Source organism: Bacteroides sp. An51A (assembly GCF_002161565.1).
Lineage (GTDB): Bacteria > Bacteroidota > Bacteroidia > Bacteroidales > Bacteroidaceae > Phocaeicola > Phocaeicola intestinalis.
Map to the genome: position 1 here is coordinate 230687 of NZ_NFIC01000006.1, position 56950 is coordinate 287636.

A 56950-nucleotide genomic window follows, 5' to 3' on the forward strand; every position below is an offset into this window, starting at 1 on the left:
ACTTCTTTCAAATATAGTCCACTTGGCGGCAAAGGGATGATAGCTCGTAGCGAAGAGGAAATAGTATTCTCTGTTTATCATTCACAGCAAAAGTCGAAAGGAGTGCTATGGATAAAAGGAGATATTTCCCGATTTATCCCCAGTCCAAAGCCCCAAGAAGTGCAAGACATTTGGCAAGACCCCGTACTTTTATCTTGCAACAACGGAATATTATTTCTTTGTGGAACCAGCAAAACTCTTTGGTGGTTATCTGAAATAAATGGCGATTGGACTTCTATTTCTATGGATAACTGGTGTGCCGGAGGCATACCTATGCCAATAGCTGTTACCGGAGAGCATGGTGTATTTCCTATTGTATGTAGAGTAGATAGGGTTTTGGAAGCAACGAACAGTTTCACAACTTTGACTGTCAATTTTGCAACAAAGACTGCCCGTTGGTCTGACATTGGTTCTTGTGTGTATAGCAAAGCTGGAACTCGGCAAGCACATCTTGATTCGGTGACAAAAGCGAATGGAGATTTCTCCAAAGCAGTTTTCAATTATAACTATCCTCTGATAGGTTCTATGCAAGAACAGACTGGACATTTATATGCTTTTTTGGAAAGTAGCACAACTAATCCAGTAGGTTTGGCTGGAATGGGATATTATTGGTATATAGAGTTGGAGTTTAACGGTTTGTTTAAAAATAAATTGTGGGGTAAAGACAATTTAAGCCGTTTGCCCGGAAAACATGGGATGCGAGGTAAATTCTCTGGGGATAGAACTTGGCTAATTTTATCTTCCATTTTCAAAACAGATGAGTGGAAAGGCAAGCAAAAACTATTGCGCCTTTCTGATTGTACTTTGGTTGACCTCGTTATGCCTCGTGGATATAGTGCTTTCCGAGTGTTAGATGTTTGGAATAACCGGGCATTTATCTGTAATGAAGATACCAAGCTGGCTCTTTGTGAAATAATATGGGAGTAAGTAATTATAAATGTTGATAACAAGCCAAGTTAGCTGCTGAACGCAGCTCCTTGTCAAGCCATTAGAAACAATTATTGCGATGAAACATACAGAAGCCATAGCCTCATTGACAAGTAAAGGTTTGAATGAAATCAATCATTCAAACAAAGGGCATTTGTCCCTGCCCACAAGACGTGCGATACTTCAAGCCATCAATGAACCGTATGTCATTGGACGAATTAGCATTTTGTGTGCGTTGAAAGTATATCCGATATGGAATGAATTTTTCAAGAACGATACGGAAATTATCGGACTGATTAAGAAAACGGAGAAATACCTGCTGGGGCAAACGGGCAAAAAGGATTTATTGAAAGATGCCGACCATTTGGACGTGTTTGCCGATAATTACATGGAAGATAATATTACAGCTGCATTTGCAGCCAAAGTAGCTGTTCATGCCGCTTATGATGCCGGGGCGGGTGCAGACAGGGTTGTCAGTGATTATGATTCTGAAGAAGAAATAGAAGACCCTGACGAATGGGATACCGCTTTCCTCGCAAGTTTAGTATATAATGGTGGTATTGTCGATTTGGATTCTGTTGATGACAGGCGCAATAAAGAGTTCTGGAACTGGTATCTTACCGATTGCATCAAAACTGCCTGTGTAAATGACAGCCTGCCATATCCAGCCCCCGCAAACAAAGCAACATCACCTGCAAAATACATTCCTTATCGTACACAATTACGTCTTTGGAAAGAAGATGCGAAATGTTGTGCCTGTATAAATGGCATCAAGGAAGTTTTAGTAAAAATGGTGGCTTTTGCCCAATGGAGTAAATGCGATTTTTACTGTTATACCGTTGAAAGTACATCTCAACCTGAGATTTATTATTACAAGGGAAACGAGCCAGTCTGGTTTGGTCCTAATGGTATTAAAATTTTAATATATCTTTCAGGAAAAGTAGAAAAGCTTAAAGACCTGATGTATTCTTTATGTCCGCAAGAAGGGGCTTTCTATCTATGTAAAATAACAATATATAAAGACAATCATATGGATATAAGATTTGATTACGATACACGAGACGAAAAACAGAAAGAGGCATTCAACGATAGTGACTTTAGTGAGGATTTCAGTAAATATCCACGGGCGAAAGAGTTCATTCCTGATTGGTTGGCAGATATACTGAAAAGGAAAAGAATAAGTTTCTAATAAACTGGGATAACGGACTAACGTCGTTCCCCGCTTAACCATTAGCTATAATAAATAGGAGGCAAAAAATGATGAACGATTTAGAAGAAATTTGGGAACAGAGTTTTTCTCAGCTCGGGTATAAGTTGGATTTAGTTAAGCCCAACTATCAAGAAATGGAACATGATGATAGGATGATAGCATCTCTATATTGGTTGGAATTGGAGATGTATAATGGTGGTTTTGTTCAATTTTTCTGTAATTGGGGTTATGATGCTTATTTACTTGCAGTTGAAGGTTTAGAACAAATAGGAGCTATTAATACCAAGGAACTATTATTGAAAGCTTATTCTATCATTGAAAAGTTTGAAGATGATGAACGTCTTGAAGAATTATGGGACTTACCTGAATATCTTACCCAATCAGATGATGATGAGTTATCGAAAATAGATGAAGAGTATTGGCAAGATAAGGAACAAATTTCAAGGCTTATGCTTCTGAAGTTTCATCTTGATTCAATAAAGAATATAGATAACAAGGAAAGTTAACCCCTGAATGGTGTTCCTTTCCAAACCATTACCCACGTAGTAAAGATATGTTTAGAACACAAATTGAAATATTTACTTCTCGCAGTTTTGGAAGGATTCCAAGACTTCCCGAAGATGGTTACATGGTAGATGATGTGACAGAATCCGTAATTCAGCAAATAATCGAGGATAAACTTATAAAGAGAGTTCAAATAAGCGATTATATTCCTGATACGGTTCTTGAAAAGTTGAATCGCATATTTATATCACGTCCTGATATTTCTTTTCGTGTATATGGAGGGGCTGATAAAACTTCTGGATATGAGGATGATTTCAATGGTTGGAATCTGGATTTCCTACGATTTGTTCCTGATGTACAAAATATCGAAATAGGCAGATTTGAATATAAGAATACTGACTTATCGATTCTTTCACGTTTGTCAAATCTAAAATCGTTAATATTAGACATTTATAATTTAAGGGATTTTTCTTTTATCAAAACACTATCAAGCCGGTTGGAGCATTTGTATATAGATGCGGTTTTGAAGAATGGTAAACCTGTGTTTGATTGTCAATGGCTTTTGCGTTTCAAAAATCTCCAATCCCTCTTTCTCGGGAAATTAGATAAGAATCTTGAATCTATTGTAGGACTAAGTCAATTGAAAAAGTTGGAATTAAGGGCTGTCAAGAACAAGGATTTGTCTTTCTTAAAACAAACGCCTATTAATGACTTGTCCATTTGGTGGTGTGACGGTTCAAAAATAGACTTGACGGTTTTGAGTGATTTTAGGACTTTGCGCCAACTAAGACTTTTTAGAATATCTAAATTGGATGATATTTCATTTGTTAGTACACTCACGGGACTTGAAAGGCTTGAGTTGATTTGGTTGGCCAATATTACTAAGATACCAAACTTATCCAATCTAAACAATTTGACCGAAGTTTATATTGACGACCTAAACAAGTTGGTTGATATTACAAGTCTTGTAAATGCTAAAAAATTGAGAAAAGTATATATGTCAGGCATTAAAAGTATGACAAAAGAATCTGTATATGCAGTATTAGATAATCCAAATGTGGAAGAATTACGTTGTTTTGGCGGAAAATCAGAAATAAGTAATATACAAATAAATCGAAGAAACAAAGAATAAATTACGTGGGTAACAAGCACCTGTTCCGCCTAACGGCGGCAAGCTGCATCCCATTATCAACTAATTCTAATTATCAGCAGATTGATTAATTTCCTAGATTATTATAACAGTACAAAAAACAACCAATATATGAATAGACGAATAAAAAAAATATTAGAAAATATAACAGATAAAGAACCTGATACATTCGTAGAAGAAAATAAACAAAAATTAGAACTTTTTGCAAAGACTCCTCATATTATTAGATTAGACTATTTATCCATGCGATTTGTTGCTAGTTTCTACTTGCGAAAATGCTGTAAATTATTTTGGTATGACCCTAATGAAAATAATTTTTGTTCACTTTTAGACTATTTATTTTACTATTATTCAAGTTATATTGTTTATTTTTCAGACTCGAATCGTAAAAATGAATTAGTGAATCAAGTCGGACTAACATCTGTCTTTTTGGGGGTTTTGACTTTTTTCCCAAAAAAAGAATCCGATATTATGCTATGTATTTTAATTGAAAGAATAGAAGATACATTAAAGAGTGATTTTCCTTATGTGTATTATCAAGATACAATTTTACCAGAATCAATTGTCATGTATGATAAATATTACAATAAAAACAACAGCCACCTGTTAAATATTTATACAGAGAAGAGGCTTAACCCCATATATGCCCAATTAATAGATAATATTTGCACAGATGACACGACTATGTTTAACCAACTAATAGATGATATTTGTATCTACCATTTACGAAAATGTAATGATGGTAACTTCTCTAAAAATGAGTTTTACTTTACAGAATGGCAATTAATTCCCACGGAAATATTGGTATTACTACGATACCGTCATATTCAAGGGAAAAATATAAAGTTTATAACAAACGAACTGATTAAGAGGTTCATTCCGTTTTTAACCTTAAAATCATTTATGCTTTCTGAAGAAACTATTCAATTTAGAGAAAAACTTTATAATATATATATGGAAAAAGTAATGGCAGAATTGGAAAATGAAAATATAACAAAAATAATAAATCTATAGTTATATTTTATTATGTACGAGAAATTCTTAGAAAAGAACATCAATAGTATAAGGCAGACAGTTGATGATGCCTTTATCGCTAAATACTCCGATTTGTCTTATCCAAAACTGACTGCTTTATGGCAAGAAGTTAGGTTGGGCAGCTATTGTGAAGGATTGCTTAAAATCATAAATCCGTCAAGATTACCAAGATGTACTAAACTCTTGTTATATTATGGACTATGACAAATCGTTTCTTCCATTCATGTGTACGACTTTCGGTGATATCTTTGACTTATATAGATATAAGTACACAAACAATCGGCATGTTCAAAGATTTAGATAAATTTTGAGTTTGAAAAAAGTTGATAACAACGCAGGATAACGGCAAGCCGTTCCCTGCTGAACCATTAGCGAAAACAGAAACCAGTATGATACAGCAAATAGAAAAACTTAAAAAAATAATCAATCAAAACAGCATGGGGCATTTGCCTTTATCCTATCGTGTTGATTTGATGAAACAAATAGGCAACCCCCAGACAGTGCAAAAAGTGTTGTGTGAGTGCTGCAAAAAAGCTTGTTCCTGCTTTCCAGAAGAATTTGGAGCAGAAAGCCTGTTATACGATGTCTTGTCGGAAATGGACAGTTATCTGTACAAGAATAAAGGAACTACCGAAAGCATATTGGCCTCAATAGAACGGCTGCGCAATTATGTGGAACAATCCGCAGACAGTCCCGAAGGCATGGCAGGTTGGGCTATCATAGCTTTGGGATATGCAATCCATTACGATGCAGCTTCCATATTGTCAATAGAGGATTATGATGGTGAAGATGATGATGCTTTCGACTTTGAAAGTTGGAATGCGGATTTTATAGGCTCGATAGCTTGCTCTGGCAGCAATCCTTTCGTGGAAACAGGAGACGTAGAGAAACGTAAGGAGTACTGGCTGTGGTATGTAAAAATGGTATTGGAAGTTTCTCAAAATCCAAATGCCAAATACCAGTCATTGCCAGTATGCAAAAGAGTAACTCCTTTAATTGATATACCTGTTCGTCATCAATTAGATTTAGTAAAAACAAATAAAAGAATATCTTTTGATGATATTAGAGATGCTATTTTACTTCAAATACCCTCTGGAATGAAATGGGATTTTATAGATGTTTTATTTGTATCATGCACCAGCAGTATGTTAAATATACGCTTTTCTACTGGAGATAAGATAAAAATAGGGACGATGGCGACCATCAATATATGCAAGGAATTTAGATTAAAACGAAAAGAAATGTATATGTATTATCCAAAGGAAGGAGCTTGGTTCTCTCTAAAAATGGTCATTAACTCAAATAGTTCTTACAATTTGGATTTTAATTATGATAATTGGGATGAAATTCCAAGTTATTTCCAGGAATTAGATTGGATTTTGAGCTTTTACACCAAATTTCCACGAAGTATAGAATATACCCCTAAGTGGTTAAGGAAAATAGTTGGAAGTAGAAAGCTGTACTTGACTTAGTTTCTGTGAGTATATAAAATAATTTCGCTAACAACGCAGGATAACGGCAAGCCGTTCCCTGCTGAACCATTAGTCGCAATTAATTAAAAACAAAAGAATATGAGCAAGAAGAATATTACTTATTTCGGTGAAGTAGATAATAAGGAAGAGGACTATTTTGAAGGTCATGTAATGATTTGTAACAAGGATGTCGAATTGTGTTTGGATTTCTGTGCTTATGAAGGCAATCCCAAGGATTGGTCGGCAGAGCTGGAAGGCTATCTTTCCAACCTTCTTAAATACAAGACAGAAATAGATAAATTCATATTAAAGGATTATGAAGATGGTGGCACAACGAATGAATATGTCCGTTGGCATCTTGATGAATGGGAAGCTATTGATGACTTGTTACCAAATGCCGATTCGACAAAAACAAAGGAAGAACAGTTTCTATCCTTGCTGATTCAGAGAGTAGAAACTATTACTTTTTATCCCGGTGATAATCACTATGCTGTTTGGGATTACATGATTGATAGTGAAAATTCAGATGAAATAGTCGTAGTACATACTGACAATAAAGGAAAAATATTAGATATTACTTGTGAAAGTTAAATATGCGACTAACAAGCACCTATGCCACCTAACGGCGGCAAGCTGCATCCCATTAAATAGCGTACATATATGAATAATACAACAAAAGTAAGAATTGTATATAAAAGTAAATTCATTGGTAACAAAGGAAGATAACCCCAGAACGGGTGTTTTCCACCAAACCATTAATCAGTAAAATGAATATGAAGTATTTGAAGAAACTTAGTATATATTTTGTTATCATTCTTGCCATCGTTTTGGTATGTGGCTTCACGGTACTTGTAATTAAGGAAGTAGATAAGGGCACATTTTATGACTTAGCCACCTCGGAGGCATTGGCCTTTTGTTTGCAATTGGGGATGGCAGCATTTACTGCCCTCATTCCATACAGTTTGAGCATCGCAACTTTCTTGAGTTTTTGGGCAATGAACGATGAAAAATGGACAGGCTTTCTCCGAAATTGGGTAATCGGTCTGGTTCTTGTTTTGCCTCTATCGGCAATGACCTATTACTATGACTGGTTTATACGTCCCCAAACAATGGCTGCATCTGTTGATAAAATAATAGAAATAAAACAGACTTATCCCCAATCGTTGGCAGACAAGTTCAGCATCGACCCGGAAGAAATATTGCACAATATACCTATGGTAATGCCCAAAACGAAACTTATAGCCCAAACAGATTCTCTTGAAACATCTTTTTTAGCTGATATTGACACGTGCGGACTACTGCTTTCAATGCTACCGGACACTTTGGCATCGAAAGCCTATGACAGCTATCAGTTGGAAACAATGGGCGTTGCCTATCAATATGCCGCTCATCCCGCTGCCAGCGAAGACAGTCTGATGTTCATAGCTCATACGGAATTGTACCGACACGCCATCACCGCATGGGAAACCTCCACCGAACTGCAACGCCATCAAAAAGAATATTTCGGCAGAACTCTCAACACTATATGTATATACGTCGCGTATATCCTGTTCGCTTTCTTGGGGTATCTGCTGCGCTACAAACCGATAAAGAATATATTGATGGTATTCGCGGTACTGATTGCCGCCGCTTGGATTTGTCATGAAATAGGTTCTATTGTTCAGGAACATGCGAAGAAACTGAACGGGGTGTCCCGTCAAGTCGTGGACGATACTTATAAGGAGATAGAAGGAATAAGAGAAAAGGAAAGAAATGCTGATAACGATTCGCTGAATTGTTTTCATGACAATTTGGTATATAGAGATAATGGCGAATGCCCTACTCGGGAAAACTGTCATCAATGACACTTTTTTCGAGTAGGATTTATCGTGTTTCTCATTCTGTACTTGCTGGCGTGTTACTGGATATTTGGCTTGGAATCGTAAAACAAGGTGGAAAAAGGATGCATCATTATTTATTAAGCATGAGGAAATTATTGGAGAAATATTACAATATAAATTATTACTGCACTTATAAGCTACTGTTCTTCATTTTCATGAGGATGCTAAACCCTTTCTATTGGCTAAGTCTCTCAAAATGGGATAACCGCTACATAAAATACTTAGTTTCGAGTAGTAAGAAAGCAGAAGAAACCGGAATGGATAAAGGCATCTATCTTCCTTGCAGCAGTAGGGCACTTATCACCCCATTCATCATCATCTGTTGGATATTCAGTCTTGTCTGCCTTGCCTGCACCAAAATACTAAGGGTACAATTAGTGCGTATTATTTTGGAAAACGGCATCATTTTTTATTCATTGCTCGTAGTCTTCATGATATGCGGATATTATATCAATGAAATATTCTTATTCAAGAACGACAAATACGAGAAGTATTTCGCCAAGTTCGAGAAGGAGAAAAAGTATCTGCTCTATTACGGCATCCATGTCGTTTCCCTGATTGTCCAGTTCGCGACTTTCTATCTGTTGCTTATGGAAATAGTGGTATAATGCTTGCCATAAACACAATATTTCCCTACCGTGCGGCATTTCCGGCGGAAAGCGGAACAACCGGACAGGGGCAACCGGTTATCTTTACGGATTCATCAAACAATAAAAACATATCTCTTATGCAAACAAATTTCATCGAACAGTTGTCCGCCACCGCCCCGGCAGGCTTGGAACAGGCCACCGCCGCCCTGTGCGGAGAAGTGAGAGGGCTGCTGAATGCCCGTACCCCAAAGCGTTACCTCGCGCTGGAACCCTATGCGCGGGACACAAACCTATGCCACCACATCCTCGACCTGCTGACAGGAAAGCCCGCGCTGCCGGATGTGTCGGCTCCCGGATGCCGCCCGCTGCTGATGCTGCTCGCCCTGTCGGAAGACACGGAAGTTCAGAACCGGCTGCTGCACGGACTGGTGGAGCCTTGGCGGAAAGCCTGCCGCACGCCGGAGATGCTCTACCTGTGCGACGTGCTGTACCAGACCCGCATCCCCCGTCCCCTGTATAATATGTGCAACGAGGTGTGCGACTACTTTTTCGTGGAGCGGCGCAAGCAGGTGAGCCACCAGCCCACACCGCTCACCGAAGCGGAGCTGCAATATGCCGAGAAACGGCTGAAGCCCCTGTATGCCGCCGTGTTCCGGCTGAAGGTGAACCGCTACAGCTACCGCACGAACAGCGTGGAGGAACTGGCGGGGATGCTCTGCATGAGCGCATCGACCTTCCGCGAGAAATTCAGCAAGATATACCGCCAGTCCGCCAACAAATGGTTGCGGGAGCAACGCATCGGACAGATACGGCGGGACTTGAAATACCACTACGACCGCCCGCTCAGGGAGATAGCCGAGAAGAACGGTTTCGAGTCCGCCAACCGTTTCTGGGAATTCTGCACGGGACAGATGAAGCAAAGCCCCAGCGAGCTGCACAAGGAGCTGTACGACGAGCTGTGCGCGGAACGGCGGAAGTTCTATTTGGGGGAATGACGGCATTTCCGGCGAAAAACGGAACTGCCACATCCATGTACACCGCTATTTTTGCCGTTCATAACCGATAAAATAGTTTCAAATGGATGTATTTTACCTGTGCCCCTACCTGCTTTTACTGGAACAGGGGGATTGCGATACCGAAAGGCTGAATGAGGCAAGCGACGATTTCATACGCCACCTCAGCCATCTGCATGAGGAACACGGCAACCACACCTGCGTGTTCCTCCATCTCCAATACACGAAGTTCCGGCTGACCGTCCTGCGGGAACGCTACCACAACAACGGGCAGAGCCATCTGGTGTGCTACTGCCATGTGGTGGGAGCTATCATGTATGTGGAAAACACGATGGAACGAATGGAAAAAAGACGGACGGGTTCCGGAAACGGAGAAGCCCGTCCGCCCGGCGACGGGCCTCCCGTGCTGTGGACTGACGATGCCATCCATCTTATTGAACTGCTTTATGCCTGCCATGAACTGAAGCTGTTCAATGACGGTGAAATCACGCTCAAGCAAGTGGTGGAATATGTGTGCGGCGTGCTCGGCGTGGACGTGAAAAACGCTTCGAGCTACTATGCCCGGATGCGGCGTCGGAAAGGCGACGACCGCACCTATTTCATCGACCGGCTGCGCGAAGCCCTGCTGCGGAAAATGGATACGGACGACGAGAAGCAATACCGGCGAAACAAATAAGCCTATGCCTGTTTGTTCAGTTCCAGCAGGTGCTTCAGATTCGGGTCACTCCCGATACGTTCCAGTTCGTCGGCGACAATCTGCCGGGCTTCCTCCTTAATGCGGTTGTAGTTCTCCTGCACCATTTCCTTCATGCGGTCGATGCCGTCGGCATCCCTGAAGTCGGTGATGACCGGTATCTTCCGGTAGGTCTTTTCCTCTTCGGCGATTTTCTTGGCATCGACCACAATCTCACAATGGAAAATCTTCTGCTCGATTTTCTCTCCGAAGTTGTCCGCCACCGAACCGACAAACATGCCCTGCGTCAGCGAGGAAATCTTGCTCGGCGGGATAAGGCTGTCCATCTGGGTGGAGATGGAGGTGGACACATCGTTGCGGTTGATGGAGATGGACTGCCGTTTCTGGAGAATCTTGCCGAAGCGCTCGGAGAGCGTCTTGGCCGTCTCGCCCACCACCTGCCCGGAGAAGATGTTGCCGACGGTGTTGATGATGACCTTCGCCTCCTTGTCGGTATAGTCGCGGATGAGCTGCGAGAAGTCCTGAAAGCCCAGCAGCACGGCCACCTTGTTGCTACGCGCGGTGGCGATAAGGTTATCCAGCCCCTTGATGAACACGGTGGGCAGCTCGTCGATGATGATGGAGCTTTTCAGCCTGCCCTTCTTGTTCACCAGTTTGACGATGCGCGAGTTATACAGTCCGAGTGCAGCCCCGTAGATGGCCTGCCGGTCGGGGTTGTTGCCGATGCAGAGTACCTTCGGCTCGTCGGGATTGTTGATGTCGAGGGAGAACTCGTCGGCGGACATCACCCAATAGAGTGCCGGGGAAATCATGCGCGAGAGCGGTATCTTGGCCGAAGCAATCTGCCCCATGAGCTGGTCGGCAGCCCCGGCGAGCCATGCGTCGAGGAAAGGGCTGAGGTAGTTCTCCAGTTCGGGATAGGAGGACATGATGGGGAAAATCTGCTCGTAGGGCTTGTTCAGGAACTCGACCGCATGGGGGAAGGTGCAATACTTTCCGTTTTTGTAAATGCGTAAAAACCAAATAATTGCAGCAAATAAGATGGTGGGCGACTCGACGAAGAAGTCGCCCTGCTTGGCCGCCCAAGTCCGGTTGAGGTTGAGCATGATGTTGTAGGAACTCTCGTAGGCATCGGAGATATCGGTCATGAACTTCGGGTTGAGCGGGTTGCAGCGGTGGCTGCGCGAGGGGTCGTCGAAGTTGATGACATAGAACTTCGGCCTGACCTTGTAGCCGTCCAGATGGCGGAGCAGGTGGTTGTAGGCGATGGTACTCAAGTCCGGAAACTTGAAGTCGTAGATATAGGTGGCATAGCCCTTTTCAATCTGCTGTTTGATATAGGAATTGACCACGGCAAAGGATTTGCCGCTGCCCGGCGTGCCCAAGACAATGGAAGCACGGAAAGGGTTCACGACATTTATCCAGCCGTGCCACATCTTTTTCCTGTACCAGAAACGGGTGGGCAGATTGACGGAATACTCGTTCTCGATAAGCCGTGTCTCCTGCATGAAGGATTCGTTCTCGTTGTTGAACACATCCTCCATCAAGTTCTGCCGGAGCAGGCGGGACATCCATACCCCGGCGGCCAAGAGGCAGCCGTAGCCTGCGGATAAGGTGAGCAGATAGAAACCGGTACGCGCCGAAAGGGGCAGCGGCAGGGCAAGCAGCCACCAATTGAAGAAGAACAGCACGATACCGGCGGCAAGCGCCGCCCAGATATGCGGCCACTTAATCTTTTCCTCTTTCACGCCTTTTGTCCCCAAGCAGGAGAGCGCGAGGAACACAAGGGCGAACAGCTTTGTCCAAAGAATGGACGAGAACAGCCCGGTCGTCCGCTGGAAATTAAGCAGTATCCTGTCCACCACCCCGATGTCGATGTTCCATTCCTTCATCGAGGGGTAGCAGAACCAATATACATTGACTATGACGAACAATACGCTGAGGGCACGCATAAAGTCCATGACCTTGGCCAGCCCTCTCAAATCATCTTCCTGTGACATAAGTTATACTTGTTTTAACGGTGATTGAAATTCGGTTGAATGTTATCCGGGCTGCATTCAGTCCTGCCGCCCGTACCTGCGGCGGCGTTTCTTCTTGTCCGGCTTGTGCAGGCGCGGATAGCGCGGCACGGCACCGGTTCCCGGCTCAATGACGGACAACAGCCCTCCCAGCACCTTACCGTCCGTACCGGTTTCCGGCTCAGGCGTTGCCACGTGGGGCTGTACTTTGCAGACCGGTTCGGATTGCGGGTTGAAACGCGCTTCCAGCATATTGGCGGAGAACTCCTTGCCGAGCCGGGAACCGTTGAGCACGGTACGGCTCGTGTGGTCGATGAAGGTTACCCCGTAAATCCTGCCGGATTCATTGCGGCGTAGCACCAAATCCACGTTCATGGCAGCCAGACGGCGGCGGAAATCCGCCTCGTCCCTTGCCTTCAGTAATGCCCCGGCCAACGGAGGGCGCAGCCGCTCGCGGCAACCGTCCGCCCTGATGCGCGAGGCTGACCACTCCATGCGCCGTTGCAAGCCCTCCGCACCCGCCATCCTGCCCAGCCTTGCCGACTTGATGGGGGTCGCCACCTTGTTCCCGTCCGCATCCAATGCCGTATAGACAATGCCGTGATAGGCGCGTCCGCCCGCTTCGCCCCTGACTTCCTCCATGCCTATGTTATATAAGGAGAGCAATGCCCGGAACTCGCCCATCGACTGGAAGCGGTAGAGCTTGAGCAACGGCTTGACGGTATCAGCTATCTGCCGGCGTATGTCGCCCTTCGCCGCATCCACCGGGCGGAGCTTCCATTCCTCCGCCTTCTTCTGTCCCTCTGCCGGATGCAGCCTGTACTTCTGTTCCAACTGCTCGGTTATTTCCTTGCTCCGGCGGTGCTCGAAGCGGTCGGAAATTTTCCTGCCCCCGCTGTCCACGCGCAGGGACACGATGTGGATGTGGTGGCGGTCGATGTCCTCGTGCTTAAAAATCAGGAAAGGCTGGTTGCCGTAGCCCAACTTCTCCATGTACTCCCTGCCGATGGCGGCAAGCTGCCCGTCGGTCAATACATCGTCGGGATGCGGATTGAGCGAGATGTGGATGACCGGCTTCTCGGTGCGGTAGTGCGAGGGAAGCCATGCCGTGAAAGCCTCCATCGTTTCGCCCATGCGGAAACGCCCGTCCTCCGGGTACGGGAGCAGGTTGGCATCCAATATCTTCGCGTGCCCTTCCTCTACCTTCGTCTGGTTGTAGGCCAACGCGCCATACAAGTCCTTACCCGTGCTGATTTTCGCCACCATGCCTTTTGAGTTCTTCTGAAAGTCCGACAATGCGGCGGCTGAGCGCCACCAGTTCGAGGGTCAGCTTCTCCAGTTTATAGAGCAAGGCCAACGCTTTTTTCTCGGTAAAATGCACGTGCAGTTCCTTGACCGCCTGGTTGTAGTTCACCCCGACGGCGCGGTACTGCTGGTACAGGGCGGTGAGCCTGGCCACATACTCCATCGTGCCCCGGTCGGTGCGTATGACCCGGAAGCTGTCGCCGAAGATGCGCGCGGCGATGAACTTCGACTTGGACGAAAGACCGGACTGCTCGTAAAGGGTGAGGAACCGGGCGTGCTGCGCGGCGTCGAGATTGACGGTCTCGCGGTGGAAGGCGGGCGCGGACTTGGGTGTCCGTCCGCCTTTCCTTCTTTTCGGGTGTTGCTGTTGTTCATTCATGCTTGCTGTCATTAAAAGGTGAAACCTGCCCGTCCGTGGCCGTGCCGCCGTTATGCCCCATCCCTACAATTTGCGACTTCGGAGCCAAATTGCGCCCCCTGCAAGGGCAAGCGTTTTTTGCGGCAGAAGCGGATGCGTGCTGCAAAAAACACAGCTTGCTATGTTCTGGCGAACATACGTTTTCCCCACCGGTGGAGAAAAGCGCTTTCGGGGAAAGCGGACGATAACCAGACGGAAAGCCTCCGACCACGCCAACGGATTCATGCTGCAAAGGTAGGAAGCGGAGCCGTTTGCAGCACAACACCCCGACCAGCCACATTATGCCATAGGGGAGCCACTTTGCCCGGAGGATAATTCCGACGGTAGCCAGCACCTCCGTTGCAACGTTGGGACAGCCGACTGACCAGCCAGCCCGACATCCAACCGTACCGACAACCGGGCGGTTGCAGAACCGGACAACCCGTCAAGCGGCTAATGACACAAACAGCCATCCAGCCATATCAGCCACCGGTGCATCAGCCATTCCACCCGGCAATCATACGGATGTCCAACGGACTATCCGGACAATCAGATGTATGACCAACCAGCCAGCCACTCCACGCCAAAGCCGAGCCACTCGCGCCCCGAAGCGTGAAATCCTTTTCCACCGTTCCCGTTTCTCTTTTCCTTTGCCGCATCATTTGAAACGGAACGGTTATGCCAACAGAAAAAGAAACACTTTACATCGCCTTCTCCACCCAGAAGGGAGGGGCGGGCAAGACGACCCTGACGGTGCTGGCGGCCAGCTACCTGCACTACGTGAAAGGGCTGAACGTGGCGGTGGTGGACTGCGACTATCCGCAGCACAGCATCGCCGAAATGCGCAAGCGCGACTTGAAAACCGTCATGGAGGACGAACACTACAAGGCGATGGCCTACCGCCAACTGCAACGTATCGGCAAGAAGGCCTACCCGGTCGTCGAGGGCACGGCGGAGGATGCCGTGGAAAAGGCGGAAGGACTATTGGAGAAGCTGCCCGGCACGGACATCGTGTTCTTCGACCTGCCCGGCACGGTAAACAGCGGCGGCGTGCTGCGGACGCTGGCGAACATGGACTACATTTTCTCGCCCATCGCGGCAGACCGGGTGGTGATGGAAAGCACACTGCGTTTCGCCACCAAGCTGAAGGACACGCTAATGGACACGGGCAAGACGAACATCAAGGGGCTGTACCTGCTGTGGAACATGGTGGACGGGCGCGAGAAGTCGGAACTCTACAGGGTATATGAGGAAATCATCCGGGAGCTGGGGCTACAGGTGCTACAGACCTTCCTGCCCGACAGCAAGCGGTTCCGGCGCGAACTGACGGGGGAACACAAGGCGGTGTTCCGCTCGACGCTGTTCCCGGTGGACGGCACGCTCGCCAAGGGAAGCCACATCCGGGAGATAACGGAAGAGATACTCACCATTATCGGGAGGTAGCCATGGGGGAACGGAAGAAAATCAGCCTGACGGAACTGGACGAAAGCTCCATCGTCGCCTCGTTCAAGGAAGAACAGCCCGCTCTGGCCGTCCCTCCTACGGTGGAGCCGGAAACGCCCGTACCCCGCCAGACGGAACAGCCGGACATCAAGCCAGCCCATGAGAGCGAGTACCTCCGCCTGTTCATCCACGAGTCGCCCGTATGCGCCCGGCTGGGCAAGACCATCTACTTGCGCAAGGAGTTCCACGAGCGGATACAGCGCATCGTGCAGACCATCGGAGGCAACCGGGTATCGTTGTTCAGCTACGTGGACAATGTGTTAGAGAAGCATTTTGCCGACTGGCAGGGGGACATCGAACGCGAATACAAGCAACGGAATACGGGAATCTTTTAAAAAACAATCATCTATGACAACTTTTATCACGCTATGCGTCGCGGGCTACCTGCTCTGGACAGCCGCCTATCTCCTGTATGAGCGGCATGAACGCCGGAAAAGGCAGCGCGAAAGCGAGGAAACGCTGCCCCGGAAAGTAGCCGACGCGGAAGACATTTTGGGCAAAAGCACATTTTCCCTGTGCCACTCCACGCCACAAGTACCCGAGAAAACGGAAACCGTGAAACCGGAAGTCGAAGCGGATACTTTTGCAACGGAATCGGAACGATACCCCAAGGTAGTGTCCGCCGACGAGCTGGACGCGCTCTTTGCCGAAGGCGGGCTGGAACCCGTGGAGGGGCAGGACGAACCGATGGAATACCGGGACACGGAAGCCGGTGAGCCTCCGATAGACGAGGACGAGATGCTGGAAGGACATGCGCCGAAAGCGGCGGGACTCCGTTTCGAGGACATGGGGCTGGCGGTGCGCGTGGCGATGGATGACCGCACCGCCACCGAAGCAGAACGGCAGCAGGCCGGACGTGCACTTGCCGAACTCAAGGGCACGCCGATGTTCGACCAGCTCACCGCCGGGGATGCGGAACGGGAACGGCGCATCGCCTCGCTCATCGAGCTGCATCTGGCGGACTACCGCCGGATACGACAACCGGAGCCTCCCGCCGAGAGTATCGTACCCGGTGATTTTTCCATTGACGACATTGTTTAACAGCGGTCTATCCGCATAAAACCAACTTTTTATGAACACAACAAAGAGAATCTTTTTCATGGCGGCCTGCCTGATGGCAGCCGGTGCGCTCTACGCGCAAGGTAACGGACAAGCGGGCATCACGGAAGCCACGCAGATGGTCACCTCGTACTTCGACCCGGGAACGAAACTCGTCTATGCCATCGGTGCGGTGGTCGGCCTGATAGGAGGCATCAAGGTATATAACAAGTTCAGTTCGGGTGACCCGGATACGAGCAAGACCGCCGCCTCGTGGTTCGGGGCGTGCATCTTCCTGATAGTCGCCGCCACCATCCTGCGCTCGTTCTTCCTCTAATCCCTATACATAAATAATATATAGAATAGGATTATGGAATATGAACTGAACAAGGGCATCGGGCAGAGCGCGGAGTTCAAGGGGCTGAAGGCACAATACCTGTTCATCTTCGCCGGAGGACTGCTTGCCGTGTTCGTGGTGTTCATCGTGATGTACATGGCAGGAACAGGTCAATGGGTGTGCATCGCCTTTGGCGCGGTATCCGCATCGATACTGGTATGGCTCACATTCCGCCTGAACGCCAAGTACGGCGAGCACGGGCTGATGAAACGGCTCGCCAAACGGCAGCACCCGCGATACCTGATTAACCGGATTAGCGTCCGGAAGTTATTCACCCCAAAGAGAAGCCTATGAGAAATATATTGAAAGCCGCCACGTTGGAAAGCAAGTTCCCGCTGCTGGCCGTCGAGTCGGATTGCATCGTCTCGAAAGACGCGGACATCACCGTGGCCTTCGAAGTGGAGCTTCCCGAACTGTTCACGGTAACCTCTGCCGAATATGCCGCCATCCATGCGGCATGGTGCAAAGCGGTTAAGGTGCTGCCCGACTACACGGTGGTACACAAGCAGGACTGGTTCGTGAAGGAACACTACCGCAGCCGGACGGAGGGCGAAAAGCTCGGCTTCCTCTCGCGGAGCTATGAACTGCACTTCAACGAACGGCCTTTCCTGAACCACTGCTGCTACTTGTATCTGACCAAGACGACCAAGGAGCGGATGCGGATGCAGAGCAGCTTCTCGTCGTTGTGCCGGGGCTTTATCATCCCCAAGGAAGTGAACCGGGACACGGCGGCACGTTTTTTAGATGCCGCCGGGCAGTTCGCCCGCATTGTAAACGACACGGGACTGGTCAGACTGCGCCGTCTGTCGGGCGACGAGGTAACCGGCACGGAGGAAAAACCCGGCCTGCTGGAGAAATACCTCTGCCTGTCGCTGGAGGACACCGGCACGCTGGAGGACATCGAACTGGGCGACGAGGGGGTGCGCATCGGCGACAAACGGCTGTCGGTCTATACGCTCTCGGAACTGGATGCACTGCCGGGCCGGGTCGGTACGGACAGCCGCTATGAACGGCTCTCCACAGACCGGTCGGACTGCCGCCTCTCCTTCGCCAGCCCGGTGGGGCTGCTGCTCCCATGCAACCACATCTACAACCAGTACCTTTTCATCGACGACAGCGCGGAGAACCTGCAACGCTTCGAGAAGACGGCACGCAACATGCAGTCGCTCTCCCGTTACTCGCGGAGCAACCAAATCAACAAGGAATGGATAGACCTGTACCTGAACGACGCGCATTCCTATGGGCTGACCTCGGTGCGCTGCCATTGCAATGTCATCGCATGGACGGACAACCCGGACGAAGTGAAGGTCATCCGCAACGACACGGGCAGCCAGATTGCCGCAATGGAGTGCAAACCGCGCCACGACACGGTGGATGCCGCCACGCTCTATTGGGCGGGGATGCCGGGCAACGCCGCAGACTTCCCGGCGGAGGAATCATTCTATACCTTCATCGAGCAGGCCGTCTGCTTCTGGACGGAGGAAACGAACTACCGCAGTTCGCTTTCCCCTTTCGGGCTGAAGATGTCAGACCGCATCAGCGGCAAACCGCTGCACGTGGACATCTCCGACCTGCCGATGAAACGGGGCATCACCACCAACCGCAACAAGTTCGTGCTGGGCGGTTCGGGTAGTGGCAAGTCGTTCTTCATGAACCACCTTGTCCGCCAATATTACGAACAGGGCACGCACATCGTGCTGGTGGACACCGGAAACTCGTATGAGGGGCTTTGCTCGCTGATACACCAGAAAACCGGGGGCGAGGACGGCATCTACTTCACCTACACGGACGAGCACCCGATAGCCTTCAACCCGTTCTACACCGACGACCGGGTGTTCGACATCGAGAAGCGGGAGAGCATCAAGACGCTGCTGCTCACCTTGTGGAAGAAGGACAATGAACCGGCAACCCGCTCAGAGGAGGTGGCGCTGTCCAACGCCGTGTCGCTCTACATCGGGCGCATCAAGGCGGGGGAAGTGGAAGAACCCTCGTTCAACACCTTCTACGAGTTTGTGAAGTCGGAGTACCGACGGATACTGGAGGAAAAGCAGGTACGGGAGAAGGATTTTGACCTGGCGGGCTTCCTAAACGTGCTGGAACCCTATTATCGGGGCGGCGAGTATGACTTCCTGCTCAACTCGGACAAGCAGCTTGACCTGCTGACGAAACGCTTCATCGTCTTCGAAATCGACCAGATAAAGGACCATCCCATCCTGTTCCCCGTTACGACCATCATCATCATGGAGCTGTTCATCAACAAGATGCGCCGTCTGAAAGGAATCCGCAAGATGGTAGTCATCGAGGAAGCGTGGAAGGCCATCGCCTCGGCGAACATGGCGGACTACATCCGCTACCTCTACAAGACAGTCCGCAAGTTCTACGGGGAGGCGGTGGTGGTCACGCAGGAGGTGGAGGACATCATCTCCTCGCCGATTGTGAAGGAGAGCATCATCAACAACTCGGACTGCAAGATTCTCCTTGACCAGCGGAAATACCTGAACAAGTTCGACCAGATACAGACGCTGCTCGGGCTGACGGACAAGGAGAAGGGGCAGATTCTTTCGGTGAACATGTCCAACGACCCGACGCGCAAGTACAAGGAGGTGTGGTTCGGGCTGGGCGGCGTGCAGTCGGCGGTGTATGCGACGGAAACCTCATTGGAGGAATACCTCTGTTACACCACCGAAGAGAGCGAGAAAGTGGAGGTGCAGCGCATGGCGGAGAAGCTCGGCGGCAACATCGAGCTGGCCATCAAGCGGCTGGCAGAGGAGAAAAGGAACGCAAGGAAAGGATGAGCCTATGGAATATGCAACGTTGTTCCCGCTCGACCGCATCTGCGGGCGGTGGAAAAGCCGGGGCAAGTCGCCCCCAGTCAGGGTGTACCGCGAAGGGCGCACGTACCGCATCGCCCTTGCCTACCGCTGGGGAGCCGTGCTGACCGCCACGCTCTACCGGAACGGACAGGGAACGTGGGCGGAACTGCCCGAAAGGGTGCAGGTCGCCTATGACGAAGATAACGAGCGGCTCGTGCTCGCCTCGGAAGGGGTGTATGTACGGGACTGCAAGGAATACGAATATTGACAAGGACATTTTAATCATCAACGGACATGAAAAGAATACCAATAGCAATTTGCCTTACGGCCTTGCTCTGCACCGCCACGACGGTCCGGGCGCAATGGGTGACCTTTGACCCGTCGAACCTCGCGCAGAGCATCGTGAACACCACGCGGAACGTGATACAGACCACCACGACCGCCGAGAACATGGTGAAGAACTTTCAGGAAACGGTCAAGATTTACGAGCAGGGAAAGAAGTATTACGACGCGCTCAAGTCGGTGCATAACTTGGTGAAGGACGCGCGTAAGGTGCAACAGACCGTGCTGCTTGTGGGGGAAATATCGGACATCTACGTGAACTCGTTCCAGAAGATGCTTGCCGACGAGAACTACACGACGGACGAACTGGCCGCCATCGCCTCGGGCTACACGAAGATGCTGGAGGAAAGCAGCGGGATGCTCGACGAGCTGAAGACGGTCGTCACGCAGACCGGCCTTTCAATGACGGACAAGGAGCGCATGGACCTGATAGACCGCATCTACCGCGATGTGAAGAACCACCGCAACTTAGTCCGCTACTATACGAACCGCAACATCGGCGTGTCGTACCTCCGGGCAAAGGAGAAGAACGACACGCGGCGCGTGCTCGACCTGTACGGGACCGATAACCAAAGATACTGGTAGCCATGACGGGAGAAAGTACATTCGGCAACCTGCATGAAGTGCTGCGCAGCCTTTATGACGAGATGATGCCGCTCTGCTCGGACATCACGGGCGTGGCCACCGGGGTGGCGGCATTGGGCGCGTTGTTCTACGTGGCCTCACGGGTGTGGCAGGCGCTCTCACGTGCCGAGCCAATAGATGTGTATCCGCTGTTCCGTCCGTTTTGCATCGGGGCGTGCATCATGTTCTTCCCCACCTTCGTGTTGGGAACCATCAACGGCATCATGAGTCCCATCGTCACCGGCTGCCACGGCATCCTGCAAGGGCAGACGCTCGACATGGAGGAGTACGCCGAGAAGCGGGAGAAACTGGAATACGAGGCTTTGGTGCGTAACCCGGAAACGGCCTATCTGGTCAGCGACGAAGAATACGAGCGGCAGATTGAAGACTTGGGCTGGACACCGTCGGAACTGAAGACGATGGCGGGGATGGCCATCGAGCGCGGCAAGTATGAAATCAAGCAGACCATCAGCAACGCCTTCCGCAGTTTTCTGGAACTGCTCTTTCAGGCGGTGGGGCTGATACTGGACACGCTGAGGACATTCTTCCTTATCGTGCTCTCCATCTTGGGGCCGCTGGCATTCGCCATTTCGGTGTATGACGGTTTCCACAGCACGATGGTGCATTGGATATGCCAGTATATCAGCATCTACCTGTGGCTGCCCATCTCCGATTTGTTCAGTTCGGTGCTGGCACGCATCCAGACGCTGATGATTGAGAAGGACATCGCGGCATTGACCGACCCGAACTTCGTGCCGGACACGAACAACTCGGCCTACATCATCTTCATGCTCATCGCCATCGTGGGGTATTTCACCATCCCGACGGTATCGACATGGGTGATACAGGCGGCGGGCGCTGGCAACTACGGCAAGCAGGTGAACAACTCCGCCGTCAAGACCGGCAAAGTGGCGGCAGCGGCTACCGGGGCTGGTGCCGGGCATGTCGCGGGCAAGCTGCGGGGCAAATGATTCAACAATCAACAACAAGAATTAAAGAAAATGGAATTCAAGTCATTAAAGAACATCGAAACGAGCTTCCGGCAGATACGCACGATGGCAATAGCCTTCGTCGTGCTGTGCGCGTTGGTCACGGGCTACGCGCTGTGGAGTTCATACAGCTTCGCCGAGAAGCAGCGGGAGAAAATCTACGTGCTGGACAACGGCAAGTCGCTCATCCTCGCGCTCTCGCAAGACCTTTCCCAGAACCGTCCGGTCGAGGCGCGGGAACATGTCAGGCGGTTCCACGAACTGTTCTTCACACTCTCGCCCGACAAGGCGGCCATTGAGGGCAACATCCGCCGGGCATTGTACCTGTGTGACGAAAGTGCCTTCCGCTACTACAAGGACTGGGAAGAGAAGGGGTATTACAACCGAATCATCTCGGCGAACATCAACCAGACCGTGCGGGTGGACAGCGTGGCGTGCGACTTCGAGCGTTACCCCTATATCGTGACGACCTATGCCCGCCAGTCGCTCGTCAGGAGCAGCAACATCACCGAGCGCAGTCTTGTAACCCGCTGCCGCCTGCTGAACTCGGTGCGGTCGGACAACAATCCTCACGGTTTCACGATGGAGCAGTTCACCATTCTGGAGAACCGCGATTTACGGACCATAGAAAGGTAAAGGCGTATGGGAAAGACAAGAAAGTGGCTCCATTACATCCCTGACCGGATAAGCGACGGGATGCGCTGCGTGTGCGGGCGGATGTCGCCCGATGTGCGGCTCATCGTGGTGGTGGCGATGCTCGTGGGATTCAGCGCCCTCTCCATCTACATCACCGTGTCGTCGATATACAACATCGGCAAACGCCGGGGAGAGCAGATGAGAATAGAACGGATGCGGCAGTTGGAACTGCATCCGGGCATAAGTAAAGACAGTATCCATTTTAATCATGACAGGAAACATGAAAGAGAACAAAACGGAAAAACAGCCGGAAACGGCAAAGAAGAATGAACGCGGGCGGAAGGAGTCCCAACCGCTGACTCCCGAAGAAATCCGGAAACGGAGGAAGATGCTGGTCTATCCGCTGTTGTTCCTTGTCTTCGGCGTGGCGATGTGGCTGATATTCGCACCGTCGGACGAAGGGGAGAGCCTGCCCGACGGCTTCAACGTGGAAGTGCCCATGCCGGAGGAGAAGAACCTGCCTTCGGACAAGCGTGCCGCCTACGAGCAGCAGGACTTCGAGCGCAAGCAGCGGGAGAAGATGAGCACCCTGCAGGACTTGGCGGTGGCGGAGGATGATACGGACAGGGAGGCCGTGGAAGATGTGTTCCAGACCGAAGAAACTGCATCATCGGGCGGGTCGTCCATCCGCACCTCGGCGGATGCCTACCGGGACATCAACCGGCAGATTGGCAGCTTCTACGAGCAGCCGGAGCCGGAGGACGACCAGAAAACGCTGGAACTGGAATGGCGCATACAAGAGCTGGAACGCCGGGCGGAAGAGGAACGCAAGGCAAAGGAAACCGCCGACGAGCAGCTCCGCCTGATGGAGAAATCCTACGAGATGGCCTCGCGCTACCTGCCACAAGAGGGTGGCGGAGCGAAGTCCGTACCCGTAACGGAAACGAAGGGAAGGACGGTCAGCCCGGTCACGCAGGTGGCGGAGCAGGTCGTGTCGATGCTGGCACAACCGATGTCCGATGCCGAGTTCATGGAACGGTACAGCCGTCCCCACAACATGGGGTTCCACACGGTAACAGACCAAGCGCACACGGCAGGCAGGAACAGCATCCGTGCCTGCATCCGGCGCACGGTTACAGTAAGCGACGGCAAGGAGGCGGAAATCCGCCTGCTGGAACCGATTGACGTCGGGGGCATGTATATACCGGCCAACACCGTGCTGACCGCCACGGCACGCATCAACGGGGAGCGTATGGAACTGACCATCAGTACCATTGCCTATAAAGGGAGGGTCGTGCCGGTGGAACTGGAGGTATATGACATGGGCGGCATGAAAGGCATCTCGGTGCCGGGGTCGCAGGAACTGACCGCACTCAAGGAGATGGCGGCCAACATGGGTTCCACGATGGGCAGCAGCATCAACATCTCCACCGATGCCGGGGCGCAACTGGCCTCGGACTTGGGACGCGGTGCGATACAGGGGCTGTCGCAATACCTCGCCACGAAGTTCCGCACCGTCAAGGTAACGCTCAAGGCGAACCACGCGGTACTGCTCGTGGCCAAGAAATAATCTTATGTATCACTATTATTCACAAGGAAAAATGAAGAAAATTATGCTTATGGCGGCGTTCATCGCCGCAATGACCCAAGCCCATGCGCAAAAGGTCGTGGAAGAAACCGATTTGAAAGAAACGGAAAAAACGGCTGTCCCGACAACTGCCGATGATGGCGGGATGAAACGAAGTCCGTCCACCGGTGATTTGTTCGACGGGCTGACACGCCCGATAACCTTCGACCGGATGATACCCCCGTATGCGCTGGAGGTTACGTTTTACAAGACCGTGCATATCATCTTCCCCGCCACTATCAAATACGTGGACTTGGGTTCCGCCGACATCATCGCGGGCAAGGCGGACGGCTCGGAAAACGTGCTCCGAGTGAAGGCCGCCTTGCGCGACTTCTCCCGCGAAACCAATCTGGCGGTGATTACCGAGGATGGAAGCTACTATACCTTCAACGTGAAGTATGCCGACGAGCCGACCAAGCTGAACATCGAGATGAAGGACTTCCTGCACGACGGAGAGGCGGTGAACCGCCCGAACAACTCGCAGGAGGTTTATCTGAAGGAGTTGGGCAGCGAATCGCCGCTGTTGGTGCGGCTCATCATGAAGTCCATCCACAAGGACGACAAGCGGCTGGTGAAGCACATCGGCTGCAAACGCTTCGGCATCCAGTACATCCTGAAGGGCATCTACACGCACAACGGGCTGCTTTATTTCCATACGGAACTGAAGAACTCCTCCAACGTGCCGTTCACGGTGGACTTCGTGTCGTTCAAGGTGGTGGACCGGAAAGTGGCGAAGCGCACCGCCATCCAAGAGCAGGTGATTGTACCGCTGCGTGCCTATAACTACGTGACGGAGATTGGCGGCAAGAGCCGGGAGCGCACGGTGTTCACTCTGCCCAAATTCACCCTGCCGGACGACAAGCAACTGGTGGTGGAAATAAACGAGCAGAACGGCGGGAGGCATCAGCAGTTCACGGTCACCAATGCCGAACTGGTGCGTGCCCGTGTCATCAACGAATTGAAGGTGAAGTAAGATGAAACGGACGGTGTTTATTCTAATCAGCATGGCGCTGTGCCTTGTCCTTGCAGACAAGGTGCAGGCGCAACGCTGTCTGCCGGGCATGAAAGGGCTGCGGCTGACGGCTGGCATGGCGGACGGCTTCCATTCGGCAAGCCGGCGCAATGAATTGGGCTACCACTTCGGGCTGTCAATGGACTCGTACACGAAAGGGTGTAGCAAGTGGGTGTTCGGCGCAGAGTACCTGCAAAAGTACCACCCGTACAAGGACACGCGCCTGCCGCTGTCGCAGTTCACGGCGGAAGGGGGATACTACTACAACTTCCTCTCGGACGCGAACAAGGTGTTCCTCTGCTACGTGGGCGGCTCGGCGATGGCGGGTTATGAAACGGTGAATTGGGGCGAGAGCCTGCTCCATGACGGGGCACGCATCACGGACGGCGACGCTTTCGTCTATGGCGGCGCGGTATCGCTGGAGATAGAAACCTACCTCACCAACCGGACAGTACTGCTCCTCCATGCGCGTGAACGCTGCCTGTGGGGTGGCGGTACGGGAAATTTCCACTTCCAGTTCGGGGTGGGACTGAAATTCATATTGGACTAATAAATCATCAAGAAAATGAAACGAATGACTGAACTGATTTTTACCGCCGGTTTCGCATTGGTTGCCGCCGTGCTGCTTTGCGCCTGTTCCGACAAGCTGGACATCCAGCAGGTGTATGAGTTCGATTTGGCAACCCTGCCGGTACAGAGTACCATCGTGGAAGGCGGGGAAGCCGAAATACGCTGCCAGTTGGTACGCAGCGGGCGGTACGAGGAAACGGAGTATTTCATCCGCTATTTCCAGCCTACGGGCAAAGGGGAACTTCGTCTGGAGGACGGCACGGTGCTGCTGCCCAACGACCTCTACCCGTTGCCGGACGAAACCTTCCGGCTCTATTACAAGTCGCTCTGCACAGACCAGCAGACGATTGACATCTACATTGTGGATTCATTTAACCAAATTGTAACCAAAAGTTTCTCGTTCAATAACGAAACAGAGGAAGAAGGAGGCGATGATGGAGCTGAACCGGATTTACCATACTGATGCCTTGTCGGGATTGCGGATGCTTCCGGACGGGTCGGTGGACTGCATCGTGACTTCACCACCTTACTGGCAGATGCGCGATTACGGCATTGCCCCCTTGTGGTGGGCTGCGGACGAAAGGTGCAGCCACCAGCCCGACGAGAGCGGATATTGCGCCCGTTGCGGGGGATGGCAAGGACAGTTGGGGCAGGAACCGGTGCGCGAGGAATTCATCGCGCATCTGGTTTCCGTGTTCCGGGAATGCCGCAGGGTTTTGAAAAAAACGGGCACGCTGTGGGTGAACCTCGGCGATTCATACAGCAAGCCGTACAAATACAACGCACGCCAAGCCCCGGAATGGTACGCTTCCAACTGGAAGAACGACCATTGCCTGATTGACATGCGTGTGGACAAGAAACGGCATCGGGTGCTTTCCAAGTCCCTATGCAACATTCCGGGCCGGTTTGCCGATGAAATGATACTGGACGGATGGATACTCCGGAACGAGATTATCTGGTACAAGCCCACTTGCGTGCCTTCTCCCGTGACAGACCGGTTCACGGTGGATTTCGAGAAAATGTTCTTCTTTGTCAAGCACCCGCGTTACCGGTTTAACCGGCAGTATGAGCCTTATGCCGCATCCACCTTTGAGAGATACCGCCATCCGATGACTTCCAATGGGAAATGCGGCGAGTTCCAACGGATAGCCGGTACGCCTAAAGGGATGATGAAAGTAAATCCTAACGGGCGCAACATGCGTTGTGTCTGGCGTATCGCTTTTGAACAGAACAAGCAGAAGCACTATGCCATGTTCCCGACAAAGTTAGTGGAAGTGCCCATATTGGCAGGCTCGCCCGAAGGCGGCATCGTACTTGACCCGTTCATGGGAGCCGGAACGACAGCAGCCGTTGCAAAACGGCTGGGACGAAGTTTCATCGGCTTTGATATGAACCGGGAATATGTGGATATAGCCAACAGGCGGTGTAATCTTTAATCCTGTACCGTATATGCTTATGGAATATTTCATTATTGCTCATCTGGCATTGGTGACCATTACAGCCAGCCTTATTGTCCGGTCAATCCGCCATGCGCCGACGGACATCGAACTTTGGGGAGAAGAAACGGACTGACTTCCTTTATCTCCTATAAGATATAGAAAAGGTCAGGGCTTTTATCGGCTCTGACCTTTTCCTGTTCCATGCTTGTTCCGGTTATCGGATTTGCAGGCTGTCAATGGGCAAGTATCGTTCCAGCCATTCCCTTACGTGCTTCATATTGTGTTCGGAAGTGATGACTGCCGTATAGTCGTTTATCGGGGTGAAGCGTGTGGATTCGTAAGTATCGACCCATTCTTTCAGCGTGGAAACTCCCCATGTGTCGGTGTCCTCAAACATGCCGTCCAAAACCCGGATGGGTTCGCTGAAAGTGATTATCAGCGTGTCATAACTGTCATTCATCGCTGTGCCTCCTTCCTTTTGCCGATAACCATCCATTGCACTTGCGGCGGCATTCCTCCAAAGTCGGAGCCACACAGGAGAACAGTTCTCCATCGTATGCCCTGTAATCGTACTGCACCAGCGTGCGTTTTCTTCTTCCGATGCCGGTCTGGAACTTCTCGAACTGTTCCGAACCTGCCTTCCGGCAGGTCGAAACTCCGTTTTCCGTCATTCTTGTAGTCATAATGCAATCTGCTAAAATTCAACAATCAACAATCGGTTTTCCATGCACCTTGCCGGGTCTGACGCCATCCTCTGCGTGAGCCACAGATGGTGGCTGCCATATCCGAAGGAAAAGAAGCGGTTGAACTCCTTGCTCCGGGCGAACACTTCCATCAGTCCGCGAAGTTCCTGCTCGTCCTTTGTGAGCGTCACGGAGTTGATGAACTTAATCAACGTATCGGGTATGCGTTCATCCCACCCGAAAATCATGCTTTCAATCTTTACGTCCATAATCATTTGGTGTTATATGTGTGAATAATCAGAATAGACTTAACTGCTGCGGAGCGGTATAGCGGCGCTTTACCTCCTGTAATCCGGCTTTCAGCCTGCGGATATACTTCGGGTTGTAGTTCCCCCTGTCTGTCAGGGAGCGGCGTTCCGCATCATTATAGATTCTTTCCAACTGGCGGATGCCGCTCGCTACCGCTTCCTTGTAATCGGCAATGGGTTCCTCCCATACCGAAGGGTGGCTGCCGCCTCCTGCCGTGCCGGTACACCAGCCCACCGTAACGACATACGTGCCGTTCACGGACTGGCCGATGTGTATTACATTGGAATTGTCCAGCCGGATTTCTTCCACGATGGGCAACATGCCGCTTATCCACCCGTATTCGTTAAACTGCCTGTCCACATAGCCGAAAATGAGCCTGCGTTCGTAGGTGTTCACATTCAGTACGATGTGATGCACGCTTTCACCGAAGCTCTCGAAATAGGCGGTCTGTTCCGCATCTTCCCGGCGGAGTGCCTGAACATAGCGGTGAATGATGTGCCGCTCACGCTTGCAAGCATGGTAGTCTGTCAAAGCCTGCAATTTTTCTTCTCTCGTCATTTGGGATATTTTCTTGTCCATAACTGTAATTTTTTAGATGGTTGCTTTCAGTATTACCACGTGGTATTGGGGATTGACTTCCCACAACAGGTATTCAATGAACAGCTTGCGTGCGTCCTTCTCCAATTCCTTGAACAGCCGGGTAAAGGTGCTGTGGTTGCCGTTGATGTAGGTCTCCACCATGTACTCGAAAATGTTCTCCACTTCATAATATTTGCACTGCTGTGCGATAGTCTTGCTGTACCGTTTCATAATGATTCCATTTATAGAGATTAACGATTTTCTTACCTGCTTCGATAGCTTTCTTTACCGTATAGTATGTGCCGCCATAGGGTTGTCCGTCCCAATAGGCGAGCATGATTGCCGCATGTTTCACCAGAAAGTCGTTGCGCCGGTGGAAACAGCCCTTGTGATAGCTTTCTGAAAGGACAACCGTCTTGTCCACTTCTTCCAACAGGCTGATGTAAAGCCTCTTGTTCATGTCGGAATAGCGTGCGGACTGCTCCCGGAACGGGATGGCAGCTACCAGCCGAATGTCGGTCAATTCGTTTCTTGCCGCCAAGACCGCCTTGGCGAAAACCAAATCGCCGCCTTCCGCCATGCCGGAGAAGAAATTACGGCATCCCGAAGCATACAGGCTTTTGATTTCCGTTACCATGCCTGCAAAAAGGGTGAGCATGGGTTGGCTTATCCTGCCGGAGCGGTGTCCGGTAAACGACACGTTTTTTGAGATGTCTGTTGTTTCCATGATGATGTGAGTTTAGAGTGTTAATACCCAGACCATGAAAGCGACAAGCGAAACAAATGCCAACAGGAACACAAGGCAGACCCACAGGAAACGTACTACACCCGCAAGGAAGTTCCACACCAGCCACAACCCGACGAACCACACCAGCAGGGAGCCACCGTACAGGGATGTGCAGAATGCCGCAAGGAAGAACCTCACCGTCACGCCCAAGAATTTATGCAGAGGCAGATTGGGAAGCGACTTATTTCCATTTGTTTCTCTTGTTGCTTTCATAATCACGACATTTTTTTTATGCATTGACGAGTTGGGTGAGCTGACTTATTTCGTAAGCGGGGCAAAGGACAGGGTTTTGCAGAATCAAATTTTTTCGGCAGAATACTACCTGAGCCTGCGAAGCGTGGAGATTGTGCCTAAAAAATTTGATTAGTCCGTCAAAACCCGAAATTACCTTTGCGCACGTAATAAGTCAGCTCATCCAACCTTTCAATAGCACATTGTGGAGTGATGGGGAATGAAAGCGGCAAGGGAAACATACCGTAGGGACATTGATTTCTTTCCGCAATGGATTTTCCGAAGGAGGTTTTTAAGGATGGCAATGGATTATTGGCGTTATTTTCTTACCTTTGTGCCAGCGGTGCAAATAGCATCGTGGTAATGTTGTTCATTTACTGACGTTCGGAAATCGCCAATTTCAAAAACACAAAGGTAAATGAACCGGGTAGGTTATACCTTGACGTAACCTGCCGGTTCACTTTGTGTTGGGTTATTTGGCGATACCTCGAACGTGGTGGCCGGCAGCGTTACGTCATTTGTTAATACCCGAAAGATATGGAATTACAAGCTACCGCCCTGAAGGGCATCGTCCGTTCTTCCGATGAAGGACTTTTCTACCTGTTTCCCATTCAAGATGTGTCCACCTTGCAGCAGACAAAGGCGCATCTGACTTGTGCCATCGATGTATTGAGCCATCCGGAGGAAAGCTCGACGGAACAACGGCTGGAGGCCGTGCGCACGTTGAACAGCCTCGTGGCGGCATTGAGCGTACATGATGGCGACCATTACGAAGCAATGGATTCTGCCCTCTGAAAAGCGGCAACGCATATTAACGGGCGGGACAGACAATCGTAAAAGCCTACCTTGGCGGCAAAACCGGGCAAGGAAAAGTGGCGTATGGGATATGGTGTGATGATTTGGTTCATCACGCTTGACCATGCGGCATGTTTCTACGGTTTTGCGTAGGCGGCAAGGGTATTTCCATTCCCAACGGGAACGGGGATATGCTTGCCGACGGAAATGACGGGCTTTTACATTCCGCAGCATGGGTCGGGGATTGGAATATTGTATTCTTTGCATTTATCCCAAGCCTGCAAAGTCGCCCAACCCGTTTCCGTGAGTTGCCCAACTCGTTTTGCTGAGTTGCCCAACTCAGCACTTTGGGTTGCCCGACTTGCGGAAATGTCGAAACCAAGGGTGTGTCTTTTTATTCTTTCCCCATTTTCACCGTCCGTCCCAAGAATAATCCGGTAACGGAATTGGCTCCAAGCTGCATCAACCTGCGTTTCATCTGCGTGAAGTTCTCGCCGGTGGACACGATGTCGTCCACAAGAAAGACATCGCGTCCTTGAAAATAGACGGGGTGGAAAATGAGGTTGGAGAGCTTATCAAGACCATGAGTGCCTTTCATCTGCTCACGGTCTTCCCTTATCCATGTGGCACGGAAGCCGTCGGTGATTTTCAGGCGACGCGAAAGAAGGCTGCAAAACCGGGCGAAACGGGCGGCGTTGCGCTCACGGGTAGCCGCCGGGATGGGGATAAGTACGGCATTGGCCGCCTTTTCCTTGTAGAAAGGCATACGGGCGATGCAAAGGGAGAAGATTTTGGCGACGAGAGCTGCCTGCTGTCCTTCCTTGAAGCGGAAAACCAAGTTGCTGGTTTTACGGTCTTCCACAGCGATGCCCTTGCAGCGCGTGGGGTAATAATCGTGGATGTAGAAGCACAATGCGCCGTCGATGCGCATCTTGCCCTTGAAACGGGTGTTGTAGGGGAAGAACCGGCGCACGAAATCGCTGTCGAAGGTGAAATGAAGGATGTCGCGCCAAAGGGAGAGCGTGGCCTCATCCTGCACGCGATAGACCTCGCCGTCGATGCTCTCCTTGTCGGCCAGACCGATGCCGATGCTCAGGCGGTCGTTGAAAGCGTCCTTCGATACGATGTACCAGTCGAAGGACTCGCATATCCGCACGATGTCGCACTCCCGGCTGCATAGGAAATAGAACGTGTTGTCGGGTTTTTGGATTATCAGGAACTCGCCGGGCATCTCGGAGAGGGTGAAGTAATTGCCCACTTGGGCTTCGGGTACTTCACTAAGAGGGACGGATATGTGGAGGTCTTCTATCATCTTTGGGGCTTTTTCTGCCCAAAGATAAGGGTTTGGAGGATACAAAACGAGCCTTGCCCGGTTTATTTCACGGACAAGCCCCGTTTTTGTGGGATTTCAGTTTTCAGGCTTCGTTACTCTCCTTCAATCGGCAGCGTTCCTCCTTCGCCTTTTTCTTTGCTTCCTTCTTCGCCTCCAGTTCGTTCAGGATTTGCTTCAAAGGCTTCACTGCATCGGGACGTTCTTTCTTGAAGTGTTTGAAATAGATGTCCTCGATGAATTGGGGTAAAGGGGCTTTCCATGTTTCCTGCCGATGGTTGTCTATCTTGCCTAACTTATCGGAATTGAGACCGAGTTCACGCGCCATCTGTACGTGGGTGTCGGACAGCCGATGTTTTTTCTGCGCCGTTATCCACTTTTCTATCTGCGATTTGTTTGTAGCCATATTTCCTGTTACTTAATTGTATGAAATGAATGTCTGGTTGTCCGAAGCGTTGAACACGACAAGGACTTCGGGCTGCTTCTCCTTCAGCCGCTTGTACTCGCACAGGGAGTTCAGCACCCATTCGCGGAACAGCTTCGTACAATAGGTGTTGATGCGGAAGCTGAGGAAAATGACGGCCTCCAGATTATAGTAGGTAACGTATCGCTTATCCTGCTTCTCCGTGATGGTTGCCTCGCTCTCGTTCAGGATGCGCGACTTGAAGATGGAGCGCATATTGGCGTCTATCGTCTGGATGAACACTCCGAACAGGCGGGCAAGCTCATGTTTGGTGAGCCATACGTTGCCGTTCTCCAGCCTGACGCTGACTGTGGGGTGGCGGTTGATGTCCTCCAGCCCGGTGATGGTGATGTTTCCTCTGTGTAGCATAGGGGGTATCGTTTTTATTTGGTGGGACAATATACGGATTTATTGGTTGTCATGATGTATTGCGCCGCAATTTTTTCAAACGGGGTGCAGTTACGCGCCACTCTGTCCATTTCGCGCTTGATGATGCGGTCGGTAACATAAGCATGGCGGCCGCGCAGGTCGAACCGCCCTAACATGCGGCATACCGTACCGGTGGATATGCCGTTTTTTGTCGTTATCGTATCCTTGAACGTATGGTAAGCCAGATACATGGTCATGTTCTTTTCGATGCCGCAGAGTTCCGCAATCTCTTTCAGATAGACATTCAGCCGTTGGTTGCTGGGGACGGGCAACAGTTCATCCGTTCCGGCAAACCGGACTTTGTACTTCTCCAATATCATTTGTGGAACAGGCAGCAGGGGAATGTGGATGAAAGCGTCGGTCTGCTCCCTTACCATGAAAATCCACTTCTGCCCGTACTTGTTGTGGAAATTCTCTTTACGGAGGGATTTCAGGTTCTGGTAATGCAGGCCTGTAAAGCTCGAAAAGATGAAAAGGTCACGCACCTGTTCCAAACGCGGTGTGTCAAACGTGGCTTTCATCAGTCTGCTCAATTCCTTTTCGTTCAGACTCACCGCCGTTTGTCTGGCTCTAAGCTGTCTTTCTATCGTTCTCATATTTGTCCTCCTTTCTATAATGCGTTCATGGATACATGCAGCCTGTCGGAAAGGGCTTCCATCTCGCTGCCGCTTTTCTGGTTGATTACCTTCGCGTAGATTTGCGTAGTGCGAATATTAGTATGTCCCAACATTTTTGATACGGATTCTATTGATACTCCGTTAGTTAGCGTAACGGTTGTGGCGAACGTGTGTCTTGCGAGGTGATAGGTCAGGTTCTTCCTAATTCCGCAAATATCAGCGAGTTCCTTCAGATATGCGTTCATCTTCTGATTGCTCGGCATGGGCAGGGCGCGGTGGTCGGGCTGTTTACCCTTGTACTTTTGCAGGATGCGCAGGGGAATGTCCAACAGGCGCACGTTGATGGGCACACCGGTCTTATGGCGCTTGGAGATAATCCAATAGTTGCCGTCCAGATACTTCTGGATATGTTCGTCTTTGAGCAGATATACGTCTATGTACGCCAACCCCGTCCAACAGGAAAATACAAAGACGTCGCGCACCCGTTGCAGGCGTTCCACTTCAATCTCCTTGTCCATAATGCTCTGGAGTTCGTCCATTGTCAGAAAGCCTTTGTCCACCTGAACGAAGGTGATGGGCTGCGTGAATGGGTTGAACTGGATAAGACCGGCGTTCCTTGCGCGGGTAACGGCTTTCTTGAACAGTTGCATCATCTTCGAGGTGGCGTTGTGGCCGACCTTCTTGTCCACACGCAGGAAGTTGCGGAAGCCGTTGATAAATTCCTCGTTGATTTCCGTCAATGGAATGTCTTTATACTTTTCTTTCCTGAACCTGAACTGAATGTATTCTTCCATACGGCGGTATGTCAGGTCGTATTTCTTGTAGGTGTTCTGTGAGAGCGACGTGCCCACTTCCTTCCGCTTTTCCTCGTTCATCTTCTTGAACACGGTCAGCAACGTGTTGGCTTTCGTTTCAATGCCCAGATAGATGTTCTTCAGCTTCAGCGGTGAAGGGTAGCGGTTGTTTTCGATTTCCTTTTCGTAGATGCGGGTAATGTCGGTCTTGATTTTCTCTATCTGCGTGCGCAAATACACCGCCGTCGCACTACGACCGACTACGCCACCGTCCTTCCACATCTTCTTATCCACCATTAACTGTGAGTTGAACTGTACCTGTTCGCTGTCAATGGTGATGCGAACCATGATAGGATATTGCTTGTCCTTTCCTTGTTCCCTTTTCCTTGCGTAACAAAGTACGCTGAATGTGTTCCGTTTCATGCGCTTTTAAGTTTTTTGTTGCAAAAATACTGTTTGACAATCACTTGACGCAATCCACAGGCGGACACTTGGCGGCTATGAAACAGACATTTGAGGGTCATTGTCGTGTATCCTCATGAAATGAATCGTAAACGTGCCGGTTGTTTCCTTTTTCTGCTCAGGATTTTAGGTTACGGCGTGTCGATAAAATTGAATGTAAACAACGACAAATCAACGACATATCTACGAAGTCGTAACCAAAATTCCCGTTTTTTTTCTTGGTTACGATTTGGTTACTCGATTTGTCCAATTTTCGACTTCCAACGGGGTATTCATCTGTCGTGGTATAACAAAAAAATATCCCCAAAGTTACTGACTTTGAGGATATTGTCTTCGACTTTCTTGTTTCAGTCTTTTTTCGTAAGCGGTGCGTACGGGACTCGAACCCGTGACCCCATGCGTGACAGGCATGTATTCTAACCAACTGAACTAACGCACCATTTTGTTTTTCTTTCGTTGCTACCTCTCTCGATTGCGATGCAAAGGTACAATGTTTTTTGTAATTTCCAAACTTTTAGGAGATGTTTTTTAGAAAAAAGTTAAAAAGCTTTTGAGTATCAGAATAAAAAGCTATATTAGTAGATAAAAAGAAATGTAATATGGATATGCGCATTTTTCAGGTACACTCAAATAAGGCGCTTCCACATGTAGGAAGTATTCTTATTGCTTCTCCGCTATTGTATGATTATCATTTTGCACGTTCCGTTGTTTTGATGGTGACACATAACATAGAAGGAAGTATGGGTATTGTGATGAATAAAAATTTCAGATACCTTATTGCACTGAACCAGTTAGTGCCGAAATTGGCAGCTGTGCCTGCTATCCCGATATTTAAAGGAGGACCTGTTGATCGTGATACGATTTTCTTTTTGCATGTGCTTGGCCATTTAAAAGGTGCTTTAGACTTAGGAAACGGGCTTTATCTGAATGGTGATTTCTCGGCGGTGATACAATATATCTTGAATGGAAATCCGGTAGAGGGGTTTATCCGTTTTTTTGCTGGTTATGCGGGTTGGGAACATGAACAGTTGGAAAAAGAAATAGATGATGATTCGTGGATGGTAGGTGAGGGAACTAAAACTCATCTGTTGGATGAAGATTATCATAATCTTTGGTTCAATAGTATGAATGAGCTTGGGAAGCCTTATAGTTTATGGGCTACTTATCCTCAATATCCGTCTTGTAACTGAAGAAAAGGATGGACCCGATTCTGCTAAAATAATGATATAGGGTCATTCGCTGTAAGATTATTAATCTTCAGGCTGCAAGATTATTAATCTTACAAGCGGAAGATTAATAATCTTACACCAGACGAAGTTATCTGCGTTGGGAGAAGCGGTGAACGGAACGGAGGCAGCATGCTGGAACTGTGACATCAACAAAATGCACAAATTCATACCGCGCATAGTATAACTGGAATGGCTTATGAAGTATATCTTTGTTTTGAAGGTCTATCAAAAGGTATATCAATTGGAGGGAATACGGAGATTTCATAAGATAAAATCTGTCTTAAAACATAGTTTAGTAACACTGACTAAAACATTGCATTTCTCGACATTAATTCCTAATTTGCACCCCATTAAGTAAGAGATATGAAAAGCATATCCTTTTGTTGTTTATTAAAATCTTGAATACCATGAAAGTATATCAGACTAACGAAATTAAAAACATTGCGTTGCTTGGCAACGATGGATCAGGTAAAACCACTCTCACAGAAGCGTTGCTCTATGAGAGTGGGGTTATAAAACGTCGCGGAAGAATTACTGCTAAAAATACAGTTAGTGACTATTTCCCGGTAGAACAGGAATATGGATATTCTGTTTTTTCTACTGTTTATCATGTAGAGTGGAATGGCAAGAAGTTGAATATTATTGATTGTCCGGGAAGTGACGACTTTGTTGGTGCCGCCATTACGGCCCTAAATGTAACTGATACGGCTGTTTTGTTGTTGAATGGTCAATGTGGACCAGAGGTCGGTACGCAGAACCATTTCCGTTATACGGAAAAATTGGGTAAACCTGTCATATTTTTAGTTAATCAGTTGGATAGTGAAAAATGTGATTTTGATCGTGTGCTGGAGCAATTGAAGGAAAATTATGGTTCCAAGGTGGTGCCAGTGCAATATCCTATCAGTACAGGTCCCGATTTTAATTCGTTGATTGATGTACTTTTAATGAAAAAATATTCTTGGAAACCGGAAGGCGGTGAGCCGACGATTGAAGAAATTCCTGCTGAAGAAATGGAAAAGGCTCAGGCATGGCATAAAATATTGGTAGAAGCTGCAGCTGAACATGATGAGACTTTGATGGAGAAATTTTTTGAGTCGGATTCCCTTACCGAGGATGAAATGCGTGAAGGTATCCGTAAGGGGCTGATTGCACGAGGAATGTTCCCTGTATTTTGTGTTTGTGCAGGGAAAGATATGGGCGTTCGTCGTTTGATGGAGTTTTTAGGCAATGTGGTTCCTTTTGTAGATGAAATGCCGGTGGTTCATAATACACGTGGAGTGCCTGTTCCCCCCGATGCAAATGGCGCTACTTCATTGTATTTTTTCAAGACGGCTGTAGAGCCGCATATTGGTGATGTGCAATATTTTAAGGTAATGAGTGGCGTGGTGCATGAAGGCGATGACTTGACTAATGCTGACCGTGGCTCGAAAGAACGTATGGCGCAGTTGTATGTATGTGCCGGCTCGATACGTGAAAAAGTGGAAGAACTTCGTGCCGGTGATATTGGCTGTACGGTAAAACTGAAAGATGTAAAGACCGGAAATACATTGAATGGTAAAGACTGTGACAATCGTTTCAACTTTATCAAATATCCCAATCCGAAGTATACTCGTGCCATTAAACCGGTGAATGAGGCGGATATGGAAAAGATGATGTCAATTTTAAACCGTATGCGTGAAGAAGACCCGACATGGGTTATCGAACAGTCGAAAGAATTAAGGCAGATTTTAGTTCATGGCCAAGGGGAATTTCATTTGCGTACGTTAAAATGGCGTTTGGAGAATAATGAAAAATTGCCTGTACAGTTTATTGAGGCTAAAATTCCTTATCGGGAGACTATTACGAAGGCAGCACGTGCCGATTATCGTCACAAGAAGCAATCGGGTGGGGCAGGACAGTTCGGTGAAGTGCATCTGATTGTGGAGCCTTATTATGAAGGAATGCCTGCTCCAGACGTCTATAGGTTTAACGGCCAGGAATTTAAGGTTACAGTAAAAGGAACTGAAACCATTGATTTGGAATGGGGCGGAAAGTTGGTATTTATTAATAGTGTGGTAGGTGGTGCTATTGATGCCCGTTTTATGCCTGCTATATTAAAAGGTATTATGAGCCGTATGGAACAAGGACCGTTGACTGGGTCATACGCCCGGGATGTGCGGGTTATTGTTTATGATGGTAAAATGCATCCGGTCGATTCAAATGAAATTTCTTTTATGCTGGCAGGGCGTCATGCTTTCAGTGAGGCGTTTAAGAATGCAGGTCCCAAAATATTGGAGCCTATTTATGATGTGGAAGTGTTCTGTCCGAGTGATAAGTTAGGTGATGTAATGAGCGATATGCAAGGTCGTCGGGGCATGATTATGGGTATGAGTAGTGAGAAAGGCTACGAAAAACTGGCTGCCAAAGTACCTTTGAAAGAAATGTCTAATTATTCTACTGCATTGAGCTCGTTGACAGGAGGACGCGCCTCATTCATTATGAAGTTTGCAAGTTATGAGTTGGTTCCAACTGATGTTCAGACGAAATTGATGAAAGAATTCGAAGAACAGGAAAAGGATGAAATGTAAGTAGCTTATTGTTTTCATACATTAAAAGGTCGTATTTCTTAAAATACGGCCTTTTTTTGTTTAACTAAACTTAAACTATTAGGGATATTTATTTGTTATTGATTTAAAATTTTATTAATTTTGCAACTGAGTAAGTGCTGATTGCTTCTGAAGTGCTTGTTTTGATATGTTAAATGGAATTTTCAGTTAATATAAGAGAATCTCGGATTAAAACATGTTAAGCAAGGTGTATTGTAACAGGTAGCGGTTTAATTTTGCCCTCATGAAAAAGTCAACTATTTGGATATTAGGAATCGTTATGGGATTGTCTTTTCTCAGTTTGCTGTATTTGCAGGTAAGCTATATAGAAGAGATGGTCAAGATGCGTAAGGAGCAGTTCGAAGAAAATGTAGGACGAAGCCTTGCTCAGGCAGTTCATAATTTGGAATTGGTAGAAACGAAAAAGTATTTGGAAAAAGATGTGGCTGCAACAGAACGCGCGGCACGTATTTCCGATCAGTTTCGTCAACAGACATTGGCTAAGGATAGTGACCGGGATGTGGTAGAACATCGCCGTTATACGGTGACTTCACCTGATGGGAGCACTTTCTCCAGTTTTGAATGGAAAACGATTATTAATCGTCCCTCCAGTGTGCCTAAGGTGATTATTTCGACCGGAAAGAATATTCCGCAGACTTCTCGAAACCTGCAGGAAATATTAAAGGAACGTTATGTTTACCAGCGTGCATTGTTGGACGAGGTGATTTACAATATTTTATATACGGCCAGTGACAAGCCGCTGAAGGAACGGATTAACTTTAAACAGTTGGATTATTATTTGAACTCAGAACTGAAAAACAATGGGGTAGATATACCTTATCATTTTACAGTAACTGATCGGGATGGGAAAGAAGTGTACCGGTGTTCAGATTATGAATATGATAATGAAAAAATCTATTCCCGTTTGCTTTTTGAAAAAGATCCACCTGCTAAGATGGGATTTGTAAATGTATTTTTCCCGACAATGGATAATTACATTTTCAGTTCGGTGCGGTTTATGATACCTTCTATCATATTTACGCTGGTATTGCTGGTGACATTTATATTTACCATATACATTATTTTCCGTCAAAAGAAACTTACCGAAATCAAAAACGATTTTATTAATAACATGACGCATGAGTTCAAAACTCCGATTTCGACTATTTCTTTGGCTGCGCAAATGTTGAATGATCCGGCGGTAGGTAAATCTCCTGCAATGTTTAAACACATATCGGGAGTTATCAATGATGAGACAAAGCGTTTGCGTTTTCAGGTGGAAAAGGTGTTGCAGATGTCTATGTTCGAGCGTCAGAAAGCAACATTAAAGAAGAAAGAAGTGGATGCCAATGAATTGATATACAATGTTACGAATACTTTCCGGTTGAAAGTGGAGAATTGTAACGGCGCGTTGGATGTTGCTTTGGATGCAGATGATCCGTTTATCTATGTAGACGAGATGCATTTTACGAATGTGATTTTTAACTTGCTTGACAATGCGTTAAAGTATAAGAAACCGGATGTCAATATCCATCTGAAAGTCCGTACGTGGAATGAGTCTGGTAAGCTTCATATATCTATTGAAGATAATGGCATTGGCATAAAGAAGGAAAACCTGAAAAAAATATTTGAGAAGTTCTACCGGGTTCATACCGGCAATTTGCATGATGTGAAGGGCTTTGGTTTGGGCTTGGCCTATGTGAAAAAGATCATTACAGATCACAAAGGTACGATTCGTGCCGAAAGTGAACTGAATGTGGGTACTAAATTTATTATTGTATTACCTTTATTTAAAGATGAATAAAATGGACGAGAAATTACGTATTTTGTTGTGCGAAGATGATGAGAATCTTGGCATGTTGTTAAGAGAATATTTACAGGCTAAAGGATATTCTGCCGAATTATTTCCGGATGGTGAAGCCGGTTATAAAGCTTTCTTGAAGAATAAGTATGATTTGTGTGTATTGGATGTTATGATGCCGAAGAAGGACGGCTTTACGCTAGCTCAGGAAATCCGGCAGGCAAATGCGGAAATTCCTATTATCTTCCTTACAGCAAAGACTTTGAAAGAAGATATTCTGGAAGGTTTTAAGATTGGTGCCGATGACTATATTACAAAACCGTTCAGTATGGAGGAATTGACGTTCCGTATCGAAGCTATCTTGCGTCGTGTGCGTGGTAAACGTAACAAAGAAAGCAATATGTACAAGATAGGCCGTTTTACTTTTGATACTCAAAAACAGATACTGTCTATAGGCGATAAGCAGACCAAGCTTACTACAAAGGAATCGGAATTGTTAGGACTGTTATGCGCACATGCCAACGAAATTCTTCAGCGTGATTTTGCCTTGAAAACCATTTGGATTGATGACAATTATTTCAATGCTCGCAGTATGGATGTGTATATCACCAAGTTGCGTAAGCATTTGAAAGAAGATGATTCGATAGAAATTATTAATATTCACGGAAAGGGATATAAGCTCATTACTCCCGAACAGGATTGATGTCTTTTATTGACAAGGTTCTTGGGACGCGGATTGGCATAGGGTGTATGTGTCTTTGGATGCAATTCTATGTCAATCCGTATTTTATACATAAAAAAGTGTACAAATGTTTGTAAATTAGAGAAAAAGTCGTAACTTTGCGCCGCAAATAAAAAAATAGTATTAATTAATTTAATTAACGAATAGTATGAATCAATACGAAACCGTTTTCATTTTGACTCCCGTTTTGTCTGATGCACAGATGAAGGAAGCGGTAGACAAGTTCAAGGCTATCCTGACTCAGGAAGGTGCTGAGATTATCAATGAGGAAAACTGGGGATTGAAGAAACTGGCTTATCCCATTCAGAAGAAATCTACGGGCTTTTACCAGCTTATCGAGTTTAAGGCTGATCCTTCGGTCATTGCGAAATTGGAAGTTAATTATCGCCGTGATGAGCGAGTAATCCGTTTCTTGACTTTCAGAATGGATAAGTATGCTGCAGAATATGCTGCAAAAAGAAGAAGTTTAAAATCAACTAAAAAGGAGGAAAATTAATTATGGCACAGCAACAATCAGAAATCAGATATTTAACTCCGCCCTCAGTAGATGTAAAGAAAAAGAAATATTGTCGTTTCAAAAAGAGTGGCATTAAGTATATTGACTATAAAGATCCTGAATTCTTGAAGAAATTCTTGAACGAACAGGGTAAAATTCTTCCGCGTCGTATTACCGGAACTTCTTTGAAATATCAGCGCCGTATCGCACAGGCTGTAAAGAGAGCCCGTCATTTGGCATTGCTGCCTTTTGTAACTGACTTGATGAAATAATATAAGGAGGAATAAGTATGGAAATAATTTTGAAAGAAGACGTAGCTAACTTGGGCTACAAGAATGATATTGTAACCGTGAAGTCTGGTTATGGCCGTAACTATCTTATTCCGACCGGCAAAGCTGTTATCGCTTCACCGTCTGCAAAGAAAATGTTGGCTGAAGAGTTGAAACAGCGTGCTCATAAATTGGAAAAGATCAAGAAAGATGCGGAAGCTGTTGCTGAATCATTGAAAGGTGTTTCATTGACAATCCCGACTAAGGTAAGTGCAACAGGTGTTATTTACGGTTCTGTTGGTAACATTCAGATTGCTGATGAACTGGCCAAGTTAGGACATAATATTGATCGTAAGATTATTGTAGTAAAAGACCAGGTTAAAGAGGTTGGTCATTACGTAGCTATAGTGAAACTGCATAAGGAAGTTTCTGTGGAAATTCCTTTTGAGGTAGTAGCAGAAGAGGCTTAATTGTTATATCTGTAATTACTTGATAAAGAGGCTGTCTTAAATAAATTTAGGACAGCCTCTTCTTGCTTATTTGGTTAACAGAATAGGATAGTTGTCTTGAGTCTGGTAGGGTTTGAATTTACCAAAAATGCCAGTAGATAAAAGAAGTTAGAAGGAGGCCAAAAGCCTTTTCAAGTGAACATAAGTGATAGGACTGACTTACTTATGTGAAACGGTCGAGTTACTTATATTAAACGGTCAACTCACTTATGTTCTTCAGAATACATGCTTTGTTTTTTTCTTTGACACATTTCGCACCGTTTCTGTAGAGACGATGCGCACATCGTCTCTACTACGTGGCATATACAAAATGCACAAAGTAATACTGTGGGAAGTATAAGAAGCTGTTTTGAATTTCTCCAAAAAGTTTTTCTTGGCTTGATGTATCTGTTTTCGTGTGTGCTTTGGGCGATTTTTTGGTCCTTTTCGCTCCTGTTCTTCGTCAGATAGCCCGCTATCTTCCTCATCACAGAAGCGAAAATGCCTCAAAAACTCATCCCAAATCATCGCACGATAAATTCAAAACAGCTTCTAAATTATACAGATTGTTTTCTACAAGCACTACTACTTTGTGTTTTCCTCCAAAGGCTGCTTTGGGGTATTCCAAAAACGTATGTTCCGGGAACGGTGTTTTGCAGAAATCAGATACGTCTGCAAATACATTTGTAATATTTATTCGTTGTTGGAAGGAGTCATTTCGCCTTCTACGTAAAGGCGTACTACTTCTTGTTTAGCATTGGTTCGCAGGGTGATTGATTTGCGGAAGTGTCCGGGGAATTTGCCTGCTCCGTTATAAGTAATGATGATTTCTCCACTTTCACCAGGTTTGATGGGTTCTTTAGGATATTGTGGGACGGTGCATCCGCACGATGCGATGGCTTGATGGATGACTAACGGACCGTTGCCTGTATTGGTGAATTTGAATTTACAGGTTACCTTCGGGCTATTTTCAGGAAAAGAACCGAAATTGTGTGTCGTTTCATCGAATTTAATATCGGCAGTACCTGCTGCAATGGCAACTATTACCATCGCTACAAAACATAAGGTGGTAAGAATCTTTTTCATGGAATTTGCTTTATTTAAAAACGTTACAAAGTTAGGTTTTTTTCTGTTATCTGGATGTGTGTTAAGCGTTATAAAAATGAAAAATGCATATCTCACTAAATTTGGTCTCACTAAATTTGGGTCTCACTAAATTTGTGGGATTGGTAATTGAAAATGAATGCGGGACGGGAAACACAGAACCTGTTTAATGTCCTGTGTTTCCCGTTCCATGATGTTATCCGCGGCTGATTTGTTTTACCCCTTTTACCGTTTTTATTTTCTTGATGAGTGCCTCCAGTTTATTGGTGTCGTCTACCATTATTGTAAGCATTCCTGAGAACAATCCATCGTTCGAATCGATGCTGATGGAACGCAGCAGGATATTGTCTTCTTTGTTAATGATAGAAGTGATGTTGGTCACGATACCTATGTCGTCGTGCCCTACGATGCGCAGTGTGATAGGGTATTGTTTCCCTTGACTTTTTCCTGCCCATCGTGCACGTACGATGCGGTAAGGGAACCGTGCTTTCAGTTCAGGAGCGTTCGGGCAGTCGCACCGGTGTATTTTGATACCTCCCGAGATGGTAACGAAACCGAATACCTCATCACCGTAGATTGGGTTGCAGCAGCGTGCCAGCTTGAAATCGATGCCTTTCAAGTGCTGGTCGATGACCAGAACATCATCTTTGTACACGTTCTTTTCGTCTGTAGCTTGCTGTATGTTGAAATTTTCGGCACTTCGGTAAATCACTTCTTCGCGTTGATCGGTTTCTTTCCGTTGCATTTCCAGATAGTGATCTATCAATGTGTTGATATCTGTCGTTTCGTTGGCTATGCTTTGATAGAAATCGGTCACGGTTTTGAACCCAGATTTCTTGATGAGGCGCATCAGGATGGCTTCATCGTATTCTATTTTCCGGTTTTTGAATTTGCGCTCCAAGGTTTCTCGTGCAAATTCGGTTTGTCGTGCCACCAGTTCCTTCAAGGCTTGGCGTATTTTGTTTCGGGCTTTCGAAGTCGTGACAAAATTCAGCCAGTCGCGTTTGGGTGTCTGTGTGGTAGAAGTCATGATTTCTACCTGGTCACCGCTGTTCAGGCTTTGTTTCAGTTGTACATTCCTGCCGTTTACTTTTGCTCCTACACAATGGCATCCCAAGTTAGAGTGAATGGCAAAAGCAAAATCCAGCACAGTGGCTCCTTGCGGGAGTTTGTACAAATCTCCTTTAGGACTAAACACGAATACTTCATCCTTGTACAGGTCCAGTTTGAACTGGTCGATGGTTTCGGCATCGTTGTCAGCATTTTCCAGTGTTTCCCGGATGGAGTTCAACCATTCGTCCAGTCCGCTTTCACCTTTGATGCCTTTATATCGCCAATGGGCAGCAAGTCCTTTTTCGGCTATTTCATCCATACGTTCGGTGCGTATCTGTACTTCCACCCATTTGCCTTCGGGTCCCATTACTGTAATGTGGAGTGACTCATATCCATTGCTTTTGGGCACGGAAAGCCAGTCGCGCAGACGTTTGGGGTTGGGAAGGTACATATCAGTTACGATTGAGTATACCTGCCAGCACTCTTGTTTTTCTTTATCCAAAGGTGAGTCGAGGATAATCCGGATGGCAAACAGGTCGTACACACCTTCGAATGGACAGCCTTGTTTCTTCATCTTCTGATAGATGGAGTGAATGGTTTTTGTACGTCCTTTGATGTGGAATTTCAGCCCGCTCTCTTCCAGTTTTTTACGTACCGGTTCGATAAATTGCTGAATATAACGGTCGCGTGCAGCCTTAGTTGCATTCAACTTTTCCTTGATATGATAATATATGTCGTGCTGCGTGTACTTTAATGAGAGGTCTTCCAATTCTGATTTCAGTTTGTACAAGCCAAGCTTATGTGCCAATGGTGCATACAGATGGGCAGCTTCGTTGGACACGGCAAGCCGTGCCTCTTCGTTGGGACTTTCTTTGATTTGTCGCATTAAGTTTACACGGTCGGCGATCATGATGAGAATGACGCGCATGTCTTCGGCAAACGAAAGCAACAGATTCCGGAAGTTTTCCGATTCGATAGTTGGACTTTTTTCGTAAAGTTCATTTATTTTTACCAGACCGCGTATGATTCCTGCTACGTCTTCTCCGTAATTCTTTTGTACGGATTCAAGTGTGCATAAGTGGTATTTTACAGATTCATGCAGCATGATGCCTAGAATGGAGGCACGCCGCATACCGATTTCTTCTGCAACAATGATGGCTGTCTGCATATCTTTGATAATCGGGTTCATATTGAATGCGTTGCGGGGAATGCTTCCTGCCGACATGCTTTGGATCAGTTGCTTTTTCACGTTGCGGCAGTCATCTTTCTGTAAAGTGTCGCCAGACAATCGTAAAAGTCGTCTGTAAAGTGGCACAAGTTGTTTGTGCTCTTGTGGGGTAAAGAATGCTTGCTCTTCCATAATTTTATTAACATTAAGGAGGGAGAATGAAAGATGAAGTGTGTCATTGCGTAACAGTTTCTTCATTCTTTATTCTTAAATCTTCATTATTTCTTCGTAAAGTTACTTTTTTTCTTTATTATCTGTGCATAGTTGATGGTTTTTTTATATTTTTGGGGTGTGAATGCTTTATGGCAACTTATTCATTACTTAAATTTATCATATATGTTAACACACGAAGACAAAGAATTGTTGGCGAAGAAAGGCATTTCTGAGCAACAGATTGAAGAGCAGTTGGCTTGTTTCGAACATGGGTTTCCTTTTTTGCGTCTTGCAGCCGCTGCTTCAGTAGAAAATAATGGTATCATGGTAGCCGATGAGGCCATGCAGAAAAAATATCTGGCTGCATGGGATGCTTATAAGGATGGTGACCGCAAAATTGTGAAATTTGTTCCTGCATCGGGTGCGGCAAGCCGGATGTTCAAGAATATGTTTGAGTTTTTAGGAGCCGATTATGATGTGCCTACTACTGACTTCGAAAAGAAGTTTTTCGATCATATCCATAATTTTGCTTTCTACAATGATTTGAATGCAGCGTGTCTGGATAACACGGGAAAAGATATCAACGCATTGCTGGAAGAAAAAAATTACAAGGTTATTGTTTCGAATTTGCTTGAAGCTGCCGGACTGAATTATGGTTCACTTCCAAAGGGCTTGTTGAAGTTCCATCGATATGCTGACGGGGTACGTACGCCATTGGAAGAACATCTGGTAGAAGGTGCTTTGTATGCTGCCGGAAAAACCGGTAAGGTAAATGTACACTTCACTGTTTCTACCGAACATCGTGCATTGTTTGCCAAACTGGTGGATGCCAAAATCGGTGAATATGCGAAAAAGTATGAAGTGGAATATAATATTTCGTTCTCCGAACAGAAACCCAGTACAGATACTATCGCAGCAGACATGGACAACAAACCGTTCCGCGATGATAAAGGGAAGTTGGTATTCCGTCCGGGTGGTCATGGAGCATTGATTGAAAACCTGAATGATTTGGATGCCGATATTGTGTTTATCAAGAACATTGATAACGTGGTTCCGGACCGGTTGAAAGAAGATACTGTGACCTACAAAAAATTGTTGGCAGGTGTGCTGGTGACGCTTCAAAAACAAGCATTCGATTATTTGGAATTGCTGGATAGTGGTCATTATAGCCATGAACAACTTGAAAGTATTATTCGTTTCGTCCAGCAGCAGTTGCGTTGTCGCAAGGAAGACATCAAGGATATGGAAGATGCCGACCTGGTAATTTATCTGCGTAAGAAGCTTAATCGTCCGATGCGCGTGTGCGGTATGGTAAAGAATGTAGGTGAACCGGGTGGAGGACCGTTCCTGGCTTATAATCCGGATGGTACTGTTTCGTTGCAGATTCTGGAAAGTTCGCAGATTGATATGAAAGATCCGGAAAAGAAGGCGATGTTCGAAAAGGGCACACATTTCAATCCGGTGGATTTGGTATGTGCTGTGCGTGATTACAAAGGCAATAAGTTCAATTTGTTGGAACACGTCGATAAGGCTACTGGTTTTATCTCATACAAGTCGAAGAACGGTAAAGACCTGAAAGCGCTGGAGCTTCCGGGACTTTGGAACGGTTCGATGAGTGACTGGAGTACGGTATTTGTAGAAGTTCCGCTCAGTACCTTCAATCCGGTAAAGACTGTGAACGACCTGTTGCGTGAACAGCATCAGTGAAATCCTGCAGTTAGGGTTTACAGGCAAGACGAAAGCGATGTTGTTGCGTGGATCTTTTCGTAATTTGTAAGAAATAAGAGGCATCAGGACACGTATGTATCTTGATGCCTCTTTGACTGTTTATGGAAACTTTGTATGGGAAATGACGTCCATATCATGTCATGTGGCTTGTTTGCTGGAGTGTCTGTCATTTCCCTTGATTTTGCTGTTAACGGATGAGCTTTTCGGCAGGCAATGGGGCTTTTATTGGCAATTTTTCCGGACTAATCCGATGATGAGGTTTCGGATTTGGGCGAAAACAGAAGACTTTCTCTACCTGACGCATTGTCAAGATTTCTTTGAATTTCTTGTAATAAGTCTCTTGAATCTCAAGACATTTCTTTCTGCATTCAAAACGTGATCGCATAAATTTGTCCAGTTCATCATCGTTCAATTCTTTTTCACGAGCTCCTTTGGGGGCAGGCATGTCTTGTCGGCATTCTGCCAAGGCTGTAAGGTATTCTTTGTATAAGGGAAGGAATTTGGCTGAAGTCTTATCGTCCAGTAGCAGTTGCTTATCCATTTTTTCCACCTGACGCTCAATGCGTTGTTCGGGAGTCAGTCGTTTCCCACGTTGGGGCTTTTCCTGAGCAAATAGAGAAGAACTGAAAAGTAGGGCACTTGTCAAAAGAATGTAGCAAAAATTAGTTGTTTTCATCTTGTCTGGGTTTTAAGTTATACATAACAACACGTATCAAGCATGAAGCCTCCCGGTACCGATTGAAAGCCGTACGCTTTTCGTGTCTTTATTTATCAGACAAGCTGTACAGGCAAAAGTTTACTGTCTGTTCAGTCATTTAAGCTTAAATTGTGTCATCGAGCTTTAAAATTCAGCTTCCTTGCAGAAGGTTATCAGTTGACCGGTTGCCGGATGCTCGAATGACAGTTCACTGGCATGCAGGTATAGGCGGTCGGCTTTTTTCCCATATAGCTCATCGCCTATGATGGGGCAATTCAGTCCGTCCGGATGAGCCGCATGGACGCGCAATTGGTGAGTGCGTCCGGTGAGGGGATAGAATGCAATGCGGGTTTTTCCGTCTTTCCGTCCGAGCACTTTATAACGGGTAACGGCTGGTTTCCCGTATTCGGAATGCACCATTTGATAAGGACGATTGTCATAGTCGGGGCAAATAGGAAGGTTGATGATACCTTCATCTGTGGTTACGATGCCGTTCAGCCATGCTGTGTATCGTTTTTGTATCCGTCGGGAAGCGAACATTTTTTGTAGTGCATAATGGATTTCTTTGGTTTTGGCAACCAGCAACAATCCGGATGTAGCCATATCAAGGCGATGGACAATAAGTGGGCCTGTTGCGGTAGGATAAAGTGTATGCAGGCGGGTATAGACCGAATCTGTGGTCAGTTTGCCAGGTGTGGAAAGCATGCCTTCAGGCTTATTTACTACGATTAGCCATTCGTCTTCGTATACAATTTCCAGTTCTTTTTTCTTTGTCTCTCTTCCTGCCAAGGGATTGGGTTCTACCTGTAATCCGATAAGCATGTGTTTCAGTATGGGTTCACATTTATTCTTGCACGAGGGATAAAAATGTCCTTCGTGTCGGATTTCTTCTTTGGGAGATTCGCCGATCCAAAATTCTCCCATGGCTAAAGGGTGAAAGTTATGTTGGTAGGCGTATTGCAGAAGTTTGGGCAAGGCACATTCGCCGGCTCCTGCAGGTGGTGTGCCTTGTGGGGTTTCATGAAAGATTTGGCAAAGGTCTTTTTCTTCTCCTTGAGCATTGAGCATGCGAAACTGTTCGAATAGTTTTTGCTGGAGTGCTGCTGAGCGGTTTTTCCGTTCATGTTTCAGGGTTTGTATCTGATTCTCGAACACCACAAGCGAGTTTTTCTGTTCTTCTTCCTGCGCTTTCAGCCTTTTCTCCAAGCGTTTGTATTCGGCTTTTTGGAACTGGCTTTCCTTGATGAGTGCGACTTCTTCTTCGGGCGAAATCCCTTTCTTCCGCTTTTCTTCACGCAACGATTTGGCTTGTTTCATTTCCTCTTTGGCTTTTGCCAATATCGTCCGACGGGCTTCCGCACCGATTTGGTATGTGCGTTGCAGGTGCAGATAATCTTCGTCTGTTTCCAGCAATTCGATGCGTCGGTTGATGGCGGATATCTCACTTTCCTCTTGCTTGAAGAAACCGTCCGGACACAAAAGGTCATACACCGGAGGTACGAACCCACGGTGTAGGTTGCTTCCGTCAAGATTTCCGGAGAAAGCCGCCAAATAGCCTACATATCCTTCCGTATCTTCTATCAGAAGCACACCAAACATCTTCCCTTTCTTCAGTTCTTCTTCCCATTCGGGACGAGTGCGGAGATAAGCCCGCACTTCGTGTGCCGCCGTCTGCACCAATGGATGTGGGGTGTAATGAAACGGGTATGTGAAACCTGAAGGGAAGGGTATGTCCTCAACAGAAGATGCGAAACGATGGATATTGGGGTCGGTCATGGTTTGGTTTTCTGATAAAAAATCAAATCATTTCCCGCTGGCGGCAGAAGTATCCGCTGAAGATAGCATCGACGTTTTCAATCCGTTCGCGGAAGATACCATAGACGGCTGAGCCTGAACCGGTCATCGAAGCATATACGGCTCCCAAGTCGTACATTTTGTCTTTGATGGCGGCTATTTCGGGATAGAGGGCGAATACCGATTCTTCAAAATCGTTTCTTAATTCGTCTTTCCAAGTCTCTACGGGCTGTCGGATGATTTCTTTCACCGATTTTTCCGGATAATGCGGCTTGATGCGGCTATAGGCTTCGCTGGTCGAGATTGCGTTTTGCGGTTTGACCAATACCAGCCGATAATCGGCAAGTGTGCAAGTGACAGGTTCGAAGATATTTCCGATGCCGGTGGCAAATACGGGTTGGTTGCGCACAAAGAAAGCGCAATCGGCTCCGATGCGTGCGGCATATTCTTCCATTTCCTGAACGGTCAGTCCGATTTGGAATTTTTCGTTCAATAACTTAATCATGAAAGCTCCGTCGGCAGAGCCTCCTCCTAATCCGGCTCCGGTAGGGATATGTTTATATAAATGAATGTCGACAGGAGGCAACTGGTATTTTTCGCGAAGCAAAAGGTAGGCTTTTACTACAAGGTTATCTTCGGGGGCACCATCGAGCAGAGTGCCTTTGACACAGAGGCGGAAAGGTTCGCTTCTGTTCTCCAATCGGTTTACTTCGAGTGCGTCTTGCAGGTTAATCGGATAAAAGACGGTTTCGATATTATGGTATCCGTCGGCACGTTTTTCTACAACGTTAAGGCCTAAGTTTATTTTGGCGTTAGGGAATGTTATCATGATATGATGTTTTTGATTAATGTTTTGCCAAAGATACGATTTATTTAAACACAAAGACACGGAGACGCAGAGTTTTTTATTTTTTCTCCGTGTCTCCGTGTCTCTGTGTTCGATTATAATTTATCGGTTAGGGGTATCCCACACCTTGGTTTGTGTGCATTGCAGGTCTATCCACTGGTCGCCGCACTTCACTTTGAAGTCTCCTTTCTCCAGCGTCCATTTTCCGTAATAGTTGACGAAAGCCAGGTCGCTTCCTTTCAGCTTCATGGTAACGGTCTTGGTCTCGCCCGGATTCAGGGAAAACTTCTCGAAGTTGCGCAGGCGGATGTTGTCGGGGGTGCTGCTTGCCACCAAGTCTTTCGAGTAGAGCAGTACGCTTTCCTTGCCTGCCACGCTTCCCGTGTTGGTCACGTCTACGGTGAAGGTCAGTTCATCATCGGCGGTGAATTGGGCCTTGTCTACCTTCAGGTTGCTGTATTTATAGGTAGTGTAGCTCAGTCCGAATCCGAAAGGCCATTGGATATCCATGACCGAATCATAATTGTAGTTCCCGCCCATCTGACCGATGTTCTCGCACGGCTTGTAGTCGTAGGTAGCAAGGGCATTGATGTGTCTCGGATAGGTATAGGGCATTTTCGCACTGAAATTGGCATCTCCGGCAAGCAGGTTTGCCAAGGCATCTCCCCCGTAATTGCCCGGAAGCATTATGTTTATTACGGCTTTAGCCAGCGGCTCGATGTCCTTGATGAGACGCGGACGTCCTTCGTTCAGAATCAGGATGACAGGTTTCCCGGTCTCGGCCAATGCCTTTACCAGGTCCTGCTGGTTTGCGGAGAGGTTCAGGTCGGTCAGGTTTCCCGGAGTCTCGCAATAGGAATTCTCGCCGATGCAAGCGATGATGACATCGGCATTTTGAGCGGCGGCTACTGACTTGTCAATTTCCGGCGTGTTCTCTTCCCACCAGTTATCGTTCTTGTAGGGAGCGTAAGTTACGCCCGGTTCGTAGATGATGTTCTCTTTACCGAACTTGTTGCAAAGGGCTTCGTAGATGGTGTTGTATGCCTGGGCGCATTCGTCGGCACGGTGTCCCTGCCAGCTGTATGACCAGCCTCCGTTCAGGCACCGCATGGAGTTGGCGTTCGGGCCAGCCAGAAGAATCTTCTTGCCTTTGGCGAGCGGCAGGATGCCCCCTTCGTTCTTAAGCAGCACTTCCGACTCTTCGGCTGCCTGGAGGGCTACATCAGCAAATTCTTTTGAACCGAATTCCGGATAGTCTCCGGTGCTCCAGTAAGGCTTGTCGAAGAGTCCGAGGCGGTATTTCAGGCGCAAGACGCGTGCTACGGCATCATCGATGCGGCTCATGGGCACTTCGCCTTCCTGTACCAGTTCTTTCAGGTAATCGCAGAAGCTCACTTCGTATGGCACCATCGACATGTCAATGCCGGCGTTGATGGCTATCTTGATGGCTTCTTTCTTGGTCGCGGCAATGTGGTCGCGGGTACACAGGTTGTTGATGTCCGCCCAGTCTGTAACCACCAGTCCGTCCCAGTTCAAGTCTTCTTTCAGCCATTGGGTCAGGAATTCCCTGTTGGCATGGAAGGGCATGCCGTTGTCCACGCCCGAGTTGACCATCACGCTCAACGCCCCCTGGCGGACAGCTGCCAAATAAGGCGCGAAGTGCTTTTCGCGCATGTCGCTCCGCGAGATGGAAGAGGGCGTACGGTCCTTGCCCGAAACCGGAACGCCATAGCCCATATAGTGTTTCATACAGGCGGCTACGTTATATTTGCCGATGTGGTTCGGGTCTTCGCCTTGGAAGCCGATGACCGACGCTTTGCCCATTTCCGCATTCACGTAGCAGTCCTCTCCATAGTTCTCCCACATGCGCGACCAGCGCGGGTCTCTTCCCAAATCTACTACGGGAGCATACGTCCAGGGGATGCATCCCGCTTTGGTTTCGTATGCCGAGATTTCGGCTTCACGCTTTACCAGGTCCCGGTTGAATGTGGCTCCCATGTTGACACCTTGCGGGAACAGGGTTCCATCAAGCGTATAAGTGGTTCCGTGTATCTGGTCTACGCCATAGATGCAGGGGATTCCGATTTCCTTCATCGAAAGTTCCTGAATCTGCCTGATGGCTTCCGCCCATTTCTCTTTCGGCTGGGCAATGCTCAGGGGAACGTTCAGGAGCGAGCCGACCTTGTATTTCCCGATAACGGTATCCAGCTTGGCTTTGTCCAGGGTGAACCCGTCCTTTTGGCTTGCTTCGAAGTCGGTCACTACATCGATGGTGATTTCACACATCTGACCTATCTTTTCCTCGATGGTCATTTTCTTGAGCCAATTTTGGATGTTGGCTTCGATTTCGGGGTCAGAAGGGATGGCAGGCGGGACGGTTTGTCCTTCTGCACTTAAACAGGTTCCTGCACACAAAACAGAAGCCAGTGCAATGTTTTTTAGATGTTTCATGATATATTTGTTTATTGGTGTTGTTCAAAGATAAATCGTTCTTTTGTTTTTTCCAAGTAATGTCATTAGGGGTATTATCTTTTGATAAGATAGTATTATTGTATATGAATGTCCGCATTTAGTCAATCTCTCTGAGTTGAAAACGCAGTAGTACTGCATCTGCCGATGAAGTATATATCCGTAAGCGAATGCAGTATATATTCAACCGCGAATGCAGTATATATTCATTTTTCAGGGGTATGCATTGGCTGTTTGCAGACATTCATTTGGTTTTAAAAGCGCAGTCTTGCTATTTCCCCTTCCGGCACCGTAAGTTCCACAAACTTTTCCGCTTTGCGTTTCTCTCCGTTCACCGAAACTTCGGTTATGCCTTCCGGCATCTTAATCTTGACATTCGGATTCCAGCCTCCGGTAAGAATAACTTCTACCGGCTTTCCTTCTTTCCATTTCATGCTGACCATAGCGCCTCCACGTACTTTGAATCCGTATAAGTTTCCTTTTTCCCACGAGTCGGGCAGGGCAGGGAGCAGGTTGATGAATCCATCCTGGCTTTGTATCAGCATTTCACTGATACCCGAAGTGCCTCCCCAGTTCCCGTCTATTTGGAAAGGCGGGTGCGAACAGAACAGGTTGGGAAAAGTCCCGCTTCCGTGTTCATTGGGGTTTTCTTGGGTATAGGCAGGATAAAGCAGGTTACGGAATAAGGTGTATGCCCGGTTTCCGTCACCCAGTCGTGCCCAGAAGTTTATTTTCCATGCGCGGCTCCATCCTGTTCCTCCGTCTCCTCTTCGTTCTAACGTAACTTTACATGCTTCTGCCAATTCGGGTGTATAATAAAGCGAGATTTGGTTTCCCGGATGCAAACCATACAGATGCGACACGTGCCGGTGATGTACATCCGTTTCTTCATAGTCTTTGAGCCATTCCATCAGATACCCCTTCTTGCTGATCTGGTGTGGAGGAAGTTGGGCGCTTGCTTCTTTCAATTGATTGGCATAAAGAGAGTCTGTATGCAGGATGGATGCGGCTTCAATCACATGGGTGTAAAGTTCCCTTACCAATTGGATGTCCATCGTGGGTCCCATGCATACGCTGATAGGGGTCCGGTCTTTCTTTGATACATAAAACTCGTTTTCGGGAGAGGAAGTGGGAGCCGTCACCAGCCATCCGTGTTCCGGTTCACGTACCATGGTAGAGTAGAAGAACTCCGAAGCTCCTTTTAATAGGGGATAAATATCGGCAAGGTATTGCCGGTTGCCCGTATACAGATAGTGCTCCCACAGATGTGCGCAAAGCCATGCGCCTCCTGTATTGGTCGCTCCCCATGAAGGATGTTCGCCTGGTGCGGTATAATTCCATACGTTGGTCATCATGTGGAGCACCCAGCCTTTCGCTTCGGGACCATAGAAAGTCTTTGCGGTTTCTTCTCCACTGGGAACCAGTCTTTTTATCAGGTCGACGAGCGGTTGGTACAATTCCGACAAATTGCAAGGTTCTACCGGCCAGTGGTTCATCTGGACATTGATGTTGGTATGATAGTCTCCATTCCACGGAGTCATTACTCCGTTCGCCCAAAGCCCTTGCAGGTTGGGAGGCAAGCTTCCGGGGCGGGTACTGCTAATCAGCAGATAGCGTCCGTAATTGTAATAAAGGGCAGCCAGAGAAGGGTCATCCTGCGTTTGGAAAGCCTCCAGCCGCTTGTCGGTGCTTAATTGGGACACGGTTTTATTTTCGGGTAATTCGATGCCGGCACGGTGGAAGAGCTGTTGGTATTCACCGGTTGCTTCTTGTTTGGCTTGTGTCAGGTCGGAAGCCAGGGCTTGGTCGAGCAGGCGTTGGGTTTCGGTCTGATAGATTCCGCCTTTCATATACGAAGTGTTCGCCGATACGATAATCCATGCCTCGTCAGCATCCGAAACTTCAATGCCATCTGCATGAGTATGCATCCGGCTTTTCTTGCCCGATAGTTTTACACCGGCTATGGCAGCATAGCGTATGCCTTCTTGCCGTTCATTTCCGCTATCCAGTGTTCCCGTTATTCCCAGTTTCCCTTCGCTCAGTTTCCGCACATGTCCCCGTTCGGGACGGCTCAAAGTTAAATGGAATCCAAGTGCGTCCGGACGGTCTGCCTGCAGGTGAATCAGCATTACATCTTTGTTTCTTGACACGAAATATTCGCGGATATAGCGCGTAGCGTTTTTCGTGAAGGTGGTATATGCCACACCTTCATCCAGATTGAGCCAGCGCAGGTAATCTTTCGCTTGGCTTATCGTATCAGGGAAGGTATAGTTGATGTACATATCGGCAAGCATTTGGAAACATCCGAATGTGCCTCCTTTTTCAGGCTTTTTGGGTACGAAGCTTGTGTACATCAATTCTTGTGCTTCTTTGTTTTTGCCTTCAAACAGGAGTTGGCGGATGCGGGGAAGGCTTTCGGCGGCTTCCGGGTTGCGGTAGTCTGCTTCCGAACCGCTCCACATGCTGATTTCATTCAGTATGATGTGCTCTTTCGTGATGCCTCCGTCGGGCATCATGCCCAGACGTCCGTTGCCCAGCGGAAGGGTTTCTTCCCATTGTTTTGCCGGTTTGTCATACCATAGGGTTTGGTCGGCTCTGCCTGGTGCAGGCACGGGTTCTTTGCCAGTCAGTGCCTTGTAGATATTTTCGGCTATTACGATGGCGCCGTATTTGTTCGGGTGCACTCCGTCGGTATATTCTTTCGGATAATAAGGAAGCATCGGCGTGTGCAGGTCGATGACGGGCAGGTTACGTTCGTGTGCCACTTCGCGGATGCGTGGGATGATGCCGTTCACGATGGTACTGTCGTTGATGCCCCAGTCTTTCCGGTCGGATGGAATGGGCAGGCACAGGTAGATGCGCGGATGCGAGGGGAGTGCTTCGAAGGCATCTATCATCGTGTTCAAGTCTTTCTTGAAGTCTTCCTTGTGTATCCAGTTTATTGGTTTTGAATCGTTTGTTCCCAGCTTGATGGTCACGATGTCGGGCAAGAAGGCTTGTGCGTCCTTGAAGGGTTGTTTGCTCATGTAGGGCAGGTTGCCTTTCATCATCAGGGTATGGGCGGTAAGCCCGAAGTTGCCTACTTGATACCCGTCTCCCAGCAGGCGTTGGAGTACGGCGGGATAGCTTTCTGTTTCCGGATGTGCCAGGGCAAATCCTTCGGTGATGCTGTTCCCTACGCAAGCCACCTTGATGGGCTTCGCCTCTTTTTGCGCAAGGAGCATCAGAGGGAAGAGCAGAAGTAAGAGAATGAATAGGTTTCTTTTCATGGTCGTTGGTATTTGAAGTAATCAAAATCGGCAAATGCTTTCGATTCGGGAGATGCTGATACGGCGTACAGTCCCAACATCACTCCCGTAAATCCTCCTGCGGTTTCCGAACTCAGGTAGCGTGTGTTCATTTTACCTAATTCGTGGTATTTACCGTCGACGGTATATCCGAAGCGGTAGACGTTTATGTCCGCTTTCAGGTTCAGTATCACAGGGCTTGTATCGGGAAGTGCCACCTCTTTTTCGATGTGCTTTAATTCACCCAATTGGTAGCGGAGCACGACGGATTGCTTTC

63 protein-coding genes and 1 tRNA gene (2 of these 64 cut by a window edge) are annotated in these 56950 nt (G+C 47.7%); 37 read left to right on the forward strand and 27 right to left on the reverse strand.

Annotation, left to right across the window (positions count from 1 at the left end; translation table 11 throughout):
* From B5G04_RS13310 to B5G04_RS13365, 11 genes are all read left to right on the forward strand, one after another.
* On the forward strand, positions 1-966 hold the 3' portion of the coding sequence (locus B5G04_RS13310; RefSeq protein ID WP_087250235.1) for a hypothetical protein. Its footprint begins 60 nt before the window's first position; the window shows 966 of its 1026 coding nt (coding positions 61-1026); its start codon lies beyond the left edge, outside the window; its stop codon occupies positions 964-966.
* A 79-nt stretch (positions 967-1045) separates the two neighbouring features.
* Entirely contained in the window at positions 1046-2155 is a 1110-nt protein-coding gene (locus tag B5G04_RS13315) for an Imm5 family immunity protein (RefSeq protein ID WP_087250194.1), read from the forward strand.
* A gap of 68 nt (positions 2156-2223) precedes the next feature.
* On the forward strand, positions 2224-2682 hold the full coding sequence (locus tag B5G04_RS13320; RefSeq protein WP_087250196.1) for a DUF4375 domain-containing protein: 459 nt from the start codon (positions 2224-2226) through the stop codon (positions 2680-2682).
* Between the two features lie 47 nt (positions 2683-2729).
* Complete coding sequence (locus tag B5G04_RS13325; RefSeq protein ID WP_087250198.1) at positions 2730-3812, forward strand: hypothetical protein; 1083 nt, start codon at positions 2730-2732, stop codon at positions 3810-3812.
* A 129-nt stretch (positions 3813-3941) separates the two neighbouring features.
* The gene (locus B5G04_RS13330) at positions 3942-4844 is read left to right on the forward strand and encodes a hypothetical protein (protein ID WP_087250200.1); all 903 of its coding nucleotides are present in this window, start codon (positions 3942-3944) and stop codon (positions 4842-4844) included.
* Between the two features lie 410 nt (positions 4845-5254).
* A complete protein-coding gene (locus tag B5G04_RS13340) occupies positions 5255-6337 on the forward strand; it encodes an Imm5 family immunity protein (protein ID WP_087250238.1) in 1083 nt (360 codons plus the stop codon).
* Between the two features lie 99 nt (positions 6338-6436).
* Entirely contained in the window at positions 6437-6928 is a 492-nt protein-coding gene (locus B5G04_RS13345; protein ID WP_087213691.1) for a DUF2004 domain-containing protein, read from the forward strand.
* Positions 6929-7104: 176 nt separating this feature from the next.
* Positions 7105-8181 (forward strand): hypothetical protein, encoded by a 1077-nt coding sequence (locus tag B5G04_RS13350; protein ID WP_235353000.1) that lies wholly within the window; start codon positions 7105-7107, stop codon positions 8179-8181.
* Between the two features lie 119 nt (positions 8182-8300).
* Positions 8301-8825, forward strand: a complete 525-nt coding sequence (locus B5G04_RS13355; RefSeq protein ID WP_087250240.1) for a hypothetical protein — start codon at positions 8301-8303, stop codon at positions 8823-8825.
* 119 nt (positions 8826-8944) lie between these two features.
* Positions 8945-9802, forward strand: coding sequence for a helix-turn-helix transcriptional regulator (locus B5G04_RS13360; protein ID WP_087250242.1), 858 nt, complete (start codon positions 8945-8947; stop codon positions 9800-9802).
* An 82-nt stretch (positions 9803-9884) separates the two neighbouring features.
* Complete coding sequence (locus tag B5G04_RS13365) at positions 9885-10496, forward strand: RteC domain-containing protein (protein ID WP_087250202.1); 612 nt, start codon at positions 9885-9887, stop codon at positions 10494-10496.
* 2 nt (positions 10497-10498) lie between these two features.
* Here the strand turns inward: B5G04_RS13365 and mobC are convergent, their stop codons facing one another.
* From mobC to B5G04_RS20680, 5 genes are all read right to left on the reverse strand, one after another.
* Entirely contained in the window at positions 10499-12514 is a 2016-nt protein-coding gene (gene mobC, locus B5G04_RS13370) for a conjugal transfer protein MobC (protein ID WP_087210210.1), read from the reverse strand.
* Positions 12515-12571: 57 nt separating this feature from the next.
* Complete coding sequence (mobB, locus tag B5G04_RS13375) at positions 12572-13798, reverse strand: conjugal transfer protein MobB (RefSeq protein ID WP_087250204.1); 1227 nt, start codon at positions 13796-13798, stop codon at positions 12572-12574.
* Positions 13773-14216: a conjugal transfer protein MobA gene (gene mobA, locus B5G04_RS13380; RefSeq protein WP_087250206.1), complete on the reverse strand. Its 444-nt coding sequence runs from the start codon at positions 14214-14216 to the stop codon at positions 13773-13775. The genes mobB and mobA overlap by 26 nt, the downstream gene beginning before the upstream one ends.
* Complete coding sequence (locus B5G04_RS13385; protein ID WP_087250208.1) at positions 14209-14535, reverse strand: hypothetical protein; 327 nt, start codon at positions 14533-14535, stop codon at positions 14209-14211. Before B5G04_RS13385 ends, mobA begins: the two co-directional genes overlap by 8 nt.
* A 196-nt stretch (positions 14536-14731) precedes the next feature.
* Complete coding sequence (locus tag B5G04_RS20680; protein WP_255395964.1) at positions 14732-14863, reverse strand: hypothetical protein; 132 nt, start codon at positions 14861-14863, stop codon at positions 14732-14734.
* Positions 14864-14912: 49 nt separating this feature from the next.
* On the opposite strand from B5G04_RS20680, the gene B5G04_RS13390 reads away from it, so the two are divergent.
* The 16 genes from B5G04_RS13390 to B5G04_RS13465 are packed head-to-tail and all read left to right on the forward strand — an operon-like array spanning position 14913 to position 27221.
* Positions 14913-15677, forward strand: a complete 765-nt coding sequence (locus B5G04_RS13390; RefSeq protein ID WP_072545369.1) for a ParA family protein — start codon at positions 14913-14915, stop codon at positions 15675-15677.
* 2 nt (positions 15678-15679) lie between these two features.
* Positions 15680-16072 (forward strand): DUF3408 domain-containing protein, encoded by a 393-nt coding sequence (locus B5G04_RS13395; protein WP_087250209.1) that lies wholly within the window; start codon positions 15680-15682, stop codon positions 16070-16072.
* Between the two features lie 13 nt (positions 16073-16085).
* Complete coding sequence (locus B5G04_RS13400) at positions 16086-16778, forward strand: conjugal transfer protein (protein WP_087250212.1); 693 nt, start codon at positions 16086-16088, stop codon at positions 16776-16778.
* 31 nt (positions 16779-16809) lie between these two features.
* Positions 16810-17112, forward strand: coding sequence for a DUF4134 domain-containing protein (locus tag B5G04_RS13405; RefSeq protein WP_071150628.1), 303 nt, complete (start codon positions 16810-16812; stop codon positions 17110-17112).
* Between the two features lie 33 nt (positions 17113-17145).
* On the forward strand, positions 17146-17466 hold the full coding sequence (locus B5G04_RS13410; RefSeq protein WP_071150627.1) for a DUF4133 domain-containing protein: 321 nt from the start codon (positions 17146-17148) through the stop codon (positions 17464-17466).
* Positions 17463-19967: a TraG family conjugative transposon ATPase gene (locus B5G04_RS13415; protein WP_087250214.1), complete on the forward strand. Its 2505-nt coding sequence runs from the start codon at positions 17463-17465 to the stop codon at positions 19965-19967. Before B5G04_RS13410 ends, B5G04_RS13415 begins: the two co-directional genes overlap by 4 nt.
* 4 nt (positions 19968-19971) lie before the next feature.
* Positions 19972-20253: a DUF3876 domain-containing protein gene (locus tag B5G04_RS13420; RefSeq protein WP_087210234.1), complete on the forward strand. Its 282-nt coding sequence runs from the start codon at positions 19972-19974 to the stop codon at positions 20251-20253.
* A gap of 26 nt (positions 20254-20279) precedes the next feature.
* Positions 20280-20912 carry a DUF4141 domain-containing protein gene (locus tag B5G04_RS13425; protein ID WP_071150624.1) on the forward strand — a complete coding sequence of 211 codons (633 nt, stop codon included), beginning with the start codon at positions 20280-20282 and terminating at the stop codon, positions 20910-20912.
* A 2-nt stretch (positions 20913-20914) separates the two neighbouring features.
* Entirely contained in the window at positions 20915-21922 is a 1008-nt protein-coding gene (gene traJ, locus B5G04_RS13430; RefSeq protein ID WP_072545362.1) for a conjugative transposon protein TraJ, read from the forward strand.
* A 30-nt stretch (positions 21923-21952) separates the two neighbouring features.
* Positions 21953-22576, forward strand: a complete 624-nt coding sequence (gene traK / locus B5G04_RS13435) for a conjugative transposon protein TraK (protein WP_072545361.1) — start codon at positions 21953-21955, stop codon at positions 22574-22576.
* A gap of 6 nt (positions 22577-22582) precedes the next feature.
* Positions 22583-22906 carry a TraL conjugative transposon family protein gene (locus tag B5G04_RS13440; RefSeq protein ID WP_087250216.1) on the forward strand — a complete coding sequence of 108 codons (324 nt, stop codon included), beginning with the start codon at positions 22583-22585 and terminating at the stop codon, positions 22904-22906.
* Positions 22845-24146, forward strand: coding sequence for a conjugative transposon protein TraM (gene traM, locus B5G04_RS13445; RefSeq protein ID WP_162612727.1), 1302 nt, complete (start codon positions 22845-22847; stop codon positions 24144-24146). The genes B5G04_RS13440 and traM overlap by 62 nt, the downstream gene beginning before the upstream one ends.
* Before the next feature lie 31 nt (positions 24147-24177).
* On the forward strand, positions 24178-25176 hold the full coding sequence (traN, locus tag B5G04_RS13450) for a conjugative transposon protein TraN (RefSeq protein ID WP_087250244.1): 999 nt from the start codon (positions 24178-24180) through the stop codon (positions 25174-25176).
* Position 25177: 1 nt separating this feature from the next.
* Positions 25178-25765 (forward strand): conjugal transfer protein TraO, encoded by a 588-nt coding sequence (locus B5G04_RS13455; protein WP_087250220.1) that lies wholly within the window; start codon positions 25178-25180, stop codon positions 25763-25765.
* 15 nt (positions 25766-25780) lie between these two features.
* Complete coding sequence (locus tag B5G04_RS13460) at positions 25781-26248, forward strand: DUF3872 domain-containing protein (protein WP_162612728.1); 468 nt, start codon at positions 25781-25783, stop codon at positions 26246-26248.
* On the forward strand, positions 26217-27221 hold the full coding sequence (locus tag B5G04_RS13465) for a site-specific DNA-methyltransferase (RefSeq protein WP_204247022.1): 1005 nt from the start codon (positions 26217-26219) through the stop codon (positions 27219-27221). The genes B5G04_RS13460 and B5G04_RS13465 overlap by 32 nt, the downstream gene beginning before the upstream one ends.
* A 217-nt stretch (positions 27222-27438) precedes the next feature.
* On the opposite strand, the gene B5G04_RS13470 is transcribed toward B5G04_RS13465, so the two are convergent.
* The 7 genes from B5G04_RS13470 to B5G04_RS13500 are packed head-to-tail and all read right to left on the reverse strand — an operon-like array spanning position 27439 to position 29795.
* Positions 27439-27684 carry a hypothetical protein gene (locus B5G04_RS13470; RefSeq protein ID WP_087250224.1) on the reverse strand — a complete coding sequence of 82 codons (246 nt, stop codon included), beginning with the start codon at positions 27682-27684 and terminating at the stop codon, positions 27439-27441.
* Positions 27677-27907, reverse strand: coding sequence for a DUF3873 domain-containing protein (locus B5G04_RS13475; protein ID WP_087250225.1), 231 nt, complete (start codon positions 27905-27907; stop codon positions 27677-27679). Before B5G04_RS13475 ends, B5G04_RS13470 begins: the two co-directional genes overlap by 8 nt.
* Positions 27908-27918: 11 nt before the next feature.
* Positions 27919-28176 (reverse strand): hypothetical protein, encoded by a 258-nt coding sequence (locus B5G04_RS13480; RefSeq protein WP_087210254.1) that lies wholly within the window; start codon positions 28174-28176, stop codon positions 27919-27921.
* 28 nt (positions 28177-28204) lie between these two features.
* On the reverse strand, positions 28205-28795 hold the full coding sequence (locus B5G04_RS13485; RefSeq protein WP_162612730.1) for a hypothetical protein: 591 nt from the start codon (positions 28793-28795) through the stop codon (positions 28205-28207).
* A 12-nt stretch (positions 28796-28807) separates the two neighbouring features.
* Positions 28808-29026: a hypothetical protein gene (locus B5G04_RS13490; RefSeq protein WP_087250227.1), complete on the reverse strand. Its 219-nt coding sequence runs from the start codon at positions 29024-29026 to the stop codon at positions 28808-28810.
* Entirely contained in the window at positions 28980-29522 is a 543-nt protein-coding gene (locus B5G04_RS13495; RefSeq protein ID WP_140406948.1) for an SLOG family protein, read from the reverse strand. The genes B5G04_RS13490 and B5G04_RS13495 overlap by 47 nt, the downstream gene beginning before the upstream one ends.
* 12 nt (positions 29523-29534) lie before the next feature.
* Entirely contained in the window at positions 29535-29795 is a 261-nt protein-coding gene (locus tag B5G04_RS13500; protein WP_164496648.1) for a hypothetical protein, read from the reverse strand.
* Positions 29796-30350: 555 nt separating this feature from the next.
* Between B5G04_RS13500 and B5G04_RS13505 the strand changes: the two genes are divergently transcribed.
* On the forward strand, positions 30351-30608 hold the full coding sequence (locus tag B5G04_RS13505; protein WP_087250230.1) for a hypothetical protein: 258 nt from the start codon (positions 30351-30353) through the stop codon (positions 30606-30608).
* 131 nt (positions 30609-30739) lie between these two features.
* Positions 30740-30937 carry a hypothetical protein gene (locus tag B5G04_RS19395; protein ID WP_140406949.1) on the forward strand — a complete coding sequence of 66 codons (198 nt, stop codon included), beginning with the start codon at positions 30740-30742 and terminating at the stop codon, positions 30935-30937.
* Between the two features lie 65 nt (positions 30938-31002).
* Here B5G04_RS19395 and B5G04_RS13510 read toward each other — a convergent pair whose 3' ends face one another.
* From B5G04_RS13510 to B5G04_RS13535, 6 genes are all read right to left on the reverse strand, one after another.
* Positions 31003-31920: a ribonucleotide-diphosphate reductase subunit beta gene (locus B5G04_RS13510; protein WP_087250231.1), complete on the reverse strand. Its 918-nt coding sequence runs from the start codon at positions 31918-31920 to the stop codon at positions 31003-31005.
* Positions 31921-32023: 103 nt separating this feature from the next.
* Positions 32024-32344 (reverse strand): hypothetical protein, encoded by a 321-nt coding sequence (locus B5G04_RS13515; protein WP_087250233.1) that lies wholly within the window; start codon positions 32342-32344, stop codon positions 32024-32026.
* 12 nt (positions 32345-32356) lie between these two features.
* Positions 32357-32770, reverse strand: a complete 414-nt coding sequence (locus tag B5G04_RS13520) for a hypothetical protein (protein ID WP_072545351.1) — start codon at positions 32768-32770, stop codon at positions 32357-32359.
* Between the two features lie 14 nt (positions 32771-32784).
* Complete coding sequence (locus B5G04_RS13525; RefSeq protein ID WP_117616275.1) at positions 32785-33426, reverse strand: site-specific integrase; 642 nt, start codon at positions 33424-33426, stop codon at positions 32785-32787.
* Between the two features lie 14 nt (positions 33427-33440).
* Complete coding sequence (locus B5G04_RS13530) at positions 33441-34664, reverse strand: site-specific integrase (protein WP_072545349.1); 1224 nt, start codon at positions 34662-34664, stop codon at positions 33441-33443.
* 404 nt (positions 34665-35068) lie between these two features.
* Positions 35069-35142: transfer RNA gene (locus B5G04_RS13535), tRNA-Asp, on the reverse strand.
* A 160-nt stretch (positions 35143-35302) separates the two neighbouring features.
* On the opposite strand from B5G04_RS13535, the gene B5G04_RS13540 reads away from it, so the two are divergent.
* From B5G04_RS13540 to rplI, 7 genes are all read left to right on the forward strand, one after another.
* Positions 35303-35893 carry a YqgE/AlgH family protein gene (locus B5G04_RS13540; protein WP_022039860.1) on the forward strand — a complete coding sequence of 197 codons (591 nt, stop codon included), beginning with the start codon at positions 35303-35305 and terminating at the stop codon, positions 35891-35893.
* Between the two features lie 446 nt (positions 35894-36339).
* Positions 36340-38499, forward strand: a complete 2160-nt coding sequence (locus B5G04_RS13545) for an elongation factor G (protein ID WP_087213064.1) — start codon at positions 36340-36342, stop codon at positions 38497-38499.
* Positions 38500-38761: 262 nt separating this feature from the next.
* Positions 38762-40321: a HAMP domain-containing sensor histidine kinase gene (locus B5G04_RS13550; RefSeq protein WP_087213062.1), complete on the forward strand. Its 1560-nt coding sequence runs from the start codon at positions 38762-38764 to the stop codon at positions 40319-40321.
* A gap of 1 nt (position 40322) precedes the next feature.
* The gene (locus B5G04_RS13555; RefSeq protein ID WP_022039812.1) at positions 40323-41021 is read left to right on the forward strand and encodes a response regulator transcription factor; all 699 of its coding nucleotides are present in this window, start codon (positions 40323-40325) and stop codon (positions 41019-41021) included.
* 187 nt (positions 41022-41208) lie between these two features.
* Complete coding sequence (rpsF, locus tag B5G04_RS13560; protein WP_022040809.1) at positions 41209-41556, forward strand: 30S ribosomal protein S6; 348 nt, start codon at positions 41209-41211, stop codon at positions 41554-41556.
* 2 nt (positions 41557-41558) lie between these two features.
* On the forward strand, positions 41559-41828 hold the full coding sequence (rpsR, locus tag B5G04_RS13565; RefSeq protein ID WP_022040810.1) for a 30S ribosomal protein S18: 270 nt from the start codon (positions 41559-41561) through the stop codon (positions 41826-41828).
* 17 nt (positions 41829-41845) lie between these two features.
* Positions 41846-42295, forward strand: a complete 450-nt coding sequence (gene rplI, locus B5G04_RS13570; protein WP_022040811.1) for a 50S ribosomal protein L9 — start codon at positions 41846-41848, stop codon at positions 42293-42295.
* Between the two features lie 255 nt (positions 42296-42550).
* Here rplI and B5G04_RS13575 read toward each other — a convergent pair whose 3' ends face one another.
* The 3 genes from B5G04_RS13575 to B5G04_RS13585 all read right to left on the reverse strand — a co-directional run bounded on the left by B5G04_RS13575 (position 42551) and on the right by B5G04_RS13585 (position 45830).
* On the reverse strand, positions 42551-42841 hold the full coding sequence (locus B5G04_RS13575; protein ID WP_158100105.1) for a hypothetical protein: 291 nt from the start codon (positions 42839-42841) through the stop codon (positions 42551-42553).
* Between the two features lie 165 nt (positions 42842-43006).
* Complete coding sequence (locus tag B5G04_RS13580; RefSeq protein WP_022038991.1) at positions 43007-43399, reverse strand: DUF1573 domain-containing protein; 393 nt, start codon at positions 43397-43399, stop codon at positions 43007-43009.
* A gap of 214 nt (positions 43400-43613) precedes the next feature.
* The gene (locus B5G04_RS13585) at positions 43614-45830 is read right to left on the reverse strand and encodes a RelA/SpoT family protein (protein WP_087213018.1); all 2217 of its coding nucleotides are present in this window, start codon (positions 45828-45830) and stop codon (positions 43614-43616) included.
* A 204-nt stretch (positions 45831-46034) separates the two neighbouring features.
* Between B5G04_RS13585 and B5G04_RS13590 the strand changes: the two genes are divergently transcribed.
* A complete protein-coding gene (locus B5G04_RS13590) occupies positions 46035-47558 on the forward strand; it encodes a DUF4301 family protein (RefSeq protein WP_087247907.1) in 1524 nt (507 codons plus the stop codon).
* A gap of 208 nt (positions 47559-47766) precedes the next feature.
* On the opposite strand, the gene B5G04_RS13595 is transcribed toward B5G04_RS13590, so the two are convergent.
* The 6 genes from B5G04_RS13595 to B5G04_RS13620 form a co-directional block, all read right to left on the reverse strand.
* Complete coding sequence (locus B5G04_RS13595) at positions 47767-48255, reverse strand: hypothetical protein (protein WP_087397671.1); 489 nt, start codon at positions 48253-48255, stop codon at positions 47767-47769.
* A gap of 165 nt (positions 48256-48420) precedes the next feature.
* Positions 48421-50052 carry an RluA family pseudouridine synthase gene (locus B5G04_RS13600; protein ID WP_087397673.1) on the reverse strand — a complete coding sequence of 544 codons (1632 nt, stop codon included), beginning with the start codon at positions 50050-50052 and terminating at the stop codon, positions 48421-48423.
* Positions 50053-50074: 22 nt separating this feature from the next.
* Positions 50075-50899: a 4-(cytidine 5'-diphospho)-2-C-methyl-D-erythritol kinase gene (gene ispE, locus B5G04_RS13605; RefSeq protein WP_087397675.1), complete on the reverse strand. Its 825-nt coding sequence runs from the start codon at positions 50897-50899 to the stop codon at positions 50075-50077.
* A gap of 120 nt (positions 50900-51019) precedes the next feature.
* Positions 51020-53368 (reverse strand): glycoside hydrolase family 3 N-terminal domain-containing protein, encoded by a 2349-nt coding sequence (locus tag B5G04_RS13610; RefSeq protein ID WP_087397677.1) that lies wholly within the window; start codon positions 53366-53368, stop codon positions 51020-51022.
* A gap of 272 nt (positions 53369-53640) precedes the next feature.
* Entirely contained in the window at positions 53641-56655 is a 3015-nt protein-coding gene (locus tag B5G04_RS13615) for a glycoside hydrolase N-terminal domain-containing protein (protein ID WP_087397679.1), read from the reverse strand.
* On the reverse strand, positions 56652-56950 hold the 3' end of the coding sequence (locus tag B5G04_RS13620; RefSeq protein WP_087397681.1) for a glycoside hydrolase family 43 protein. It continues 1264 nt past the right edge of the window; 299 of the gene's 1563 nt are visible here — the last part of the coding sequence; its start codon lies off the right edge, out of view; its stop codon occupies positions 56652-56654. Before B5G04_RS13620 ends, B5G04_RS13615 begins: the two co-directional genes overlap by 4 nt.

Excerpts from the sequence above, each read along its gene's own strand:
- B5G04_RS13315 (WP_087250194.1), top strand. The coding sequence starts at position 1,046 with ATGAAACATACAGAAGCCATAGCCTCATTGACAAGTAAAGGTTTGAAT.
- B5G04_RS13320 (WP_087250196.1), top strand. The coding sequence starts at position 2,224 with ATGATGAACGATTTAGAAGAAATTTGGGAACAGAGTTTTTCTCAGCTC.
- B5G04_RS13325 (WP_087250198.1), top strand. The coding sequence starts at position 2,730 with ATGTTTAGAACACAAATTGAAATATTTACTTCTCGCAGTTTTGGAAGG.
- B5G04_RS13330 (WP_087250200.1), top strand. The coding sequence starts at position 3,942 with ATGAATAGACGAATAAAAAAAATATTAGAAAATATAACAGATAAAGAA.
- B5G04_RS13340 (WP_087250238.1), top strand. The coding sequence starts at position 5,255 with ATGATACAGCAAATAGAAAAACTTAAAAAAATAATCAATCAAAACAGC.
- B5G04_RS13345 (WP_087213691.1), top strand. The coding sequence starts at position 6,437 with ATGAGCAAGAAGAATATTACTTATTTCGGTGAAGTAGATAATAAGGAA.
- B5G04_RS13350 (WP_235353000.1), top strand. The coding sequence starts at position 7,105 with ATGAATATGAAGTATTTGAAGAAACTTAGTATATATTTTGTTATCATT.
- B5G04_RS13355 (WP_087250240.1), top strand. The coding sequence starts at position 8,301 with ATGAGGAAATTATTGGAGAAATATTACAATATAAATTATTACTGCACT.
- B5G04_RS13360 (WP_087250242.1), top strand. The coding sequence starts at position 8,945 with ATGCAAACAAATTTCATCGAACAGTTGTCCGCCACCGCCCCGGCAGGC.
- B5G04_RS13365 (WP_087250202.1), top strand. The coding sequence starts at position 9,885 with ATGGATGTATTTTACCTGTGCCCCTACCTGCTTTTACTGGAACAGGGG.
- mobC (WP_087210210.1), bottom strand. The coding sequence starts at position 12,514 with ATGTCACAGGAAGATGATTTGAGAGGGCTGGCCAAGGTCATGGACTTT.
- mobB (WP_087250204.1), bottom strand. The coding sequence starts at position 13,798 with ATGGTGGCGAAAATCAGCACGGGTAAGGACTTGTATGGCGCGTTGGCC.
- mobA (WP_087250206.1), bottom strand. The coding sequence starts at position 14,216 with ATGAATGAACAACAGCAACACCCGAAAAGAAGGAAAGGCGGACGGACA.
- B5G04_RS13385 (WP_087250208.1), bottom strand. The coding sequence starts at position 14,535 with ATGTGGCTGGTCGGGGTGTTGTGCTGCAAACGGCTCCGCTTCCTACCT.
- B5G04_RS13390 (WP_072545369.1), top strand. The coding sequence starts at position 14,913 with ATGCCAACAGAAAAAGAAACACTTTACATCGCCTTCTCCACCCAGAAG.
- B5G04_RS13395 (WP_087250209.1), top strand. The coding sequence starts at position 15,680 with ATGGGGGAACGGAAGAAAATCAGCCTGACGGAACTGGACGAAAGCTCC.
- B5G04_RS13400 (WP_087250212.1), top strand. The coding sequence starts at position 16,086 with ATGACAACTTTTATCACGCTATGCGTCGCGGGCTACCTGCTCTGGACA.
- B5G04_RS13405 (WP_071150628.1), top strand. The coding sequence starts at position 16,810 with ATGAACACAACAAAGAGAATCTTTTTCATGGCGGCCTGCCTGATGGCA.
- B5G04_RS13410 (WP_071150627.1), top strand. The coding sequence starts at position 17,146 with ATGGAATATGAACTGAACAAGGGCATCGGGCAGAGCGCGGAGTTCAAG.
- B5G04_RS13415 (WP_087250214.1), top strand. The coding sequence starts at position 17,463 with ATGAGAAATATATTGAAAGCCGCCACGTTGGAAAGCAAGTTCCCGCTG.
- B5G04_RS13420 (WP_087210234.1), top strand. The coding sequence starts at position 19,972 with ATGGAATATGCAACGTTGTTCCCGCTCGACCGCATCTGCGGGCGGTGG.
- B5G04_RS13425 (WP_071150624.1), top strand. The coding sequence starts at position 20,280 with ATGAAAAGAATACCAATAGCAATTTGCCTTACGGCCTTGCTCTGCACC.
- traJ (WP_072545362.1), top strand. The coding sequence starts at position 20,915 with ATGACGGGAGAAAGTACATTCGGCAACCTGCATGAAGTGCTGCGCAGC.
- traK (WP_072545361.1), top strand. The coding sequence starts at position 21,953 with ATGGAATTCAAGTCATTAAAGAACATCGAAACGAGCTTCCGGCAGATA.
- B5G04_RS13440 (WP_087250216.1), top strand. The coding sequence starts at position 22,583 with ATGGGAAAGACAAGAAAGTGGCTCCATTACATCCCTGACCGGATAAGC.
- traM (WP_162612727.1), top strand. The coding sequence starts at position 22,845 with ATGACAGGAAACATGAAAGAGAACAAAACGGAAAAACAGCCGGAAACG.
- traN (WP_087250244.1), top strand. The coding sequence starts at position 24,178 with ATGAAGAAAATTATGCTTATGGCGGCGTTCATCGCCGCAATGACCCAA.
- B5G04_RS13455 (WP_087250220.1), top strand. The coding sequence starts at position 25,178 with ATGAAACGGACGGTGTTTATTCTAATCAGCATGGCGCTGTGCCTTGTC.
- B5G04_RS13460 (WP_162612728.1), top strand. The coding sequence starts at position 25,781 with ATGAAACGAATGACTGAACTGATTTTTACCGCCGGTTTCGCATTGGTT.
- B5G04_RS13465 (WP_204247022.1), top strand. The coding sequence starts at position 26,217 with ATGATGGAGCTGAACCGGATTTACCATACTGATGCCTTGTCGGGATTG.
- B5G04_RS13470 (WP_087250224.1), bottom strand. The coding sequence starts at position 27,684 with ATGAATGACAGTTATGACACGCTGATAATCACTTTCAGCGAACCCATC.
- B5G04_RS13475 (WP_087250225.1), bottom strand. The coding sequence starts at position 27,907 with ATGACTACAAGAATGACGGAAAACGGAGTTTCGACCTGCCGGAAGGCA.
- B5G04_RS13480 (WP_087210254.1), bottom strand. The coding sequence starts at position 28,176 with ATGGACGTAAAGATTGAAAGCATGATTTTCGGGTGGGATGAACGCATA.
- B5G04_RS13485 (WP_162612730.1), bottom strand. The coding sequence starts at position 28,795 with ATGGACAAGAAAATATCCCAAATGACGAGAGAAGAAAAATTGCAGGCT.
- B5G04_RS13490 (WP_087250227.1), bottom strand. The coding sequence starts at position 29,026 with ATGAAACGGTACAGCAAGACTATCGCACAGCAGTGCAAATATTATGAA.
- B5G04_RS13495 (WP_140406948.1), bottom strand. The coding sequence starts at position 29,522 with ATGGAAACAACAGACATCTCAAAAAACGTGTCGTTTACCGGACACCGC.
- B5G04_RS13500 (WP_164496648.1), bottom strand. The coding sequence starts at position 29,795 with ATGAAAGCAACAAGAGAAACAAATGGAAATAAGTCGCTTCCCAATCTG.
- B5G04_RS13505 (WP_087250230.1), top strand. The coding sequence starts at position 30,351 with ATGGAATTACAAGCTACCGCCCTGAAGGGCATCGTCCGTTCTTCCGAT.
- B5G04_RS19395 (WP_140406949.1), top strand. The coding sequence starts at position 30,740 with ATGTTTCTACGGTTTTGCGTAGGCGGCAAGGGTATTTCCATTCCCAAC.
- B5G04_RS13510 (WP_087250231.1), bottom strand. The coding sequence starts at position 31,920 with ATGATAGAAGACCTCCACATATCCGTCCCTCTTAGTGAAGTACCCGAA.
- B5G04_RS13515 (WP_087250233.1), bottom strand. The coding sequence starts at position 32,344 with ATGGCTACAAACAAATCGCAGATAGAAAAGTGGATAACGGCGCAGAAA.
- B5G04_RS13520 (WP_072545351.1), bottom strand. The coding sequence starts at position 32,770 with ATGCTACACAGAGGAAACATCACCATCACCGGGCTGGAGGACATCAAC.
- B5G04_RS13525 (WP_117616275.1), bottom strand. The coding sequence starts at position 33,426 with ATGAGAACGATAGAAAGACAGCTTAGAGCCAGACAAACGGCGGTGAGT.
- B5G04_RS13530 (WP_072545349.1), bottom strand. The coding sequence starts at position 34,664 with ATGAAACGGAACACATTCAGCGTACTTTGTTACGCAAGGAAAAGGGAA.
- B5G04_RS13540 (WP_022039860.1), top strand. The coding sequence starts at position 35,303 with ATGGATATGCGCATTTTTCAGGTACACTCAAATAAGGCGCTTCCACAT.
- B5G04_RS13545 (WP_087213064.1), top strand. The coding sequence starts at position 36,340 with ATGAAAGTATATCAGACTAACGAAATTAAAAACATTGCGTTGCTTGGC.
- B5G04_RS13550 (WP_087213062.1), top strand. The coding sequence starts at position 38,762 with ATGAAAAAGTCAACTATTTGGATATTAGGAATCGTTATGGGATTGTCT.
- B5G04_RS13555 (WP_022039812.1), top strand. The coding sequence starts at position 40,323 with ATGGACGAGAAATTACGTATTTTGTTGTGCGAAGATGATGAGAATCTT.
- rpsF (WP_022040809.1), top strand. The coding sequence starts at position 41,209 with ATGAATCAATACGAAACCGTTTTCATTTTGACTCCCGTTTTGTCTGAT.
- rpsR (WP_022040810.1), top strand. The coding sequence starts at position 41,559 with ATGGCACAGCAACAATCAGAAATCAGATATTTAACTCCGCCCTCAGTA.
- rplI (WP_022040811.1), top strand. The coding sequence starts at position 41,846 with ATGGAAATAATTTTGAAAGAAGACGTAGCTAACTTGGGCTACAAGAAT.
- B5G04_RS13575 (WP_158100105.1), bottom strand. The coding sequence starts at position 42,841 with ATGATTTGGGATGAGTTTTTGAGGCATTTTCGCTTCTGTGATGAGGAA.
- B5G04_RS13580 (WP_022038991.1), bottom strand. The coding sequence starts at position 43,399 with ATGAAAAAGATTCTTACCACCTTATGTTTTGTAGCGATGGTAATAGTT.
- B5G04_RS13585 (WP_087213018.1), bottom strand. The coding sequence starts at position 45,830 with ATGGAAGAGCAAGCATTCTTTACCCCACAAGAGCACAAACAACTTGTG.
- B5G04_RS13590 (WP_087247907.1), top strand. The coding sequence starts at position 46,035 with ATGTTAACACACGAAGACAAAGAATTGTTGGCGAAGAAAGGCATTTCT.
- B5G04_RS13595 (WP_087397671.1), bottom strand. The coding sequence starts at position 48,255 with ATGAAAACAACTAATTTTTGCTACATTCTTTTGACAAGTGCCCTACTT.
- B5G04_RS13600 (WP_087397673.1), bottom strand. The coding sequence starts at position 50,052 with ATGACCGACCCCAATATCCATCGTTTCGCATCTTCTGTTGAGGACATA.
- ispE (WP_087397675.1), bottom strand. The coding sequence starts at position 50,899 with ATGATAACATTCCCTAACGCCAAAATAAACTTAGGCCTTAACGTTGTA.
- B5G04_RS13610 (WP_087397677.1), bottom strand. The coding sequence starts at position 53,368 with ATGAAACATCTAAAAAACATTGCACTGGCTTCTGTTTTGTGTGCAGGA.
- B5G04_RS13615 (WP_087397679.1), bottom strand. The coding sequence starts at position 56,655 with ATGAAAAGAAACCTATTCATTCTCTTACTTCTGCTCTTCCCTCTGATG.